The 57003-nt window shown below is 61.0% G+C and carries 52 protein-coding genes and 1 pseudogene (1 of these 53 only partly in view); 38 read left to right on the top strand and 15 right to left on the bottom strand.

What is annotated here, in order from left to right:
• The 4 genes from AC1DVF_RS18265 to AC1DVF_RS18280 all read left to right on the top strand — a co-directional run.
• A partial coding sequence (locus tag AC1DVF_RS18265; RefSeq protein ID WP_477782919.1) for an RtcB family protein occupies positions 1-694 on the top strand: 694 nt, incomplete at its 5' end.
• Between the two features lie 14 nt (positions 695-708).
• On the top strand, positions 709-1497 hold the full coding sequence (locus AC1DVF_RS18270; RefSeq protein ID WP_186624919.1) for a nucleotidyltransferase domain-containing protein: 789 nt from the start codon (positions 709-711) through the stop codon (positions 1495-1497).
• A gap of 8 nt (positions 1498-1505) precedes the next feature.
• Positions 1506-2531, top strand: a complete 1026-nt coding sequence (gene rtcA / locus AC1DVF_RS18275; RefSeq protein WP_477782920.1) for an RNA 3'-terminal phosphate cyclase — start codon at positions 1506-1508, stop codon at positions 2529-2531.
• 151 nt (positions 2532-2682) lie between these two features.
• Positions 2683-3012, top strand: coding sequence for a hypothetical protein (locus AC1DVF_RS18280; RefSeq protein WP_093439361.1), 330 nt, complete (start codon positions 2683-2685; stop codon positions 3010-3012).
• A 57-nt stretch (positions 3013-3069) separates the two neighbouring features.
• Here AC1DVF_RS18280 and AC1DVF_RS18285 read toward each other — a convergent pair whose 3' ends face one another.
• Positions 3070-3483, bottom strand: coding sequence for a VOC family protein (locus AC1DVF_RS18285; protein ID WP_320337350.1), 414 nt, complete (start codon positions 3481-3483; stop codon positions 3070-3072).
• A gap of 221 nt (positions 3484-3704) precedes the next feature.
• Here AC1DVF_RS18285 and AC1DVF_RS18290 point away from each other — a divergent pair, with 221 nt between their 5' ends.
• Entirely contained in the window at positions 3705-5516 is a 1812-nt protein-coding gene (locus AC1DVF_RS18290) for an ABC transporter ATP-binding protein (protein ID WP_477782921.1), read from the top strand.
• Here AC1DVF_RS18290 and AC1DVF_RS18295 read toward each other — a convergent pair.
• From AC1DVF_RS18295 to AC1DVF_RS18305, 3 genes are all read right to left on the bottom strand, one after another.
• Complete coding sequence (locus AC1DVF_RS18295) at positions 5513-6457, bottom strand: alpha/beta hydrolase (RefSeq protein WP_460127857.1); 945 nt, start codon at positions 6455-6457, stop codon at positions 5513-5515. The two genes, AC1DVF_RS18290 and AC1DVF_RS18295, sit on opposite strands and share 4 nt — an antisense overlap.
• Positions 6458-6569: 112 nt before the next feature.
• Positions 6570-7568, bottom strand: a complete 999-nt coding sequence (locus AC1DVF_RS18300; protein ID WP_093439347.1) for an NAD(P)H-quinone oxidoreductase — start codon at positions 7566-7568, stop codon at positions 6570-6572.
• A 61-nt stretch (positions 7569-7629) separates the two neighbouring features.
• Positions 7630-8829 carry a YbfB/YjiJ family MFS transporter gene (locus AC1DVF_RS18305; RefSeq protein WP_116255308.1) on the bottom strand — a complete coding sequence of 400 codons (1200 nt, stop codon included), beginning with the start codon at positions 8827-8829 and terminating at the stop codon, positions 7630-7632.
• A gap of 111 nt (positions 8830-8940) precedes the next feature.
• On the opposite strand from AC1DVF_RS18305, the gene AC1DVF_RS18310 reads away from it, so the two are divergent.
• Positions 8941-9816: a LysR family transcriptional regulator gene (locus tag AC1DVF_RS18310; protein WP_093439341.1), complete on the top strand. Its 876-nt coding sequence runs from the start codon at positions 8941-8943 to the stop codon at positions 9814-9816.
• A 249-nt stretch (positions 9817-10065) separates the two neighbouring features.
• Positions 10066-10461 carry a hypothetical protein gene (locus AC1DVF_RS18315; RefSeq protein ID WP_476334715.1) on the top strand — a complete coding sequence of 132 codons (396 nt, stop codon included), beginning with the start codon at positions 10066-10068 and terminating at the stop codon, positions 10459-10461.
• A gap of 49 nt (positions 10462-10510) precedes the next feature.
• Here the strand turns inward: AC1DVF_RS18315 and AC1DVF_RS18320 are convergent, their stop codons facing one another.
• Positions 10511-11233, bottom strand: a complete 723-nt coding sequence (locus AC1DVF_RS18320; RefSeq protein ID WP_093439338.1) for a pirin family protein — start codon at positions 11231-11233, stop codon at positions 10511-10513.
• Positions 11234-11448: 215 nt separating this feature from the next.
• On the opposite strand from AC1DVF_RS18320, the gene AC1DVF_RS18325 reads away from it, so the two are divergent.
• Both AC1DVF_RS18325 and AC1DVF_RS18330 read left to right on the top strand, forming a co-directional pair.
• Positions 11449-12399, top strand: coding sequence for a GlxA family transcriptional regulator (locus AC1DVF_RS18325; protein ID WP_093439335.1), 951 nt, complete (start codon positions 11449-11451; stop codon positions 12397-12399).
• A gap of 90 nt (positions 12400-12489) precedes the next feature.
• Complete coding sequence (locus AC1DVF_RS18330; RefSeq protein ID WP_099758568.1) at positions 12490-13947, top strand: ATP-binding protein; 1458 nt, start codon at positions 12490-12492, stop codon at positions 13945-13947.
• Here AC1DVF_RS18330 and AC1DVF_RS18335 read toward each other — a convergent pair.
• Together AC1DVF_RS18335 and AC1DVF_RS18340 are read right to left on the bottom strand one after the other, a co-directional pair.
• Positions 13924-16812, bottom strand: coding sequence for an ATP-binding protein (locus AC1DVF_RS18335; protein ID WP_477782922.1), 2889 nt, complete (start codon positions 16810-16812; stop codon positions 13924-13926). The genes AC1DVF_RS18330 and AC1DVF_RS18335 overlap by 24 nt on opposite strands.
• A 125-nt stretch (positions 16813-16937) precedes the next feature.
• Positions 16938-17369: a helix-turn-helix domain-containing protein gene (locus AC1DVF_RS18340; protein WP_093439325.1), complete on the bottom strand. Its 432-nt coding sequence runs from the start codon at positions 17367-17369 to the stop codon at positions 16938-16940.
• Positions 17370-17617: 248 nt separating this feature from the next.
• Between AC1DVF_RS18340 and AC1DVF_RS18345 the strand changes: the two genes are divergently transcribed.
• From AC1DVF_RS18345 to ycaC, 7 genes and pseudogenes are all read left to right on the top strand, one after another.
• Positions 17618-18598 (top strand): MBL fold metallo-hydrolase, encoded by a 981-nt coding sequence (locus tag AC1DVF_RS18345; RefSeq protein ID WP_257358134.1) that lies wholly within the window; start codon positions 17618-17620, stop codon positions 18596-18598.
• Positions 18599-18652: 54 nt separating this feature from the next.
• A complete protein-coding gene (locus AC1DVF_RS18350) occupies positions 18653-19576 on the top strand; it encodes a LysR family transcriptional regulator (protein ID WP_093439319.1) in 924 nt (307 codons plus the stop codon).
• A 445-nt stretch (positions 19577-20021) separates the two neighbouring features.
• Positions 20022-20288, top strand: a pseudogene (locus tag AC1DVF_RS18355) (DUF6124 family protein); the annotation flags it as partial.
• Positions 20289-20502: 214 nt separating this feature from the next.
• The gene (locus AC1DVF_RS18360; protein ID WP_460090371.1) at positions 20503-20916 is read left to right on the top strand and encodes a DoxX family protein; all 414 of its coding nucleotides are present in this window, start codon (positions 20503-20505) and stop codon (positions 20914-20916) included.
• Entirely contained in the window at positions 20909-21535 is a 627-nt protein-coding gene (locus tag AC1DVF_RS18365; RefSeq protein WP_093439313.1) for an antibiotic biosynthesis monooxygenase, read from the top strand. Before AC1DVF_RS18360 ends, AC1DVF_RS18365 begins: the two co-directional genes overlap by 8 nt.
• Positions 21536-21578: 43 nt before the next feature.
• The gene (locus AC1DVF_RS18370; RefSeq protein WP_099758574.1) at positions 21579-23417 is read left to right on the top strand and encodes an amidohydrolase; all 1839 of its coding nucleotides are present in this window, start codon (positions 21579-21581) and stop codon (positions 23415-23417) included.
• Between the two features lie 70 nt (positions 23418-23487).
• Positions 23488-24111 (top strand): isochorismate family cysteine hydrolase YcaC, encoded by a 624-nt coding sequence (gene ycaC / locus AC1DVF_RS18375; protein ID WP_007913541.1) that lies wholly within the window; start codon positions 23488-23490, stop codon positions 24109-24111.
• A gap of 314 nt (positions 24112-24425) precedes the next feature.
• Here the strand turns inward: ycaC and AC1DVF_RS18380 are convergent, their stop codons facing one another.
• Positions 24426-25853: a mechanosensitive ion channel domain-containing protein gene (locus AC1DVF_RS18380; protein WP_477782923.1), complete on the bottom strand. Its 1428-nt coding sequence runs from the start codon at positions 25851-25853 to the stop codon at positions 24426-24428.
• Between the two features lie 108 nt (positions 25854-25961).
• Positions 25962-26984, bottom strand: coding sequence for an alpha/beta hydrolase (locus AC1DVF_RS18385; protein ID WP_093439303.1), 1023 nt, complete (start codon positions 26982-26984; stop codon positions 25962-25964).
• Positions 26985-27146: 162 nt separating this feature from the next.
• Here AC1DVF_RS18385 and AC1DVF_RS18390 point away from each other — a divergent pair, with 162 nt between their 5' ends.
• Entirely contained in the window at positions 27147-28046 is a 900-nt protein-coding gene (locus AC1DVF_RS18390; RefSeq protein WP_460090375.1) for a LysR family transcriptional regulator, read from the top strand.
• A gap of 793 nt (positions 28047-28839) precedes the next feature.
• Here the strand turns inward: AC1DVF_RS18390 and AC1DVF_RS18395 are convergent.
• From AC1DVF_RS18395 to gspG, 3 genes are all read right to left on the bottom strand, one after another.
• Positions 28840-29415, bottom strand: a complete 576-nt coding sequence (locus AC1DVF_RS18395) for a hypothetical protein (RefSeq protein WP_477782924.1) — start codon at positions 29413-29415, stop codon at positions 28840-28842.
• A gap of 75 nt (positions 29416-29490) precedes the next feature.
• Positions 29491-30678 carry a type II secretion system F family protein gene (locus AC1DVF_RS18400; RefSeq protein WP_093439294.1) on the bottom strand — a complete coding sequence of 396 codons (1188 nt, stop codon included), beginning with the start codon at positions 30676-30678 and terminating at the stop codon, positions 29491-29493.
• 14 nt (positions 30679-30692) lie between these two features.
• Positions 30693-31121 carry a type II secretion system major pseudopilin GspG gene (gene gspG, locus AC1DVF_RS18405; RefSeq protein ID WP_064120121.1) on the bottom strand — a complete coding sequence of 143 codons (429 nt, stop codon included), beginning with the start codon at positions 31119-31121 and terminating at the stop codon, positions 30693-30695.
• Between the two features lie 205 nt (positions 31122-31326).
• Between gspG and AC1DVF_RS18410 the strand changes: the two genes are divergently transcribed.
• From AC1DVF_RS18410 to AC1DVF_RS18510, 21 genes are all read left to right on the top strand, one after another.
• Complete coding sequence (locus tag AC1DVF_RS18410) at positions 31327-31935, top strand: lytic transglycosylase domain-containing protein (protein WP_093439292.1); 609 nt, start codon at positions 31327-31329, stop codon at positions 31933-31935.
• A gap of 200 nt (positions 31936-32135) precedes the next feature.
• Positions 32136-37970 carry a manganese-oxidizing multicopper oxidase MnxG gene (gene mnxG, locus AC1DVF_RS18415; RefSeq protein ID WP_320337170.1) on the top strand — a complete coding sequence of 1945 codons (5835 nt, stop codon included), beginning with the start codon at positions 32136-32138 and terminating at the stop codon, positions 37968-37970.
• Positions 37971-38270: 300 nt separating this feature from the next.
• Positions 38271-40193, top strand: a complete 1923-nt coding sequence (locus AC1DVF_RS18420) for a YncE family protein (RefSeq protein WP_477782925.1) — start codon at positions 38271-38273, stop codon at positions 40191-40193.
• 14 nt (positions 40194-40207) lie between these two features.
• Entirely contained in the window at positions 40208-40858 is a 651-nt protein-coding gene (locus tag AC1DVF_RS18425) for an SCO family protein (RefSeq protein WP_477782926.1), read from the top strand.
• A complete protein-coding gene (locus AC1DVF_RS18430; RefSeq protein ID WP_093439276.1) occupies positions 40855-41475 on the top strand; it encodes an SCO family protein in 621 nt (206 codons plus the stop codon). The genes AC1DVF_RS18425 and AC1DVF_RS18430 overlap by 4 nt, the downstream gene beginning before the upstream one ends.
• Before the next feature lie 9 nt (positions 41476-41484).
• Positions 41485-43035, top strand: a complete 1551-nt coding sequence (locus AC1DVF_RS18435; protein ID WP_477782927.1) for an ABC transporter substrate-binding protein — start codon at positions 41485-41487, stop codon at positions 43033-43035.
• Between the two features lie 15 nt (positions 43036-43050).
• A complete protein-coding gene (locus AC1DVF_RS18440; protein ID WP_460127883.1) occupies positions 43051-43812 on the top strand; it encodes a peptidylprolyl isomerase in 762 nt (253 codons plus the stop codon).
• A gap of 219 nt (positions 43813-44031) precedes the next feature.
• Positions 44032-44562, top strand: coding sequence for a response regulator (locus AC1DVF_RS18445; protein WP_034152602.1), 531 nt, complete (start codon positions 44032-44034; stop codon positions 44560-44562).
• An 81-nt stretch (positions 44563-44643) separates the two neighbouring features.
• On the top strand, positions 44644-46365 hold the full coding sequence (locus AC1DVF_RS18450; protein ID WP_477782928.1) for a GspE/PulE family protein: 1722 nt from the start codon (positions 44644-44646) through the stop codon (positions 46363-46365).
• A complete protein-coding gene (locus tag AC1DVF_RS18455; protein ID WP_477782929.1) occupies positions 46346-47149 on the top strand; it encodes a hypothetical protein in 804 nt (267 codons plus the stop codon). The genes AC1DVF_RS18450 and AC1DVF_RS18455 overlap by 20 nt, the downstream gene beginning before the upstream one ends.
• Position 47150: 1 nt before the next feature.
• Positions 47151-47696, top strand: coding sequence for a PilN domain-containing protein (locus AC1DVF_RS18460; protein WP_477782930.1), 546 nt, complete (start codon positions 47151-47153; stop codon positions 47694-47696).
• The gene (locus AC1DVF_RS18465) at positions 47683-48231 is read left to right on the top strand and encodes a GspMb/PilO family protein (RefSeq protein WP_093439253.1); all 549 of its coding nucleotides are present in this window, start codon (positions 47683-47685) and stop codon (positions 48229-48231) included. The genes AC1DVF_RS18460 and AC1DVF_RS18465 overlap by 14 nt, the downstream gene beginning before the upstream one ends.
• Positions 48231-48743 carry a hypothetical protein gene (locus AC1DVF_RS18470; RefSeq protein ID WP_477782931.1) on the top strand — a complete coding sequence of 171 codons (513 nt, stop codon included), beginning with the start codon at positions 48231-48233 and terminating at the stop codon, positions 48741-48743. Before AC1DVF_RS18465 ends, AC1DVF_RS18470 begins: the two co-directional genes overlap by 1 nt.
• Positions 48740-50587 (top strand): secretin N-terminal domain-containing protein, encoded by a 1848-nt coding sequence (locus AC1DVF_RS18475; RefSeq protein ID WP_093439246.1) that lies wholly within the window; start codon positions 48740-48742, stop codon positions 50585-50587. Before AC1DVF_RS18470 ends, AC1DVF_RS18475 begins: the two co-directional genes overlap by 4 nt.
• A gap of 2 nt (positions 50588-50589) precedes the next feature.
• Positions 50590-51063 (top strand): type II secretion system protein, encoded by a 474-nt coding sequence (locus AC1DVF_RS18480; protein WP_016987878.1) that lies wholly within the window; start codon positions 50590-50592, stop codon positions 51061-51063.
• 5 nt (positions 51064-51068) lie between these two features.
• Complete coding sequence (locus AC1DVF_RS18485; RefSeq protein ID WP_007919395.1) at positions 51069-51443, top strand: type II secretion system protein; 375 nt, start codon at positions 51069-51071, stop codon at positions 51441-51443.
• Positions 51418-51969, top strand: coding sequence for a type II secretion system protein (locus tag AC1DVF_RS18490; RefSeq protein WP_093439240.1), 552 nt, complete (start codon positions 51418-51420; stop codon positions 51967-51969). Before AC1DVF_RS18485 ends, AC1DVF_RS18490 begins: the two co-directional genes overlap by 26 nt.
• Positions 51966-52358: a curli production assembly/transport protein CsgE gene (gene csgE / locus AC1DVF_RS18495; RefSeq protein ID WP_477782932.1), complete on the top strand. Its 393-nt coding sequence runs from the start codon at positions 51966-51968 to the stop codon at positions 52356-52358. The genes AC1DVF_RS18490 and csgE overlap by 4 nt, the downstream gene beginning before the upstream one ends.
• Complete coding sequence (locus tag AC1DVF_RS18500) at positions 52355-52786, top strand: curli assembly protein CsgF (protein WP_093439234.1); 432 nt, start codon at positions 52355-52357, stop codon at positions 52784-52786. The genes csgE and AC1DVF_RS18500 overlap by 4 nt, the downstream gene beginning before the upstream one ends.
• A gap of 29 nt (positions 52787-52815) precedes the next feature.
• The gene (locus AC1DVF_RS18505; RefSeq protein ID WP_034152592.1) at positions 52816-53676 is read left to right on the top strand and encodes a CsgG/HfaB family protein; all 861 of its coding nucleotides are present in this window, start codon (positions 52816-52818) and stop codon (positions 53674-53676) included.
• Positions 53677-54905: 1229 nt separating this feature from the next.
• On the top strand, positions 54906-55277 hold the full coding sequence (locus AC1DVF_RS18510) for a DUF6124 family protein (protein WP_427119516.1): 372 nt from the start codon (positions 54906-54908) through the stop codon (positions 55275-55277).
• A 49-nt stretch (positions 55278-55326) separates the two neighbouring features.
• Here AC1DVF_RS18510 and AC1DVF_RS18515 read toward each other — a convergent pair whose 3' ends face one another.
• The 3 genes from AC1DVF_RS18515 to AC1DVF_RS18525 all read right to left on the bottom strand — a co-directional run.
• Positions 55327-55650 (bottom strand): type II toxin-antitoxin system RelE/ParE family toxin, encoded by a 324-nt coding sequence (locus AC1DVF_RS18515; RefSeq protein WP_477782933.1) that lies wholly within the window; start codon positions 55648-55650, stop codon positions 55327-55329.
• Complete coding sequence (relB, locus tag AC1DVF_RS18520) at positions 55640-55846, bottom strand: type II toxin-antitoxin system RelB family antitoxin (RefSeq protein ID WP_477782934.1); 207 nt, start codon at positions 55844-55846, stop codon at positions 55640-55642. The genes AC1DVF_RS18515 and relB overlap by 11 nt, the downstream gene beginning before the upstream one ends.
• Before the next feature lie 310 nt (positions 55847-56156).
• Positions 56157-57003: the 3' portion of a curlin gene (locus AC1DVF_RS18525; RefSeq protein ID WP_477782935.1), read on the bottom strand. The gene runs 605 nt beyond the window's last position; the window shows 847 of its 1452 coding nt (coding positions 606-1452); its start codon lies off the right edge, out of view — the gene reads right to left on this strand; it ends in the stop codon at positions 56157-56159.

The raw sequence follows: 57003 nt of genomic DNA on the forward strand, positions 1-57003 counted from the left end.
GGATGAAGCCAACCGGGTCTGGTTCATGTTGCACAGCGGCTCGCGTGGCGTCGGCAATGCCATCGGCAACCTGTTCATCCAGATGGCTCAGGCGGATATGCGACAGCACATCGCCAACCTGCCGGATCGTGATCTGGCCTACTTCGAAGAGGGCAGTCAGCACTTTGATGATTACGTGGAAGCGGTGGGTTGGGCGCAGGACTTCGCCAAACAGAACCGCGAGCTGATGATGCGCGCGGTGATTCAAGCGACACGGCAGATTATCCGCAAGCCGTTCGAAGTGGCGCTGGAAGCGGTCAACTGCCACCACAACTACGTGCAGAAAGAGCGGCATTTCGGCGAAGAGGTACTGGTCACGCGCAAAGGTGCGGTGTCGGCGAAGAAGGGCGAGTTGGGGATTATTCCAGGCTCGATGGGCGCCAAGAGTTTCATTGTCCGCGGCCTGGGTAACGAAGAATCCTTCAGTTCCTGCAGCCACGGCGCCGGCCGCACCATGAGTCGGACCAAGGCCAAGAATACGTTCACTGTCGAGGATCAGATTCGCGCCACGGCCCATGTGGAGTGCCGCAAGGACGAGGCGGTGATCGACGAGATTCCGATGGCCTACAAGGACATCGACAAAGTCATGCACGCCCAGCGTGAGCTGGTGGAAGTGCTGCACACCTTGCGTCAGGTGGTGTGCGTCAAAGGATAAAAGGAAAGCAAGTCATGGAACTGGAAGAACGTCACCCGCTGTGCACCACCATGCGCGCGCGGGTTCTGGAAGAGCTGGCGCGGATAGAACGCGAGCGCAATGTCACGGTGCTGTACGCCTGTGAATCCGGCAGTCGGGCCTGGGGTTTTGCCTCGACCGACAGCGATTACGACGTGCGGTTTGTCTACGTGGAGAAGCCCGAGTGGTTCGTTCAGGTCGATGCGCCGCGTGATGTGATCGAGCGTCCGCTGGACGATGAGCTCGACGTCAGTGGTTGGGAGCTGCGCAAGACCCTCGGGTTATTGCGCAAATCCAATCCGACCTTGCTGGAGTGGCTCGACTCGCCGCTGGTTTATCGCAGTGAAACCGCGCAGGTGGCACAGCTGCGCGAACTCGCCGAAGCGTTCTACAGCCCGCCAGCAGCGCGCAATCACTATCTGTCGATGGCAAAGAAGAACTTTCGCGGTTACCTGCAAGGTGAAACCGTGCGTTTCAAGAAGTACTTCTACGTGCTGCGGCCACTGCTGGCGGTGCGCTGGATCGACCAAGGCCGAGGGCGGCCGCCGATGACGTTCGCCGACCTGCTGACCACCGTCGACGACCGCGCGTTGCTCGATGAAGTCGACGAATTGCTCGCCCTCAAACGCAATGCCGACGAGAGCGCCTACGGGCCGCGTCGTCCGGCGTTGCACGGGTTCATCGCCGCTGAACTTGAGCGCGAAGTGCCCACATTACTCAGAACTCAGGAAGACTCGCGACGGCTGGATCAGTACCTCCGGGATACCGTCGGGCTGTACGCGTAAGGAATGCCATGAAACAGGAAGTGATAGAACTGGACGGTGCCATCGGTGGCGGCCAGGTGTTGCGCAGCGCCTTGAGCCTATCGATGGTGACGGGCAGGGCGTTTCGCATTAAACAGATTCGTGCCAGGCGCAGCCGTCCGGGACTGCTGCGCCAACACTTAACGGCGGTGATGGCGGCGGCCGAGGTGTGTGGTGCAACGGTTGGCGGTGCACATTTGGGTTCGCAAGCCTTGAGCTTCGAACCCGGCGCGATTCGCGCTGGCGACTTTCAATTCGCCATCGGCACGGCCGGCAGTTGCACACTGGTGTTACAGACTTTGTTGCCAGCACTGTTACGGGCACCGCAGGCGAGTCGGCTGCGGATTTCCGGTGGCACGCATAACCCGCTCGCGCCGCCGGCCGATTTTCTCACGCGCAGTTGGCTGCCGCTGCTGCGCCGCATGGGTGCCAACGTTGAGCTGGACTTGTTGCGCCATGGTTTTGCCCCGGCCGGCGGTGGCGAGATTGAGGTGAATGTGCAACCGGCGAACATGACGCGACTCGATCTGTGTGACCGTGGCGAAGCGATTTCACCAAGCGCGTGGGCTCTGACCGCCGGGCTTGGACCTACGGTCGCCCAACGTGAGCTGAGCCGAGTGGCCAAGCGATTGAATCTTCCGGCTACGGCGCTGCATCCTGTGACACTCGATCCGGCTCGCGGGCCAGGCAACGTGTTGCTGCTGGAGTACGCTTTCGAACACGTCACCGAGGTGTTCAGCGCGTTTGGCCAAGTGTCATTGCGCGCAGAGAAGGTTGCCGATGCTGCGATCAGTCAGGCTGCCGACTGGTTGCGCAGTGGCGCTGCGGTGGCTGAACACCTCGCCGATCAGTTGCTGTTGCCAATGGCGCTGGCCGGTGGTGGCTCGTTCACCACGCCGCGCATGACCGAGCATTTGCACAGCAATATCGCGGTGATCGAGCTGTTCTTGCCGGTTCGTATTGATTGTCGCGAGGAGGGTGCCGATCGACTGCGTGTTGAGGTCATTGGCAGTTGATTGGTCATGAACAGGGCGACAGGATTTCATCGGGAATCCTGTCGCCCTTTTTTTGGCCCGCAAAAAACTCTGAAAAGGCGGCAAATTGCTGGCCCCCGGGCGTTCGCTTCCCCGGCAAAATCGCCTTTTTTCAAAAGGTTAGGTGGGCTCTATGCGGACGATTGTTATCACCGTTGCAACGCTTTCCCTGGCTGTCTTCGCCACAGGCGTGCAGGCGAAAGAGTTAAGCAAAAGCCATCGCTTTGCCTGCACCTGGGGTTCGGATATCGCTGCCGGTGCTCAGCAATCGAAGCTGTCAGGCGTCTCGCTGTATGGCGCGCGCAAACAATTGCAGGTGCGACGATTCCAGCAACCGTGGATGCGTATGACCGCGATGGGAATCACCGAGCAAACCTACAACAGCACGTCGAAACTCAAGCCTGCAGCTGTCAAGCAGACCTATTACGAACAATGTGTACGCCACGAATTGGCCCAGCGCTGAAGCAAAAAGCCCAACCTGAACCGGTTGGGCTTTTTCATGCCCGACGAAATGTCAGGGTTACTTTTCGCTCTCGCAGTTGACCATCCACGACACGCCAAAACGATCGACCAGCATGCCGAAACGCGCYGCCCAGAACGTCGCTTCCAGCGGCATGTCGATGCGGCCGTCGCTGGCCAGTGCGTTGAACACGCGCTCGGCTTCGGCGATGCTGTCGACGTTCAGCGAAATCGAACAGCCACTCATGCCCTGAGTCGGGCGATCGGGTGTGGTGTCCGAGGCCATGATCATCTGCTCACCCACCTTCAGACAGGTGTGAATGATCAGGTCGTGGTGTTCTTTGGGCACTTGTTCGGCGGCGGGTGTTTCGCCGAACGTCATCATCGCCTCAAGCTTTCCTTGCAAGGCTTGCTCGTAAAAGGTGAAGGCCGCGCGGCAATCTCCGTTGAAGATCAGGTAGGGATTGATTCTCATGTCTCTGCTCCCGGCAGTCAGGCGCGGAGCGGGCGGGTGTCGCCGGGTTCCGCGTAGGGCGGTTAAACCATAGCAGAGCGTTGGACGCCGGAAAGGGCTGAGTCTTCCAGATTTTTTTGTTCTGAAAAGCACGTCGACGATAACGTGGTCGTCGTTTGAAATTCAGTCGTAGCGCTGGAGTACCATGACGCACAATCATCACCTGCAGAGTCCAATGCCCAATGCCTGATCTATCGCGTTTCACGTCCTTGTTCGATCAGGCGCAGCGAGCCTTGCGCCTGGTCTGGGGGACATCGCGTGGCTTGTTTCTGGGGCTGGTGCTGGCAACGTTGGTTGCCGGTTTGCTGCCGGCGCTGGCGGCATGGTTGGGCCAGCGGATTGTCGATGCGGTGGTGGCAGCGATGCAGTTGCACGCGCAGCACGGCAGTGCGCCGCTGTGGCCCGTGTTGCGTTACGTGTTGTTGGAGGCCGGTGTATTGGCGCTGTTGTCCGGCACGCAACGGGCACTGTCGGTGCAGCAATCGCTGTTGCGGGTGCAACTGGGGCAGAAGGTCAATACGCTGATTTTGCAGAAAGCGCAGACCCTGTCACTGGTGCAGTTCGAAAACTCCGAGTTCTACGACAAATTGGTGCGTGTCCGTCGCGAGGCTTCGACCCGGCCACTGGCGCTGGTCATGAAGTCGTTGGGTTTGATTCAAAACCTGATCATGCTGATCAGCTTCGGGGTGCTGCTGGTGCATTTTTCCCCTTGGGCGCTGGCGTTGCTGGTGGTCGGTGCGTTACCGGTGTTTTTTGCCGAAGCGCATTTTTCCGGTGACGCCTTTCGTTTGTTTACTCGCCGTGCGCCGGAGAGTCGGCAGCAGAATTACATCGAAACCCTGCTGTCCCACGAAACCTATATTAAAGAGGTCAAGCTGTTCGGCTTCGCGCCGCTGTTACTGCAACGCTACCGCGACACGTTCGCCAGGCTGTATGCCGAAGACCGCCGTTTGACGTTGCGGCGCGATGGCTGGGGTTTCGGCCTCGGCCTGCTTGGTACCGCGGCCTTCTATGCGGCCTATGCCTGGGTGGTCATCGATGCCGTACATGGCCAGATCAGCCTTGGTCAGATGACCATGTATCTGGTGCTGTTCAAGCAAGGCCAAAGCGCTGTGAGCAGCAGTCTGAGTGCGATCAGTGGCCTGTACGAAGACGGTCTCTACCTGACCAGTCTGTATGAATACCTGGCCGAACCGGTTCAGGTCGATAGCGGTCACCTGACGGTCGGCGTCTGCCCGGGCGATGGTTTGCGTTTCGAGAACGTCGGTTTCCGTTATCCGGGTGCCAGTCGGCCAGCGCTGGAAAACATTGACCTGCAACTGGTGCCAGGCCAGAGCATGGCGCTGGTCGGCGAGAACGGTTCAGGCAAGACCACGCTGATCAAGTTGCTGACCCGGCTCTACCGCCCCGATCAAGGGCGCATTCTGCTCGACGGCAGCGATTTGCAGGATTGGCAGGAGACCGCGTTACGTCGGCGCATTGGGGTGATTTTTCAGGACTACATCCGCTACCAGTTCAGCGTCGGAGAAAACATTGGCGTCGGCGATACCCTGGCGTTCAACGACGCGCAACGCTGGCAGGAGGCCGCGGCCCAAGGCATGGCGGCCCCCTTCATCGAAGGGCTCGACAAGGGTTATGCCACGCAGTTGGGACGCTGGTTTGCCGGTGGCCAGGAATTGTCTGGCGGGCAGTGGCAGAAGATTGCCTTGTCCCGCGCGTATATGCGCCGTGATGCCGATATTCTGATCCTCGATGAGCCAACGTCCGCCCTTGACCCGGCGGCCGAGGCGGCGGTGTTCGAGCATTTCAGCCAGCACAGCGAAGGTCGCATGACGTTGCTGATTTCCCATCGGTTTTCCAGCGTGCGCAATGCCGACCACATCATCGTGCTGCAACAAGGCCGGATTCTGGAGCAGGGCGGCCACGATCAATTGATCGCCGCCGCTGGGCATTACGCGGAACTGTTCGATTTGCAGGCTCGCGGCTACCGTTAAGTGTCCCGCCCGTTGCGCACGGTGGCAGGTCCGGCCACCCGGGGGGCCGGTTTGCTCTGCATCAGGCGGTCGAGCGCCTTACGGTAATTCTGCCCGCCGAGCGCCATGCTGTTGTTATGCGTCGCGCCCGGCACCAACAGCAGGCGCTTGGGTTGTTGCGCGGCGTTGAACAGTTGCTCGCTGAAGCGCGGCGGCACGAAAGCGTCAGCTAAACCGTGGACCACCAGCAGCGGCATGTGGATATCCGCGATCTTGTCGATCGAGTCGAATTTCTGCGACAGCAGCCAGCGCACCGGCAGCGAAGTGTTGGCCACCGACGCGGCAACATCCGCCAGCGTGGTGAAGGTGGACTCGATCACCAGTCCGCGAACCGGCAATGCAGAATGATCGCGAGCGGCGGCCTGGCCGAGTTCCGCGGCCAGATCGATGGCCACGGCGCCACCGAGGGAGTGGCCATAGATCAGGCGTTTGGCCGGGTCCGGTTGCAGTAGTTTGAAGCGTTCCCACGCCACCCGCGCATCTTCGTAAACGCTGCTTTCCGACGGCAGATCACCATGGCTCTTGCCGAATCCTCGGTAGTCGATGGCCAGCACGGAATAGCCCGCAGCGCGCAGTTGCTCGATGCGGAACAACTGCCCGGTGAGGTTCCAGCGCACGCCATGCAGATAGAGAATGGCCGGCGCATTGGCTTTTTCCGCCGGCCACCACCAGGCATGAATGTTTTCCCCGGCCTTGAAGCTTTTCGGTTGCAGGTCGAGTTCCTGCACGCTGCCGGGCAAGCCGCGATACCAACCGGCGGTGCCCGGTTCGATGCGAAACAGCAGTTTGCGTTCGGTGTGTTCGAGCACGGCACAACTGGTCGGCACGCCGATAATCAGCGCGGCCATGCAGGCAAACGCCAAACGGCGGCGTCGCAGACGCGTCATGAAGGACAGGAACATTAAACGTTTCACCCAGGCGCAGACAAAGAAGGCTTTTTACCAGATGCCTCGGTCTGCGCGTGAGTTTTTCGACCACTGCCCCGGCGCAACAATTACCAAATGCTGCAAAGACTCACACGACCTGCAGAACGATCTTGCCGATATGGTCGCCAGCCTCCATGTGCGCGTGAGCCTGAGCGGCGTCGGCGAGCGGGTAGACCTTGTCGATCATCGGCAGGCAGCGCCCGGCAGCCAGCGCCGGCCATACGTGCTCGCGCAGTTGATCGGCAATCGCAGCTTTTTCAGCAGCGGTACGGGCGCGCAACAGGGAACCGGTGATCACCGCACGTTTGGCCATCATTGCCAGCAAGTCAAAGTCATTGGCCCGTGCGCCGCCGAGGAAACCGAGCATGACCAGTCGGCCATCCATCGCCAGGGCGCTGACGTTATCGTTGAGGTACGAGCCGCCCATGATGTCGAGGATCACATTGACGCCTTGGCCTGCGGTTTTCTCGGCGATGACTGCCGCGAAATCCTCATCGCGATAATTGATCGCTGCGCCACCGAGATCGCGAATCGCTGCGCATTTGTCCGGGCTGCCGGCGGTGGCAAACGCTTCAATACCGAATTCGCGGCACAGCATCAGTGCGGTTGTGCCGATGCCGCTGGTGCCACCGTGAATCAGTGCGCGCTGACCACGACTGGCGCCACCGAGGCCGAACAGGTTGGCCCACACGGTAAAGAAGGTTTCCGGGATTGCGGCGGCGTGCACCCAGTCCAGACCGTGTGGAATCGGCAGGGTCTGGCCGGCGGGGACGGCGCAGTATTCGGCATAACCGCCGCCGTTGGTCAGCGCGCAGACGTTGTCGCCCACGGCGAACTGACTGACACCGGCTCCGAGTGCCACGATTTCGCCGGCGACCTCAAGCCCGGGAATTGGGTTCATGCCGGGTTTCATCGGGTATTTGCCGGCACGCTGCAAGGCGTCCGGCCGGTTGATCCCGGCGGCGTGTACGCGGATCAGCACCTCGCCTTCTGCGACGGCTGGAAGCGCCACGCGTTTGGGTTGCAAGACGTCGGGGCCACCGGGTTCGCTGATTTCGATTCGGGTCATTTCGTTGGGCAGGGACATATCGATTCCTGTTGGCATAAGTTCTGTAGATGGGAGCGTGCTATGCAAGCAATGATTCCCTTCAATTTGCACAGCAGCGCGACTCAGTAGGGGCGGGCAGCCATTTCATGGCTTGCTCCAGCAGCAGCGCCACGACGATTGCGCCAGCGGCAATGATGAACAACAGCGCGTGATGACCGCCGCTGGCATTGAACAGCGCTGAATAGGCAAATCCGGCCAGCGCCTGAAAGGTGGCGAATGACACCGTGGCACGGCTCCAGGCGATCTGCTGGCGATGGTGTTCCGGCACCAGCTCATGCACTCGCGCCAGAGCCAGCGGCACAATGCCGGGCGGAAATGAACCGAGAATAACCGCCAGCAACGCCAGCGCCAGAAACGAGTGAGTCATTGCCAGCAACCCAAGGGCAATCGCCTGCACCACCAGCACCAGGCGAATGCCGGAACGTGCGCCAAGCTTATCGGCAAGAAAGCCATAACTCACCGGGCCGACAATTGCGCCCAAACCGTACATCACCCAGATCAGCGCGCCGATATGTGCCCCGGCGCCGAGTCCACGTGCCACGTAATCCACCAGAAACACCATGGCCGGCACCAGGCCAGCGGCCATGAAGGCGTATTGGGCGAACAGCAAATACACACCGCGCGGTGTCGGTTCTGCGGACACCGTTTCTTGCGCAACGACCGGGTGCAGGAAATCAGCCGGCCAGCCAAACCAGCTCAGCGCCGTCAGCACCAAGGCCAAAGCCCCCAGGCCCAGCCATGTCGCTTGCAAACCGAGGCTCAACAGCGGCGGCACCAGCGTCCCGGAACCGGCAATGCCAAGACCGATGCCGAGAAAGATCGCGCCACTGGCCAGCCCTTTACGCGCCGGCGGAACATGCGGCAGAACTGTCGCGGCTACCAGCACCATGATCGCACCGCCGGCAATCCCCGACAGCAGTCGCCAGCCGAAGAACCAGCTCACCGACAACGGAAACGCGCAGGCAAAAAATGCCGCCGTGACCACCAGCATCATCAATCGCAAGGCATTTTTATTGCCGAGCTGGCGCGCTGTCGGCCGGCCGAGCAGAGCGCCGATCAGGTAGCCCACCAGATTGGCCGCACCGAGGTAAACCACATCGTTGGCGCTGAACCACTGCGCCTCAATCAGCGAAGGGATCAATGGGGTGTAAGCGAAACGCGCCAGCCCGATGCTGACCAGGCTGGCGCAGAGGCCGGCGAAAATCGGCAGCCAGATACCGGTGGAGGTTGAAGTGCGCATGATAGCGATCTCGCGGAAGGTTTATGGCGTTCAGCATATCGGCTATTGTTGCTGCGTTAATGCAGCGATTTAGCGTTGCTGCGATGCGAATTTGCATCACTTGGAGGCAGCATGAATTGGGATGACGCACGGGTATTTCTGGCCGTTTGCCGCGAGTCGACGCTACGTGGCGCTGCACGGGTTTTGGGGGTGGATCAGGCCACTGTCGGGCGACGGATCACGGCGCTGGAAAAGTCCCTGAGCGCTACGTTGTTCCTGCGCACCTCCGACGGCTACGCGTTGACCGCTGTCGGTGAGGCGGCGCTCAGGAGTGTGGAGAAAATGGAGCATTCGGCACTGGAGCTGGAGCGGCAGATTCAGGGCCTGGATGATCGCCTGACCGGCACGGTGCGCGTCAGTACCACGGATTCGCTGGCGATCGACTTTCTGATCCCGGCCATCGCCCGTTTGCACGAGCAGCACCCGGACGTACGAGTGCAACTGGACGCGTCCACGCAGATCCTCAGCCTGGCCAAGCGCGAGGCGGATATCGCGGTGCGCAACACCCGGCCGGACAATCCTGATCTGATCGCTCGGCGAATCGCCCGATGGCCGGTGGGCCTGTTCGCCTCTCAGGCCTATATAGACGCCAATGGCGTGCCGCAACCGGACACAGCGTTTGAGGGGCATGATCTGGTGGTCTATCAACCGTATCTGCAAAGCAAAAAGGACCTGACCCTGGTGTCGGAGCCGCTAAGTCGCGGTCGCATCGTCGCCAGCCTCAGTTCCAGTTTGCTCGTCCGCCGGTCAATTGCCGCAGGGTTGGGTGTAGGAGAAATCCCGGTGTACATGGGCGAGCGCGATGGCCTGATCAGGCTCTGGCCGGAGCGCACTCGACCATTGCCGTACGAAGTGTGGTTGGTGACCCACGCGGACTTGCGGCATACCGCGCGGGTGCGGGCGGTGATTGAGCAGATTGTCGACGTGTTCGCGTCGGAGAATGACTAGGCAGACGTTCTTTTGGCAGGGCTACAAGCTCTGACGAAACGGCCTACATCAGAGGCAGAATCTCCCGGCTTGTGAGGCGGTTGGATGGGGCCTATTGTTTCGTCATGTCGGTGAGGGGCGCAGGGCTCGCACTGATGTTGATACCAGGGACGGTATCGGTAAACCCAGGAAGGTGTCGAATTGAGAACCACGGAATTCAGTCAAAACCCAATCAGTGACCTTGCGAGCAAAGGTCGGAATACTCAAGCCATGAACGCTATCAGTCGTGAAGAATTCAATGCCAGGATAGAAACCATTGAGACCAGAATGGACGCTCGGTTCGAGGGTGTGTCGGAAAAAATCGAAGCTTATCTTTTGACTCAGGCGGAGAGAGACAAACGATACGATCTGATGTGGGACGGCGTACAACAAATCGCCGAAGACTCAAAAGAAGCCATCAAACATGCCTCGACAGTGAAGGCGCATTACTGGGCGACGACCGCCGTTCATTTTCTCGGAATGATCACCGTCGTCGTAGGGGCGCACTTTGCCAATCAAGCAGCGGTATTAACCACCTTGCAGACGACACTCGCCGCAATCCAGATCGGCAAGGATATAAGTGCACCAAGACCTGCTTCGCAACAAGCACCCGAATCACCACAATAGAAAACGGCCTTCAAAGAAGGCCGTTTTTCGTGAGCATTGAAACACCGCATCATGGCATTTCTGGCAACTCCTGCGGCCGCAAGTCGAACACCAGCACCTCGGCATCGACACCATTGCTCAAGGTCAGCAACTGTTCTTCGCGAACCCGTACGCCGTCACCTTCCTGCAAGGGCTGGCCATTGAGTTCAACACTGCCACGCGCCACATGCACGTAGGCATAACGGTTGGCTGGCAGCTCCAGCGTGGCAGTTTCTTTACCGTCGAACAGCCCGGCAAAGACTCGTGCGTCCTGACGCACTTTCAGCGAACCGCCGTTGCCGTCCGGCGAGATGATCAATTGCAGGCGACCGCGTTTTTTCTGTGCGCTGAAATGTTCCTGTTGATAACGCGGTTTGGCACCGCTGACTTCCGGCACGATCCAGATCTGCAGGAAATGCACCGGTTTGGTCGCCGAATGGTTGAACTCGCTGTGCGCTACGCCGCTGCCAGCACTCATCAGTTGCACATCGCCTGGGCGGATCACCGAACCGGTACCCAAGGTGTCTTTGTGTTCCAGTGCGCCTTCCAGCACGTAGGAAAAGATCTCCATGTCGCGATGCGGGTGTTGGCCGAAGCCTTTGCCGGCAGCGACGCGGTCATCGTTAATCACCAGCAGATCGGAAAAACCCTGCTCACGCGGGTCACGGTAGCTGGCAAAGGAAAAGGTGTGAAAGGACTTCAACCAGCCATGATTGGCGAGGCCACGATCGGAGGCTTTGCGAAGGGTCAGCATGATGAAATCTCCTTGCGGGACGTGAATTCGTCCGAGTGAGGAGAAGGTTACTGTTTACTGTACTGCGCAATAAGTAGATGAAAATTGAAAGACTGTCCCTGTCAGGTTGACAGTTTTGCGATAGCCTTCACACAAAACTTTTGCGCTCAAACGGCTACAGTTGGCCATAATGTCTGGTCCGTATCATGTCTCTCTGATTGAAGTGATGTCTTCCCATGAAAACCGTGGCAATGGTGCTGTTTCCCGACTTTCTTCTGCTCGACATGGCCGGGCCATTGGAGGTTTTTTCGGTTGCCAATCGCTACCTGAAACCCGATGCGCATTATCAATTGATCACCCTTGGCACCGAAGAGGGCCCGCTGCGGGCCTCCAATGGTGTGATGGTGCAGGCCGACCGGATCATTGGCGACGACACCGAGCGTTATGATTTGCTGCTGGTGCCGGGAGGCCCCGGTGCCTACAACCAGCAGTTCCCGTCGTTGTTTGCCTGGCTCAAAGACGCAGTCCGGCGCGTCGAGTACTTCGGATCTATCTGCACTGGTGCTTTTGTCCTGGGGCACGCCGGTTTGCTTGACGGTTACCGTGTAACCACGCACTGGAACTACACCGAGCGCCTGATCAAGGGGTTCCCGAAAGCCCATGTCACGACTGATCAGATCTATGTCGAGGATCGCAACCTGATCACCTCGGGAGGCGTTACGGCGGGGATCGATATGGCGCTGGCTGTGATCGCCCGCGATCACGGCAAGAAGCTCGCGCAGGATGTGGCCAAAGTCCTGCTGGTGGTGATGAAACGCCAGGGCGGGCAGGCGCAGTTCAGCCCGTTGATGGCTGCCGTGGCACCGCAGGAAACGCCGATTACCCGCGCGCAGAGTTACGTGCTGGAACACCTCGACGAAGCCTTCACGGTCGAGCGCATGGCGGCGATTGCCAATATGAGCGCGCGGCACTTCGCGCGGGTGTTCACCCGCGACATCAACATGACGCCGATGGAGTTTCTGCAAAGTGCGCGCATCGACTGCGCACGAAACTTGCTGGAAACCAGCGATCTGCCTCTTAAAACCGTGGCTTACAAAAGTGGTTTCGGCAGTGTGCGGCACATGCGTTCGCTGTTCGCTGAAAAGCTCGGCCTGACGCCCGCGCAATACCGCGAACAGTTCAGCTAGAGCGCTGTTGTCCGTCTGGCGCACCCGTATGTCCGAATTGAGTCTCGTGTAGCGGTTGTCGCGTCATCTGAGGCTGCCAAGATAGTTGGCATGGATAGCCTCATCGATTTGAACACGGCGTCGGTGCTGCATTTCGGCCCCTTCGCCTTCCACCTGCGCCAACGGCTGATACTCGACGGAGATCGGCCTTTACGCATGGGCGGTCGTGCGCTGGACATTTTGCAGGTGCTGGTCGAGCGTGCCGGGCGAGTGGTCAGGAAGGAGCAATTGATTGCCCTGGTTTGGCCAACGTCGGTGGTCGAGGAGATCAACCTGCGCGTGCACATCGCCGCGCTCAGGCGCGCCTTGGGTGACGGCGAAAACGGTCAGCGCTACATCGTTAACGTGCCGCAATGCGGTTACAGTTTTATCGCCCCGGTGCGTTGCGACAGCGTCGCGCAAGTGGTCTTTGAGGGGCTGCGAACGCCCGAGCATAATCTGCCGGCGCGACTGACCCCGGTCGCCGGGCGCGACTCGCTGGTCGGCGGGCTGGTGCGGCAAATGCCGCTGTGTCGGCTGATGACCGTCACGGGGGCGGCTGGTGTGGGTAAATCCACTGTCGCGTTGCGGGTCGCGGAACTGCTGTTGCAGTACTACAGAGACGGCGTGTGGCAGATCGATCTGAGCTTGATCGACGACGACACACCGCTGCTCGATCAGGTGCTACGCACTCTTGAAAGCGATTTGCCCGGACTGTCCACTCGCCATGCGTTGCTGCTGCTGGATAACTGTGACCACCGTCTCGGCGCTTGCCGGGCAGCAGTTGAAACGTTGCTCGAGGCCGCTCCCCGCCTGTCGGTTCTCGCCACCAGCCGCGAGGCCTTGCAGGTCGGTCTGGAAACCCTTCAGGGCGTGCCACCGCTGACCCTGCCGAAACGTTCCGCAGGCGATTGCATCACTGAAGCCATGGGCCATTCTGCGGTGCAGTTATTTGTCAGCCGCGCTCGCGCACGACAGCATGATTTCTGCTTGCGTGAACAGGATGTCAAAGCCGTCCTGGAGATCTGTCGCCAACTCGACGGTTTGCCGCTGGCGATCGAACTGGCGGCGGCGCAGATCGATGCCTTGGCATTGGTCGGCTTACAGGCGCAAATGAGCAATGGTCTGCAAGTGCTCAGCCATGGCCGGCGCACCGCGGTACCGCGGCATCAATCGATGCAGGCGGCACTCGACTGGAGCTATCAACGCTTGAGCGAGCAGGAACAACGCGCGCTACAGCGGTTATCGGTGTTCAAAATGGCGTTTACCCTGGAGGCGGCGCTGGCGGTGATCAGTTGCCCGCAACTCGCGTCGTCGCGGCTTGCCGCGATCATTGAAGGCCTGGCGTGCAAGTCATTGCTGGTGGCGGAGCGGGGCGGCAGCACAGGCCGATACCGAATGCTCCACACCACTCGCTGCTATGCGCGCAAGCAACTGGAGCGTTGCGGTGAAGGGATTGATCTTGAGCGCCGGCATACGCTCTATATCAACCGGATACGCCGGGCCTCAGGCGTGCCTGTGCTCGCGTAAATCGTCGATCAGCAGGCGCACCTTGCGCAAATCCGGGGTCGCGTAGCCCTCGGTGAAGCGCTGATAAATCGGCGTGAGCAAATCCAGCGCCTCTTGGCTGCGCGATTGGCGCTGCCAGAGTTGCGCCAGTGAGGTGGCACTGCGCAGTTCCCAGGCGAGCGCACCTTGGCTGCGGGCGATGGTCAGCGATTGTTGCAGGAGTGCTTCGGCTTCCTTGAGGGTCTCTTCGCGAGCAAGCTCGCTCTCACATGGGTTCCGAGTACACCCAAAATCCCTGTGGGAGCGAGCTTGCTCGCGAAGGGCCCCGTCCAGGCAATCCGGATCGTCTTTCAATAACGCAGCAGCCCGAGCCCGCAAAATCTCCGCCGTGCTCCATCCCGCATCACCACTCAGCGCTCGCTCAAACAGTGCGTCATCCACAAAGCGGTCATCCAGCGTCACCATGATTTCCCGAATCAGCCCACTGCTGTTCTTCGGCACGGGCGTGCTGGTTTGCGTGTCGATCACCTGCGCGTAATGTCGCGCCCACGTGTTGAACAGCAGCACCGAATGCTTCTGCGATTGTTCCAGCAGCAGTTGCAACAGCGCCCGGGCGTTCTGCTGATCGCCGTTGTAATGAGCGATCAGGCAACTGGCCAGTGCCAGGGTGTAACAAATCGAGGTGCCATGGTCGATCTGCACGGCAATATCCAGGGCCAGTCGCGCCGAATGCCACGCTTGCTCCGGCAATCCCTGCATCCATAGCACCCGCGCCAGCACCGTCAGCGACGCGACGCTCTGGTCGTATTGCACGCCAAAACCGTGGGTGAAGCGGTTGACGTGGCCGCTGTGTGCCATGCGCTGCAGCACCTGCTCGGCATGAATGCGCGCCTGCGGCTGGTCGCCGGCATAGTGCAGGGCCAGCACGCGTAAACGGTGGGTGCTCAATGACAGCAGTGGGTCGCCGTGCACGCCGAGGCGATCGAAGTGCTCACTCTGCGCCAGCGCCATGCGGTAGTGCCCGCAACTGAGGTTGACCGCCATGTGTCCGGACACCGCGCGCAATTGCCCGGCGACGTCGTCGTGCTCAAGGGCCAACTGGCGAGCCTCGACGAACGCCTGGATGGTTTCCGGGGTGCCTCCCCACGTGTGATAACAGGCACTGCCGAGGGCCAGTTTCAGGGAGATTTTCAGACGCGGGCAGGGGGCACCGAGTTCATCGAGCAGGCTCAGCGCCCGCCGCACATAGCCGCCATACTCCTTGAGCAGCGACAACTCTTGCCACAGGGGCGCCGACGCTGCTGTCAGGCGAATCCCCAGACTATCCGGGCTGACACCGTTCAGGCTCCAGTCCAGTGCCGCGCGCAGGTCTTCCAGCCCTCGGGCGTAACGCTCGATCCACAAAGCCGTCGGTGTCATTTCCCAATCGCTTTGCGCCTGTTGCATCAATGCCAGGCAGCGTTCGGCATGGCGTTCGCGGGTTTCTTCGCATTCGGCGGCGTGCTCGAGTTTTTCCAGTGCATAGCGGCGGGTCGTGTCGAGCAGACGATAGAACACCTCTTCGTCACCGACTTCGACGCTGAGCAGGGATTTCGCCACCAGTTGGGTGATCGATACACACACCACACCGGGATCGATCTGTTGGCCGACGATGACGGCCGCCGCCGACTCCAGGGTAAACCCTCCGCAAAACACGCTCAGACGACGCAGGCAGGTTTGTTCGCACCGGTCGAGCAGGTTGAAGCTCCAGTCCAGCGTGGCGCGCAGGGTGAGATGGCGCTCAAGACTGCTTTGATTACCCGCTGCCAGCGGTGGCAAACGGCCCTGTAGCTGGCTCAGCAAACCTTCCAGGCCCAGTTCGGCGACCTGCGCTGCCGCCAGCTCCAGCGCCAGAGGAATACCGTCGAGTCGGTGGCAGATTTCGATTGCTTGCGGCAACTGCGCATCGCTCAGTTCAAAGCTTTCCTGCGCGGCCGTGGCCCGTTCGATGAACAGTTGCAGCGCCGAATAATCCAGCGCTTGCTGACGATTCAATGTCGCGTTCATCAATGGGTATTCGAGCGAATCGAGACGCTGCACGAATTCGCCTTCCGCCCGCAGGCTCTCGCGGCTGGTGGCGAGGATATGCACCTTCGGCGCGCCGCGCAGAATGCTTTCGCTGAGCATCGCGACGGCATCGATCAGGTGTTCGCAGTTGTCGAGCAATAACAGCATCTGTCGCTGTTGCAGGCCATTGACCAGCGCCGCCAGCGGATCGCCTTCGGGGAGTGCCAGATCGAGCAGGGCGGCCAGGTGTGAGCAAATCAGCCGCGGATCGTTGAGCGGTGCCAGGTCCACCAGCCGAATACCGTCGCGGTAATGCCCGATCAACTGCTCGGCCACGCGCAAGGCCACCGTGGTCTTGCCGATCCCGCCGGGGCCGACCAGGGTGATGCAGCGTTGGCGCGGCAACTGCGTCATCAAGCTGTCGACCAGCGCTTGGCGGCCGAGCATCCGCGTGCGCCGCAAGGGCAAATTGTGCCGACCGCCAGCATCGCCCACTGGACGCTCCTCCATGGATTGCGGTAGAACCGGGGCGACGAAACTGTAACCGCGTTGCGCCACGGTGATGATGTAACGCTGGCCGGCCTGACCGTCACCGAGGGCTTTGCGCAGTGCCGCCATGTGCACCCGCAGGTTGATGTCCTCGACCACGCTGTCCGGCCAGACCCCGGCCATCAGTTGCTGCTTGCTCACCACTTCGCCGGCATGGGCCAGCAGAATCAGGAGGATGTCCATCGCCCGTCGGCCCAGGCGCAACGGCTGCTCGCCTTCGAGCACCAAGCGTTGGCCGGGATGAATCCGATAGGGGCCAAAACCGAGGGCCTGATTCGGGGAAAGACTCAACAGCTCACTCCTGCGGTGCTGCGGCGGACAGAGCGGAGTAGGGCCGGGCGCGTGCGCAGGCCTTCTATTCCGGGGTGTCCCGGCATAATCCTCAGGTTTGAGCGTCAGTGCAACGGGTGCCGCGATCAAAACATGGCGGGTTGTGAACGCTGGGCTTTGGGTTCACGCATGATCTGGCAGCGCCAGGCAAACGGATTAATGCCCTCGCTGCGGGTAAACATATGGCAGAAATGCGCCTGATCGCAGAACCCGCATTCCAGGCTGATTTGCGTCAGGCTCAGGTCGGTGTGCTGGATCAGCAGCTTGGCTCGCGCGAGACGCTGGGTGCGAATCCAGTCCTGCGGCGACACCCCGGTGCTGCATTTGAATGCGCGGGAAAAATGGCTGCGTGACAGTGAACAGGCGCGGGCCAGTTCGGTGACTTCCAGGCTTTCGCCGAGGCGTTCGAGGATCAGTTGTTTGACCTGTCGTTCGCGTTGCGGACTGAGTCCGCCGACCCCGGTCTTGCGTGGTTCGTTGGCAGGGGCAAGGGCGACGCTGTGCTGTAAGTGAGCCATGGCCAAAGTCCGTGTTGATGGGGAATGCACGGTCGGCGCATCCCCTCAGGTCAAAAAAACAACGCTGCGCAGAGGATTTCATTGTTGGCCGAGGGCGGGAGGCTGACGAGTTAATCGTTGTTAATTCCAGCGCATTGGCCTGAACTCAGCACATCCCTGCAAGTCTGCGCCCCGCGGTTTGCGGCACGATGACTGCAAGCGTGGCGAACCGAGGGGGCGCCGCAATCGGCAGGTCCAAGGGGAATCAAATGAAAGGCATTTTCAAAGCGGCGGCGCTGACGTTTGCGCTGGCCACTTCCAGCGCGATGGCGCAGGCACCACAGCAGGGCACTCAGGCGCCGGGCTATTTCCGCCTGGCCGTGGGGGATTACGAGGTCACCGCGTTGTTCGATGGCTACAACGACCTGTCGCCCAAGCTGTTGCAGGGCATGAGTCAGAGTCAGATCCGCGCACTGCTGGCACGCCGTTCGATTGAAACCCCGGGTGTCCAGACGGCGTTCAATGCCTTTCTGGTCAACACCGGCAAGCAACTGATTCTGGTCGACAGTGGTGCCGGGCAATGCATCGGCGCCACCGCCGGGCAGCTCGTGGCGAATATGCAGGCCGCCGGCTACCAGCCAGAGCAGGTCGATACGATTTTGCTGACGCACCTGCACCTTGATCATGTCTGTGGTCTGGTCGATGCCCAGAAACAACCGTTGTTCAGCCATGCCACGGTGTATGCCGCCAAGGCTGAAGCGGATTACTGGCTCGATCCGGCCGCGCTGGCCAAAGCTCCGGCCGGCGCCCGAGAGTTTTTCAAGATTGCCCAGGACTCAACCGCGCCCTACGTCGCCGCCGGGCGTTTCAAGACCTTCGCCGCGGGCCAGTCGCCGTTGCCGGGGTTAGTCGAAGCGACACTGGAAGCCGGACATACGCCGGGCAGCACCACCTACCGTTTCACCTCGCAGACTCAGAGCATCGTCTTCATGGGGGATCTGGTGCATAACCTGGCAGTGCAGTTTGAGCATCCGGAAGTGTCGATCGGCTTTGACGTCAACAGTGCGCAAGCGATCAATGCGCGTCAGGCAGTCTTCAGTGCGGCGGTCGCCAGCAAGACGTGGGTGACGGCGGCGCACCTGCCGTTCCCGGGCATCGGTCACATCACCGCGCAGGGCAAACATTTTCAGTGGGTGCCCGTGGAATACGGTCCGTATAAGCGCGCGGCCAAGGTGCCGTTAATCGAGTAAAGTGCGCAGCGCCCACCCGCAAAAGCAGCTGACACCGAAAAGGAAAACATGCCCATGAACCGTAACGATCTGCGTCGCGTCGACATGAACCTGCTGGTGATTTTCGAAGCGCTGATGTTCGAAAAGAACCTGACCCGCGTTGCCGAAAAGCTGTTCATGGGGCAACCGGCCGTCAGCGCGGCGTTGGGGCGTTTGCGTGATCTGTTCGACGATCCGTTACTGCTGCGCAACGGTCGCGGCATGGAGCCGACCGCGCGGGCGCTAGCGATTCTCAAAGAGCTGCAACCGGCGATGGACGTCATCTCTGGCGCGGTCAGCCGGGCCAAGGAGTTCGAGCCGGCGAGCAGTTGCGACGTGTTTCGCATCGGCCTGTCGGACGACGCCGAATTTGGCCTGTTTCCACCGTTGTTGCGTCAGCTTCAGCAAGAGGCGCCGGGGATTGTCGTGGTCGTGCGCCGCGCCAATTACTTGTTGATGCCGGCACTGTTGGCCTCTGGGGAAATCTCAGTGGGCGTCAGCTACACCACCGATCTGCCGGCCAACGCCAAGCGCAAGACATTGCGCGACATTCCCTGCAAAGTCCTGCGCGGCGACGACCGTCCCGGGCCGCTGACCCTCGACGAATACTGCGAGCGCCCGCACGCGATGGTGTCGTTCTCCGGCGACCTGAGCGGCAATATCGACATGGACCTGGCCAAGGTCGGTCGTACCCGCCGCGTGGTGTTGGGCGTGCCGCAATTCAGCGGCCTGCGCGCCTTGCTCGCCGGCACCGAGATGATCGCCACCGTGCCGGATTACGCCGCCTGCGCGTTGGTTGAAGGGTGTGCGCTGCGCGCCGAAGATCCACCGTTCCCGATTGATGCGGCGCAATTGTCGATGGCCTGGAGCGGGGTGCATGACAACGATCCGGCGGAGAAATGGCTGCGCTCGCGGATCAGTCAGTTCATGGCGGCGCCGCTGAATATCCCGGCTAGCTGAATCCCTACGCCAATCTCAAATACAGCACTGATCCCTGTGGGAGCGAGCTTGCTCGCGAAGGCGTCGTATCAGTCGATAAATATTTCGAATGACACACCGCTTTCGCGAGCAAGCTCGCTCCCACATTGGGACGGCGTGATCCCTGAGTTGTTGGTGGTTTAAACATCGCCGTTTAAGCAACACCATCAGACACTCTTTCAGGCTACGCAACCTTGCGCCTTTGCCTACAGCTACGCCAGAATCCGCCGGCTTGTGCGCTTGCGGTCGGGTCTCTATCGTTTGGTGGTCGCTGAAAACTCAGCGATCGGGTTTAGCGACTCGGACCAAAAAAAGTGCATCAGCGCTCCATACTTCGTAGCAGGCTATCGTCTGCACTTCGCTATGGCGGCTGTATGCGGGAGACCTTCGGGTCTACCGGGTTGCCTTTTTACCGGTTCGCTAACCTGCATACGGTCGCCACCTCGACCACTACCTCCTTCCACCCGGCTCCACGCCACCGCCACGCAGAACTCGCGGAACCGCCGACACCAAAGCCGAAGAACTGCTGACCGACGCCAGCGAAACACTTGCATCGGCCAAAACCATCGCCCAGGACGTCGCCCACCTGTTGCCCGCGCCGCAGCGTCGGGCGTTGTTGGGGATTGCGCAGTTGATCATGCTCGGTGAACTGGCGGTGAATCGGGTGCTGGATAACCTCGAACCACCGGCCTGAACCCATTCCCTGTGGGAGCGAGCTTGCTCGCGAAGGCGTCGGGTCAGTTATAAATACTTTGAATGGCACGCCGCTTTCGCGAGCAAGCTCGCTCCCACAGGGATTTGCGGTGCTCCAAGAATTTTGGAATGTCGCAGAACTGAGCACATCTATCCAATTTCCTCCCGACCATCATTGGCATGATTCCAGTCAATGACATTTCAAGGGTCGGGTCATGAATGCCTCAACAGATGAACAGGCACGCGACATCGGTTTGCTGTTCCTGCGCGTCAGCGGCGGGTTGTTTCTGCTCTGGGTCCACGGCTTGCCCAAGCTGCTCGACTTCACTGCGCAACTGCAACTGATCGAAGACCCGTTCCACCTCGGATCTCACCTCACGTTGATTCTGGCGATCTTCGCCGAAGTCCTCTGTCCACTACTGATCGTCGCCGGGGTGCTGGCGCGATTGGCGTGCTTGCCTATTCTCTTTGTGCTGCTGGTGGCACTGCTGGTCGTGCATCCGCAATGGAGTGTGGCCGAAGGGCAGTTCGGCTGGTTGCTGTTGATCCTGTTTACCACTGTGTTGATCGCCGGGCCGGGACGGCTGGTGATTCCTGTTCGTTTGCCCGGAGTGCTGCGTTATGCCTGAAGTCCTCGATCCACAAACGCCGGGGGCCGATGAGACGGTCACGCTGATCATCAAGCACCGGGTCAAGGCCGGTTTCGAGTCAGCGTATGAGGCCTGGCTGCGCAATATCGTCCGCGTCGCGAGCCAGCGTGAAGGCCATTTGGGCGTGGACGTGGTGCGCGGCAAGCGCGGGCGTCTCGATTTCTACACTTGCGTGCTGCGTTTCAGCTCCACTGAAGCGATGCAGGGGTGGCTGGAGTCGCCGCAGCGTCAGGCACTGGTCGCCGAAGCGGCGCCGATGCTGGCTGACGGCGATCAGACTGAAGTCGCGCCGATCAAGGAGTTCTGGTTTACACCACTGGCCGATGCCGCTTCGCCGCCGCCGCGCTGGAAGCAAGCGGTCGTCACGCTGCTGGTGATTCTGCCGCACACCTTGCTCGTGCCGCTGATCTGGGGACCGCTGCTGGCGCTGCATCCGATTCTTTCCAACTACGTGGTGGCCACGTTCCTGATCACCCTGACCATCGTTCTGTCGGTGGTGTACGTGGTGATGCCGCCGGTAACCCGTTTGTTTACGCCGTGGCTCGAAGCCAGCCAAGCCCATGAACACCTCGATTCCCAAGAGACCTCGCCACGCTGAGCGCGCGGGGTTTGCTCCTTTTCACTTTGCTTGAGGAACTGCGATGAGCGCCGATCTGATTTTATTCAATGGCCAGTTTCATACCGTAGACCGCACCAAACCGCTGGCCAGTGCCGTGGCCATCACCGACGGCCGCTTCGTGGTCGTTGGCAACGACAACCAGGCCATGGCCTTGCGCGGGCCGAACACGCAAGTGGTCGATATGCATGGCCGCTGCGTTATTCCGGGTCTCAACGACTCGCACTTGCACTTGATCCGTGGCGGTTTGAACTACAACCTCGAACTGCGCTGGGAAGGCGTGCCGTCGCTGGCCGACGCGCTGCGCATGCTCAAGGATCAGGCCGATCGCACACCGACGCCACAATGGGTGCGCGTGGTCGGTGGCTGGAATGAATTCCAGTTTGCTGAAAAACGCATGCCGACCCTCGAAGAAATCAACCAGGCCGCGCCGGACACACCAGTGTTCATCCTGCACCTGTATGACCGTGCGCTACTCAATCGCGCCGCCCTGCGCGTGGCCGGCTACACCCGCGATACGCCGAACCCGCCGGGTGGCGAGATCGTTCGCGATGCCAACGGCAACCCGACCGGCATGCTGGTCGCGCGGCCTAACGCGATGATCCTCTACTCGACGCTGGCCAAGGGGCCGAAGCTGCCGCTGGAATATCAGGTCAACTCGACCCGCCAGTTCATGCGCGAACTCAATCGCCTCGGCCTGACCAGTGCGATCGATGCCGGCGGTGGTTTCCAGAACTACCCGGACGATTATCAGGTGATCGAGCAACTGGCCAAAGACGACCAGTTGACCGTGCGCATCGCCTACAACCTGTTCACCCAGAAACCGAAAGAAGAGCTGAGCGATTTCCAGAACTGGACCGGCAGCGTCAAGTTGCATCAGGGCGATGACTTCCTGCGCCACAACGGCGCCGGGGAAATGCTGGTGTTCTCGGCAGCCGATTTCGAAGACTTCCTCGAACCGCGCCCGGACCTGCCGCAGACAATGGAGGAGGAGTTGGAGCCGGTGGTGCGCCACTTGGTCGAACAGCGCTGGCCGTTCCGTTTGCACGCGACCTACAACGAGTCGATCAGCCGCATGCTCGACGTGTTCGAGAAGGTCAATCGCGACATTCCGTTCAACGGTCTGCCGTGGTTCTTCGACCACGCTGAAACCATCACCCCGCAAAACATCGAACGGGTGAAAGCACTGGGCGGCGGCATTGCGATTCAGGATCGCATGGCGTTCCAGGGCGAATACTTTGTCGACCGCTACGGCAAGCAAGCCGCCGAAGCGACGCCACCGATCAAGCGCATGCTCGCCGAAGGCGTACCGGTCGGCGCCGGCACCGACGCCACGCGGGTGTCCAGCTACAACCCGTGGACTTCGCTGTACTGGATGGTCAGCGGTCGCACCGTCGGCGGTCTGGCCTTGTACGAAGAAGGTTTGCCGCGCGCCACCGCGCTGGAACTGTTCACCCACGGCAGCGCCTGGTTCTCCTCGGAGCAGGGCAAGAAGGGCCAGATCAAGGTCGGCCAACTGGCGGATCTGGCGGCGCTGAGCGCGGACTTCTTCCATGTCGAGGAAGAAGCAATCAAGTGGATCGAATCGGTCATGACCGTGGTCGGCGGCAAGATTGTCTACGCGGCCGGCGACTTCGAAGACCTCGGCCCGCGCTCGATTCCAGTGCTGCCGGACTGGTCGCCGGTGGTCAAAGTCCCGGGCCACTGGCGGCCAAATTCGCCATTACAGGCGCAGGTTCACCAGTGCAGCGGGCCGTGTGCAGTGCACACCCACAGCCATGAAAAGGCGCGGATGTCGAACGCACCGGTCAGCGACTTCGCCGGTTTCTGGGGCGCGTTCGGCTGTTCCTGCTTCGCTTTCTGATTTCCCCTGAAGCGCCGGCCATCCGGTCGGCGCTTCATGCTTCATCCATCCGTCCATCAGGAGTTTTCCCATGAGCGTTCCTTACACACGTCTGAACAAAGATGATGCGGTTGTATTGCTGGTCGATCACCAGACCGGTCTGATCTCGCTGGTCCAGGATTTCACTCCGAACGAATTCAAAAACAACGTGCTGGCGCTGGGCGACATCGCCAAGTTCTTCAAGCTGCCGACCATCCTCACCACCAGTTTCGATGCCGGCCCGAACGGCCCGATCGTGCCTGAGCTGCGCGAGCAGTTCCCGGATGCGCCGTTCATTCAGCGCCCAGGGCAGATCAATGCGTGGGACAACGAAGATTTCGTCAAAGCGATCAAGGCCACCGGTCGCAAGCAACTGATCATCGCCGGTGTGGTGACTGACGTTTGCGTAGCGTTCCCGACCTTGTCAGCGATTGCTGAAGGCTATGAAGTGTTTGTCGTGACTGACTCTTCCGGCACCTTCAACACCACCGTGCAACAAGCGGCGTGGGCGCGTATGTCGGCAGCGGGTGCCCACCTGCTGAACTGGTTCTCGGTGGCGTGCGAGCTGCAGGGTGACTGGCGCAACGACATGGAAGGTTTGGCGCATTTGCTCTCGGAGCGTCTGCCTAACTATCGCAATTTGATCAACAGCTATACCAAGTTCACGGCCAAGTAATCGGCTGATCTTGAAGAACCCCTCATCGGAACGCCGCCCGCCTAACCCTCTCCCGGAGGGAGAGGGGACTGACCGAGGGGTTCTTTCGAGGTACGCCGACGTGCGACACCGAGCCGAACTCAGGTCTTGGAATGCCCGGAGATCGACTCCTTTCGTGGTACGTCGACCTGCAATACCGAGTCGAACTTCAATCTTGAAATACATGGAGATCGGCTCCCTTTCCCCCTCGCCCCCTTGGGGGCGGTCCGACGTTTCGGGAGGGTTGGGGTGAGGGGGAGGCTTTTGATCTTGATCTTGATCTTGATCTTGCCGCTTCAACGCTTCTGCAACCAACCGAGAAAACCACCTTTCCTCACCGCCACCGGTTTAGCCATCAACGCGAGGCGACTGTTCTGCTGACGCACCGCCTGCAATTTATTCAACGCCTGACCCACCTCCGTGCGGTGCTCCATGCACTGACGGGTGAGGCTCTTGTCGAGTCGATAAATGATGCTCGACGTCAACGCCGTGAACGTCGCCTGCGACGGCGTATCGTCGAGAATGCTCTGTTCACCCATGACCTCACTCGGCCCCATCCGCCCAGCCTCGACCTGGCTGTCGCCGTCCGGCACCGTCGCACTGACCACCCCGGTGGCAATCACGAACAGACTGTCCGGAACCTCGTCCAGATCCAGCACCACCTGGCCCGCCGTGTACTGCTGGGCAATCATCGATTCCGCCAGACGATCGCGCTCATCACTGCTCAGCGAGCGGAAGATTTTCACTTCATCGAGCAACGCACGGGCGCGGGTCGAGGGTTCGATCACGCCATCCGGATGCCGCGAAATCCCTGCCGCTTCCAGATGCCGGTGGGCGAGGTCGAACAGTTGATTGCGTACTTCGCTTTTCTTGCCGAGCTCGGCGATGAACCCGCTGGCGACGTACTCCGACATGGTTTCGCCGGCCTCTTTCAGCACGGCTTTCGGCGCTGGCGTCAGCAACAGCGAACTGCTGCCCTGCAAAGTGCGATCAAGCGCATCGAGTACCCGCCGCGGGCGGATGTGATTCGGCACCTGAATGCTGATCGACACGCCATGCATGTTGTTCGGGCGGCTGAGATTGACGATCTTCGCCTTGGCCGCGACCGAGTTCGGCACCACCGCCATGGTCCCGGCGCTGGTCAGCAAGTGCGTGGCGCGCCAGTCGATGTCGAAGACCTTGCCTTCGACGCCGTCGATCACCACGAAATCATCCACCTGATACGGCTTGGTGGTGTTGAGCACGATCCCGGAAAACACATCGGCCAAGGTGCTTTGCAGCGCCAGACCGACAACGATGGCCACCACGCCCGAGGTTGCCAGCAGTCCTTTTACCGGCAATTCCAACACGTAACCGGCTGCGGCGACGGTGGCGACCAGAAACACCAGGGCGCCGATCACGTCCTGCAGCAAACGACCGCTGTGGCCGATGCGGCGCATCAGCGCCAGGCCGATGACTTCGGTCAGCACCCGCGCGGCGTACAGCCACCAGAGAATTCCCAGTGCCGTCGCACCCAGTTGCGCCACGCGGTCATCGGTGAATTGTGGTGCTTGCAACGGACTGACGCCGGCGTTGATCACCAGCGCCGTGAACGCCAGAAACAACACCAGGCGCACTCCGACTCTCGGGGCGCGATGGCTGAAGGGCGAGAAGTGCCAGAGCACCGCGTCGAGCAGCAGCAGGGCAGCGCTCCAGGACAGCAGGTGAGTGTAGAAAAAGGTCATGGCCGGTGCTCCGCAGTGTCTGCCAATAAAAAGATCGCAGCCTGCGGCAGCGCCTACAGAAGAACGTATTCCAATGTAGGCGCTGCCGCAGGCTGCAATCTTTTGCTGTTAAGGATTCAGATGAGTCTTCAGCTCAGCCGCCGCCTGACGCACCGCCGCTTTCACTTCCGGAATCTGACTCAGCGGATTGAGCAAACCAAAGTCATGAATCATCCCGTTGTAGCGCACCGAGGTCACCGCTACACCCGCCGCATCCAGGTGCCGCGCATAGCCTTCGCCTTCGTCACGCAGCACATCGAACTCGGCAGTCTGCACCAGTGCCGCAGGCAAGCCCTTGAGCTGTTCGGCGCTGGCATTCAGCGGCGAGGCATGGATCTGCGCACGCTCGGCCGGGTTGGTGGTGTAGTTGTCCCAGAACCACTGCATCATGCCTTTGGTGAGGAAGTGGCCCTCAGCAAATTGCTGGTACGAACCGTCGTCGAACTGCGCGTTGGTCACCGGCCACATCAGCAGTTGGAAGCGCAGCGCCGGGGCTTTCTGCTCCTTGGCCATCAACGCCACGACCGCCGCCATGTTGCCGCCGACGCTGTTGCCGGCCACGGCCAGGCGCTTACCGTCGACACCGATCTCCTTGCCGTGCTCAGCCACCCATTTCGTCGCGGCGTAGGCCTGGTTGATCGCGGTCGGGTACTGGGCTTCCGGCGACGGCGTGTAGTCGACGTACACCGCAACCGCGCCAGAACCCACCACCAAGTCACGAATCAAGCGTTGGTGGGTCGGGAAATCGCCGAGCACCCAGCCGCCACCGTGGAAGAACATGAACACCGGCAACTCGCCTTTGACTTTGGCCGGCCGCACCACTTTCAGGTTGAGGGTCTGGCCATCGACCTTGATCGCTTTGTCACTGACTTCAACACCGGACAAGTCCACCTTCACCGAAGCCTGCGCGCCGGTCAGCACCGCACGGGCGTCTTTCGGGCTCAGTTGCTCCAGCGGTTTGCCACCACCGGCGGCGAGGGCGTTGAGGAAGGCTTGGGTGTTGTGTTCGACACCGCTGGTTTCGGCGGCGAAAGCGTTGCCGATGGACAGGGCGAGGAGGGAAGCGGTGAGGGTTTTCTTGACGATGTTCATGGTGGAAATCCTTTTGAATGTTTTTGATTTTTTATGCCTGGGTTGCGGGCTGCTGTGGCGCTGGGCTTCAGGGCCTCAGCAACACCGTGAGCACAGATTAATGGGCTGCTCAAAAGTGAAAAAGCGGCTATAAAGCGTTTAACTGTCTACCAGAGAGTGACAATGAACCCGTTCGAAGACATGCGTATTTTTTGCCAGGTCATGGACTCCGGCAGCTTCACCTCTGCGGCCGATCAACTGGGCCTGTCCAAGCAGTTCGTCAGCCGACGCTTGATGCAGTTGGAAGAGCGTCTCGGCGTGCGGTTGTTGAACCGCTCGACTCGGCGTCTGGACGTGACGCCGCTGGGGCAGAGTTATTACGAGTCGGCGTTGCGCCTGTTGGGTGAAGTCGAGCAAGTGGAGCAGGGCATCGCCGGGCAAACCGCCGAACCACGCGGGACGATTCGCTTGAGCGCGCCGCTGTCGTTTGCCGTGGCACATCTGGGCTGTCTGCTGCCGCTGTTCTTGCAGCGCTATCGTGAGGTTACGGTAGAGGTCGATCTGAGTGATCGGCCGGTGGATTTGCTCGGTGAGGGCTACGATCTGGCGCTGCGCATTGGCGTGCTCGAAGACTCGACGCTGATTGCCCGGCGCATCGCGTCGATCGAACGCGTGTACTGCGCCAGCCCGGCATACCTCGCCGAGCGCGGCACACCGCTCAAGCCTGAAGACCTGCACAGCCATGACTGCCTGCCTTATGGCCATGGGCGTTCGGTGCAATGGCGCTTTAACGCGGGGCAGGGTAAGCCGTTGTTGGTGAATGTCACCGGGCGCATGCGCGTTAACAACGGCGAGTTGCTCAGGGATGCCGCAGTGCAGGGGATGGGCATTACCTATTTGCCGACGTTCATTGTCGGCGCGGCGCTGAAGGATGGCCGGTTGGTGCCGGTGCTGGATGACTTGCGCCCCGAGCCGCTGACGTTATCGGCGGTGTATCCGCAGCATCGTCAGGCCTCAAGGCCGGTGCAGGCGCTGGTCGAGTTTTTGCGTGAACGCCTGAACGAGAGCCACGTCGACCTCTGATTTATACGCAGATCAAACTGTAGGAGTGAGCCTGCTCGCGATGGCGGTGTGTCAGTTAAAACATCATTGGCTGACCCTCAGCATTCGCGAGCAAGCTCGCTCCCACATTTGATAAAGGTCGTCTGTGAAATCTGCGCACGCCACAAAACCCTGTAGAAGTGAGCCTGCTCGCGATAGCGTTCTGTCTGTCACAGTTTCAGTGTCTGAACAACCGCTATCCGAGCAGGCTCATTCCTACAATTGATGGTGTTTGTCTGTGAAATCTGCGCACGCCACAAAACCCTGTGGGAGCGAGCCTGCTCGCGAAAGCGTTTCGTCTGTCACAGCTTCAGTGTCTGAATGACCGCTATCGCGAGCAGGCTCACTCCTACAATTGATGGTGGTTGTCTGTGAAATCTGCGCACGCCACAAAACCCTGTGGGAGCGAGCTTGCTCGCGAAAGCGGTGTGTCAGTTAAAACATCATTGGCTGACCCTCAGCATTCGCGAGCAAGCTCGCTCCCACAGTTGATAAAGGTCGTCTGCGTAATCTGTAAACGCCGCAAAACCCTGTAGGAGTGAGCCTGCTCGCGATAGCGTTCTGTCTGTCACAGCTTCAGTGTTTGAATGACTGCTATCGCGAGCAGGCTCACTCCTACAATTGATGGTGGTTGTCTGCGTAATCTGCGTATGCCACAAAACCCTGTGGGAGCGAGCTTGCTCGCGAAAACGGTGTGTCAGGCAAAACATCATTGGCTGACCCACAGCATTCGCGAGCAGGCTCGCTCCCACAGGTTTTGCGGTGTGTCTAATGATCAGTTGGCGCGCTTGTCATCGCCCGGCTCGCCGCCGACATGTACGCCGCGATCATCGCCGGCTTCAGCCGCAGCGTGGACGCCACGATCATCACCGACTTCACCAGCGCGGTGGACCCCGTGGTCATCGCCGACTTCACCGGCGCGGTGGACGCCATGATCATCTCCCGCTTCAGCATGGGCGCCGTTGCGGCCGGATGAGGCGCTGTCGCCCGAGTGTCCCGAGCCGTGGTCGCTGCCGCTGTGGCCACTGTTGCCACCACTGCCACTGTTGCCGCCACCGCCGTGACTGCCTCCGCCGCCACTTCCGCCCCCACCATTTCCACCGCTGCCACCTCCACCGCTGCCACCACCGTTGCCACCGCCACCGCCCCCGCCCCCACCATTTCCGCCGCCGCCGCCGCCGCCGCCGCCGCCGCCGCCCCCTCCGCTACCGCCACCACTGCCTCCACCACCACTCCCACCATCCTTGGCATGAGCACTGGATACTCCGGACAAATTGTCCGGAATCAGCACCGTAGACGCTGACAGAACTGCGCCGATGGCCATTGCGAGCACGAGCTTTTGAATGTGCATATCGTTCTCCGTCTTTGTGGTTTTGTTGGGAACGTAAAAGTGCATTGTTGCAGGGACCGGACCCGTTCCCGGGGGTCAGTGAATACTCGAAGCCAGTTCGAAAATCGGGATGTACATCAGGATCACGATGACCCCGATCAGCAGGCCGATGAAGGTCATCAGCAGCGGCTCGAACAATTTAACGAACCACTCCAGCCAGCGGCTGATTTCCTCGTCGTAGAAGTCGGCGCTGCGTTCCATCATCTGCCCGAGGTTGCCGGACTGTTCGCCGGCGCGCAGTAGGCGCAGGGACACCGGTGTCACCAGGTGATTGAGCTCCAGCGCGGTGGACAATGACTGCCCCTCGCGCACCCGCTCGCAGGCCTGATCCAGGCGCACCCGCGAGGCCACGGTGAGCAAGCCACGCACCATGCTCATGGCGGTCACCAGCGGAATTCCGCCTTGCAGCAGAATCCCCAGCGAACGATAAAACCGCGCCAGCTCATACATGAAAATCCGTTGATGCACGGCTGGCAGTTTCTCCACCAGCCGATCCAGCCCACGGCGAAACGCCGGTTGCTTCTGCAGGACGGCGAGGGCAATGACCAGCGCCGCCAGCCCGCCAAAAAACTCAGCCTGATGCGCATGCAAAAACATGCCGCTGCTCATCAGCACCTGCGACAGCCACGGCAGGTTATTGCCCAAGCCTTCAAACACCAGACTGAAGCGTGGCACCACGTAACCCATCAAGAACAACACCACGCCACCACCGACGATCAGCAACAGCATTGGGTAGATCGAGGCACTGATGATCTTCTGCCGCACCTCGTCCATGCGCTGCCGGTAACTGACGTAACGGCCCAATGCATCGCCGACCGCGCCGGTCTTCTCGCTGGACTGTACCAGCGCCACGTACAACGGCGGGAACACCGCCGACAACTGGCCCAACGCCTGCGAGAAGGATTTGCCCTCATAAAGCAGGCGCACCAGCTCACTCAAGGTTTTCCGGGCAGCGGGGGCGGTTTCTTTTTCGGCGAGGCTTTCCAGCGCATCGATCAACGGTAGGCCGGCGTTGAGCAGGGTGGTCAATTCCTGGCTGAATAACACCAGGTTGAAGGTCTCGCGCTGGCGCAGTTTCAGTGAGCGCCAATGCTTGTCGGCGTGCGAGCTGAGCACACGCAAGCCCTGATCCTCGGCGATCCGCCGTGCGTCGCTGTCACCCGCCGCTTCGACGCTCAAGGACACCACGCCCGCCTTGCCGACCGCTTTCAAATGAAATCGCATGGGCCGCGCTCCGTTTACTGCCAGTTGGTCACTTCAGCGTTTTCACCTTCACCGCCGGGCTGGCCGTCCTTGCCCATCGAGAGCAAGTCGTACTCGCTGTTTTCGCCGGGATAGCGGTAGGTGTAATTACGTCCCCACGGATCCTGCGGGAGCTTTTTCTGCAGGTACGGGCCGGTCCATTTCGCTTCGTCACTCGGTGCAGTGACCAAGGCCTGCAAGCCCTGTTCGGTGGACGGGTAGTGGCCGACTTCCAGTCGATAGATATCCAGCGCTTTGCTCAGCCCTTCGATCTGCGCCTTGGCCACTTTCACTTCGGAGCGACCGAGTTGGGCGAAGTATTTCGGCGCGACGATCCCGGCCAACAGGCCGAGCACCACCAGCACCACGAGCAATTCGAGCAGGGTAAAACCGCGTTGGCCACGCGGACGAAATTGCAGCTTCATGATGACCTCCCGTAAGTGGCAGCCGTGTCGCCTGAAGGGCCTATGCAATTGCCATGCTCAGCCTCACTGAAAACCGGCTGATTGGCTGAAGCCCTTGTAAATCGGGCATTTCAAGAGTCGGCACAGTGCTTGCGTATGGCTCAAACGTGATCGGCCATTGGGGCATTTCCCCCAATTTATCGGGGTCGATCCGGGGAGGCCCGACATGAAATTTCTCGCCAGCGGATTGCTCGGATGTGTGCTGCTCAGCGGCGCCGCGCAAGCCGACGTATTCATCTCCGTGGACGCCAAGGGCAGCTATGTCCTGTCCAACGTTCACCGGCCCGGACGCACCTACGAACGGGTGATCCACGAGGCTGAAATGCCTGTGGCCAGCCTCGATCAACAGCCACAAATGATCGCCAACCAGCCCTACGCGGAACTGGTCTCGGCAGCCGCCAAAGTCAATCAATTACCCGAAGCGCTGCTGCACGCGGTGATCAACGCCGAATCCCACTACAACCCCGGTGCGACCTCAGCCAAAGGCGCAGGCGGACTCATGCAGTTGATGCCCGACACCGCGCGCGAACTCGGTGTGACCGACGTCTACGACCCCAAGGCCAACATCCAGGGCGGGGCGAAATATCTCAAACGCCTGATGACCTTGTTCGACAACGACATTGCTCTCGCCGTGGCGGCCTACAACGCCGGGCCCGACGCGGTGCTCAGCCGTGGCCGGGTGATTCCGCCGTTCGCCGAAACCCAGCGTTATGTACCGAACGTATTGCGTCAGTACCGGCGTCTGCAGGGCCTGGCCATGGATGCGCCGTTGTGACCCAACCCGGTTTTCCCCACATTCGGGGGCAAACCGCAGAGGCCCGAAAAGTGGGGAAAACCGGTGGGGAATATCCCCCGGACCCTCAAATGGTTGCGGTAACTGGTTGAACGGTAATGAGATTTTTTGTGGCACGCGGATTGCTCCGAGGCATTTGTCGAGAAGTGTTCCCAAGAGCACCCACTACGAGGTTACTGATCATGGTTGGCATTCATCACGCTCCGTCTCTGTTGAATTGGCTGGTGATTCTGGCCTCGATGCTCAGCGTCGAGCTGGCCGGCGCGGCCGTGCGTTGCGAGCGCAACCTGGTGGCCAACGTCGTCGCCTTCGATCAACCACTGATGTTCAACCGCCTCGGTGCGCAGAACATCAACGGCATGATGTTCGCCCTGCGCCGCGACGTGGTCGATGAACATGAGCAGTCGCTGGCTTACGGCGGCGCCGCAGTGCCGGGCAAAGTCTCGCTGCGTCCGGACAAGCGCCCTCGGCCATTGGTATTGCGTGTGGCCGCCGGCGATTGCCTGACGATCAATCTGCAGAACCTGCTCGACTATCAGGCCAACCCGAACAAGCACTTTGAAAACCTGGGCGAAGAAGAGGGCGCGGAAAACGCCAACGGCGCCGAAGCCTTCAAAGTCGATGAGCAGGTGGCGGATCGTCACGTCGGTTTCCAGGTCAACGGCCTGCAAGCAGTGAACAGCATCGATGACATCTCTTCATTCACCGGACGTAACGCCAACAGTCTGGTGCCACCGGGGGCGAGCCGCTCCTACACGCTGTACGCCGAACGCGAGGGCGCGTTTGCCGTCAGCAGCCGAGGCGCGACGTTTGGTGGCGAGGGCGCGGCCGGCAACGTTGCCAATGGTCTGTTCGGCCAGGTCGTCGTGCTGCCCAAGGGCGGTCGCACCTATCGCAATACCCTCACCGAAGAAGAAATGCGCCTGGCCACCACCGGCCGCGCACCCACCGGCCAACCGATCGTCGATTACCAGGCGCGCTACCCGCAGCGCGAACCGTGGTTGCGCGAAGGCAAGGCCGGTACGCCGATCATCGGCATGGTCGACGGCAATGAAATCATCTCCAGCGAAAGCGATGCGATTGTCATGGGCAGCAACGCCGACGGCAGTTTCCCATCCAGCACCTACCCGCTGGAGTCGATGGGCAAACGCAACCCGGCGATTCCCAATCGCCTCGAAGCGTTCCGCGATTTCGCCTCGCAATTCCAGGACGAAACCGCCGCTACTCAAGCATTCCCGGCCTATTGGGCTGACCCGGTAATGGCCCATGTGCTGGAGCCGACCCGCGACTCGTTCATGATCAACTACGGCTCCGGCGGCATGGGCGCCGAAGTGGTCGCCAACCGCTTGGGCGTGGGGCCGATGCACGACTGCCTGTCGTGCGCTTACGAAGAGTTCTTCCTCAGCTCGCACACCGTCGGCGATGTAGCGATGCTGGTGGATGTGCCGGCCAACACCGGGCTGGAGAACATCGCCCCAGGGCAGACACCGCGCGCCGATCAGATCGGGGTGAAAGCCACCATGGCGCTGTATCCGTCGGAGCCGTCGAACGTCAACCACAGCTACATCGGTGACTTCGTCAAATTCCGCAATACCCACAATGGCCACGAGCAACACATCTTCCACCTGCACGGCCATCAGTGGCTGTTCAACCCCAACGACGACAACTCCGATTACGTCGACGCCCAAGGCATTGGCCCGGGCGCCGGTTACACCTATGAAATCGCCAATGGCGGTTCGGGCAACCGCAACCGCGTGGCCGGCGATGCGATCTATCACTGCCATTTCTATCCGCACTTTGCCCAAGGCATGTGGGCCATGTGGCGGGTGCACGATGTGTTCGAAGAAGGCACGCGACTCGATGTTTCGCAGCAGGGCGCCGACGGCTATCACAGCGAACCGTTTGCCTTGCGCAGTGGCAAACCGGCGGCGGGTGCACGGGCCTTGCCCGATGGCGAAATCGTCGCCGGTACGCCGATTCCGGCCATCGTGCCGCTTCCAGGCAAAGCCATGGCGCCAATGCCGGGCAAAGTCGTGGTCGTGCCGAAGATCGGCGAAACCCTGGTCGCCGAAAATGATCACGACGATGACGAAGAAGAGGGCGATGACGACGGTGAGCACCATGGCGGCAATGCCGCTGGTCAAGCCATCGGTTCGCTGGCGCTGGTCGATCGCAGCGAAGCCAATCGCAATGCCGACGGCAGCCTGAAAAACCCTGGCTATCCGTTCTGGATCGGCGGCATGGAAAGCTCGGTCGGCCAACGTCCGCCAACGCCGCCGCTGGACATGCTCGACGCGGCCACCGCGCAGTCTTTGAAGGCCAGCGGCAAGGCACTGTGGGCCAATCTCGACCCGGCGCAGTCCGGCGGTTGGAATGGCGGCTTGCAGCGTCACGCACTGGATGGCGTCGCGGCCGGTGGCGAAGCGCACACCGTGACCACTTCGCTGGACTTCTCCAAGGAAGTCAGCCGTGCCAAGCCGATTTACCTGCCGGAAGAAGGCACCGAAGTCGAACAGGCCGCGATGGCTTTCCACGCGAAAAAAGATCATCCAAGCTACGCCTTGCTGCCCGGCAATCAAGTGGTGGCCAAGGCGTTCCGCACCAACGGTGCCTTGCCGATGGCCGGCGCGCCGTACTACGAGCCGTGCATGGACGATCGGCAAAAACGCCTGACCAGCAACGCCGGCAGCGGCGAGTTCGCCAGCGGTGAGCGCATCGACGGTATGTCCTTTGTCGGCGCCTCGAGCTTCACCGCCGACCGCCCTCGGATCTACAAAGCCGCCAACATTCAGTTCGACGCGGTGTACAACAAAGTCGGTTATCACTTTCCGCAGGCGCGCATTCTCGCGCTGTGGGAAGACGCCTGGCCGGTGATCACCAAGCAACGTCCACCAGAGCCGCTGGTGATGCGCATGAACACTTTCGATTGCGTGCAATACCAGCAAACCAACCTGGTCCCGGCCACCTATGAGATGGACGACTATCAGGTGCGCACGCCGACCGATGTGATCGGCCAGCACATTCACTTGCCGAAGTGGGATCTGACCTCGGCGGACGGCTCCTCCAACGGCTGGAACTACGAGGACGGCGTGCTCTCACCCGGCGCCGTGCAGGAACGCATTCATGCGATCCGCGAGTTCAACCAGTGCGCCGGCACCGATCCACGTGACGGCACCCAGGCCTGCCCGATAGCCAGGAACCACCCATTTTTCGGCCAGTATGGTCGCGCCGACTGGCTGGGTGCGCGCACGGCGATGCAGCGCTGGTTCGTCGATCCGGTGGTCAACGCCAAAGGCGTCGATCGCGGCCTCGGCACCATCTTCACCCACGACCACTTAGGCCCATCGACGCATCAGCAGATTGGACTGTACGCGACTGTGCTTGCCGAGCCGGCCGGTTCCACCTGGTTCCACGCCGAAACCGGCGAGCCGTTGTACAGCGGCGCGCGCCAGGATGGTGGGCCGACCTCATGGCAGGCGGTGATCAACACCGGCGACCTCGATGGCGACGGCAAGAACGACAGCTTCCGCGAGTTCTTCCTCGAATACAGCGACTTCCAGCACGCCTATGAAGCTGGCGTTTACGTCGGTGCCGGCCCTAACGGTGTGCCGAATGCGCAGGCGTTCCCGGCCACCGCCGACAGCTTCCGTTACGCGATCAACCCGCCAGTGCGCAACAACGCCAGCAACTTGCTAGAAGGCGTGCTGGAAGTGCAGGGCGGTCAGGTGCCGGGCTGCCCGAGCCGGCCATGTCCGCAGGCGATCTCGGTGGATGATCCGGGCATGTTCGTCGTCAACTATCGCAACGAACCGCTGGCCCTGCGCGTGTACGACCCGAACAAGGTCGGCCCGGATGGCAAACGCGGCATGCAGGCTGACGGCCTCGGCGGTGATCTGTCGTTCGCCATGCAAAGCCGTACCGACCGCGCCATTCCGGCGATGAATCTGGCGCCGAATCTGCTCACTTCGGCGACCGGACCCACCGGCGGTACCACGCTGTTTCCACCGCACATCAACAAGGGCGGCGCCGAGCCGGGCGATCCGTTCACGCCGATGCTGCGCACCTATACCGGCGACAACGTGCGGTTGCGGGTGCATGCCGGCGGCCATGAGGAAGAGCACAACGTCACCCTGCACGGTGTGAAATGGCTGCAGAGCGGTTCCGGTTTCGGCAACAGCTCCAACTCTGGCTGGCGCGCGTCGCAGATGATCGGTATTTCCGAGCAGATGGGCTTCATTGCGCCGGTGTCGATGCTGTCCAGTTCGGCGGCGACCACGGGTGATTATCTGTACTCGATGGACGCTTCGATCGAAGGCTACTGGAGCGGTATCTGGGGCGTGATGCGCAACTACACCGCCAAACGCGCCGACCTGTTCGCCATCCCCAACAACCCGAATCCGGCGGGCATGCGCAACACCGTGGCGTTCGAGGGCAGTTGCCCGCGCTATGGCGCCAACCCTAACGGCATTGGCACCCGACCTACGGTGCAGCGCAACTACGAAGTGGTCGCGGCGCTGGCCAACGACATTCTCGGCAATGCGCTGGGCCTGACCATCGGCGATCCCGAAGGGCTTGGTCAACATGTCGGCGGGCCGCTGAATCCGGCGGGTGGCACCCTGGTGCTGAACTCGCGCACGGTGAGCATTCCGCAGGTCACGGTGACCGATCCGGAGGATGGCGAAACCATCACCATCGGCGGGCAGAGCGGGCCGCTGCATGACCCGACCGCGATTCTCTATGTGCGTAAATCCGATCTCGATCCGGTGAGTGGCAAGCTGAAACCCGGCATTCCGGTCGAGCCGTTGGTGCTGCGTGCAGCCGCGGGGGATTGCATCAACATCACGCTGGAAAACCGTCTGCCGAGCGTGATGCCGGACCTGACCCAAACTGCGGTGATGCAAGGCATGGTCAAGCGTGATCGCAACAGTGGTCTGGGCTCGACCACCTTCAGCAATAACCTGATGCGGCCGTCCAGCCATGTCGGCCTGCACGCGCAGTTGCTGGCGTACGACATCACCAAATCCGACGGCGCCAATGTCGGCGCCAACCCGATTCAGACCGTGCCACCGCGTGTCGGCAACAGCGGCGCGTACCCGACCCGTACCTATCAGTACTACGCCGGGCACCTGGAGCGTGAAGGCAAACCGGTAACGCAACTGGGCCGCAGCGTCGACAACATCAACGCCACGGCGGTGGAGTTCGGCGGCTTGAACATCACCCCGGCGGACGTGATCAAGCAGCCGCAAAAAGGTCTTGGCGGAGCGATGAGCATCCTGCCGATCGGCGCGACCTGGGTCGACGATGCGCGCAAGGTCAACGCCACGGTCACCGCGCCAGGGCAAACCAGCTACCGCGACTTTGCGATGGTCTGGCACAAGGCGTTGAACACCCGTTGGGCCAATGGCCGGCCAGTGGAAGGGATTGCGGCTGAAGGCTTCGGCGTGCCGACCGATCCGCAGGACAACTCGAGCATGGCGATCAACTACAAGACCGAGCCGCTGTGGTATCGCTTCGGCCTCGCCCCGGATGCACCGTTCGGGCATGCCGATGGCGCGGGTTATGGCGATATGAGCAATGCGCACATGGCCTACAGCAACGCGTTGGTGGGCGGTGATCCGCAGACGCCGGTGCTGTATGCCAAACCCGGGCAACCGTTCCGCACGCATATTTTGATGCCGAGCGGTGGCAGTCGTGGCACCACGTTCCAGCTCGATGGGCACGTCTGGTCGGTCAATCCGTTCCAGGCCGAGAAGAGCGATACCGGGGGTTATCCGATGGGGTCGCCGGGCGTCGGCTCAGTGCGCTTCGGCTACAACCCGATGTCGATGTACATCGGCGCCCACGAAAGCGTCCTGCCGGCCGCGCACTTCAGCTTCATGATCCCGAGCGCTGGTGGCAGCAATGCGATCCCGGGGGATTATCTGTTCCGCGATTACGCCGCCTACGGCAACACCTCCGGGTTATGGGGACTGCTGCGGGTAACCAACGAACCCGAACCGGCGCCGCAGGGGCAGTAGCAGAGCGGCAATGCCCCGGTGGATGCAAATCCCTGTGGGAGCGAGCCTGCTCGCGAAGAGGGCGGCACATGCAACAGGTGTGTTGGCTGACAGACCGCTTTCGCGAGCAAGCTCGCTCCCACAGGGGACAGTGGTTGGCAGTGAGGAAGTGGATGTACGCAAATCCCTTGTGGGAGCGAGCTTGCTCGCGAATGGGGGCAACTCGGTTTGTGAGGGTGAGGCGGAAGACGCTTTCGCGAGCAGGCTCGCTCCCACATGGGGGGCGGTGTTTTGCCAGGTGAAGAGGTAGGGGAGAGTTAGATGAACAGGATCATCAACATCATCGGTATTTGCACGCTGGCCATGGCCGGTGCGTTGCTGACGCTGAGTGAGATTGCGCTGGCACAAACCGGTGCGGGTCAGACGCTGAACCGCGACGGCGTGGCGGTGGATTTCAACCTCAAGCCATTGGCCGCTGACGGCAAACTGCGTGAAGGTGAATTCGCCGATGTGCAGTTCCGCGTCACCGACAGCGCCTCCGGCCAGCCGTTGTCCGGGGTAGCGCCGGGGGCCTGGGTCGATCCGCAAACCCTCGCCGCCGATCAGGCCCAGGGCCGCGACCAGAGCTGCAAGGCCCGGGTCGGGGTGTTTCTCAAATCCAACATCGGTGCGCGACCGTTGCTCGACCTCAACAGCTATTTCCTGCTGGTGATGAACCGCGACGCGAGCATCGCCGTGGTCGATCCATCGGTATCAGTCGGCGGTATCACCAGCACCCTCGCGCGGATCGAACTCAAGCAACCGCCGATGGATTGGGTCACGCCCAAAGACAACAAACGCGTGTTCGTTTCCATGCCGACAGCGGGCGAAGTGGCCGTCATCGACAGCGAACAATTCAAGGTTCTCGATTCGATTAAAGCCGGCAGCCAACCGGTGCGCCTGGCGCTGCAACCGGATGAACGTCTGCTCTGGGTCGGCAACAACGCCAGCAAAGCCGAAGACTCCGGCGTCACAGTGATCGACAGCCAAAGCCTCAAACCCCTCAAATACTTGCAGACCGGGCGCGGCCACCACGAAATCAGCTTCAGCAAGGACAGCCGCTTCGCCTTCGTCAGCAACCGTGACGACGGCACCGTCAGCGTGGTCGACATCGCCAGCCTGAACATCGTCGAGCAAATCAAAACCGGCTCGCATCCGTTATCAGTTGCCTATTCGCCATTGTCCGGCGCGGTGTATGTGGCCGATGGCAAGGACGGCACCGTGACCGTGATCGACGCCAACACGCACGCCGTCCGCCGGGTGATCAAACTGCAACAAGGCCTCGGCCCCATGGGTTTCAGCGCCGACGGCCGCTTCGGCGTGGTGCTCAACACCGTGGAAAACCGCGCCAGCATCATCGACGCCGCGACCAACGGCGCCATTCACGACCTCGACGTCAGCGCCGAACCCTACCAAGTGGTGTTCACCCAGGCCTACGCCTACATCCGCGGACTCGCTTCACCGAAAGTCACCATGATCAACCTGTCTTCTTTAGGCGAAGGCCGCCAGCCGATCAGCCAGAGTTTCGAAGCCGGCCCGCAAGCGCCGCGTCTGGCTGGGGATTTGCCGCTGGCCTCAAGCCTGGCGGTGTCGCGCGACGACAACGCGGTGTTCGTGGTCAACCCGGTCGACAACACCACCTACTTCTACGCCGAAGGCATGAACGCGCCGATGTCCGGCTACCCCAACCGTGGCCAGATCGCCCGCGCCGCCATGGTCATCGATCGCAGCTTGCGCGAAATCTCGCCGGGACTGTACAGCGCGCGGGTGAAGCTGCCGGCGGCGGGGCGCTTTGACGTGGCGTTCCTGCTCAATCAACCGAACATCATTCACTGCTTTACCGCGCAGATCGAAACCAATGGCGCCCTGGTAAAACACTTCGGCGCACCGAAAGTCGAGTTCCTCCTCGACAAGACTGCCGTGGCGCTCAACGACCCCTACGTCGTGCGTTTCCGCATCGTGCAGGGCAAAGACAAAACCCAGCGCAGCGGCGTGAAAGACGTGCAATTGCGCTACTACCTCGCGCCCACCTCGCATCCCCGCGAAGTGGCGGCGCTGGAAGTCGCCGACGGCGTGTATGAAGCGCCGATCACCCTCGACCGCAGCGGCGCTTGGTATCTGCATGTGCGTGCGGCCTCTTTGGGCGCCGGTTTCGATGACAAGACCTTTGCCAGTGTTCGGGTAGCCCCCGGCCAGGCCCGTTGAAGAGGAGTTTCGACATGAACCGATTTGCATCCACTGGCCTGCTGACCCTGTGCCTGTTGAGCCTCGGCATCCAACAAGCCCAGGCCCATTCGGCGGACGAACACGCCGGGCACAACGCCCCGGCCAGCAATACCCAGGAACACGCCCAGGTGAAGTTCGCTAACGTGCCACTGCTTGATCAGAACGGCAAAACCGTACGCCTGGAACAAGACCTGGTGGAGGGCAAAATCGTCGTCATGAGCTTCATCTACACCAGTTGCACCACGGTGTGTCCGGTGGTCTCGTCGATCATGGGCAAGGTGCAGAAAAAGCTCGGTGCGCGGGTCGGCAACGAAGTGCAACTGGTGTCGATCAGCATCGACCCGCAGCGCGACGACCCGAAACGCCTGCAGGATTATGCCCGCACCTTCCAGCGCGGGCCGGGCTGGAGCTGGCTGACCGGCTCGCCGCAGTCGATCAATGAAACCCTCAAGGGCCTCGGCAGTTTCAGTGGCGACTTCAAGAATCACCAACCGTTGATCCTCGTCGGCGACGGCAACAATCGTCACTGGATGCGCTATTACGGCTTCACCGATCCAGCACTGTTGGCCAAGGAAGTGGAAAAACTCAGCGGCCTGCGCACCCACGCCAAACACACAGCCATCGCCATGGAGCAACAGCCATGAGACTGCTCGACTGGATCGCCCTGACCGTGTGCTTCTGGATTCTTGGTAACGTCGCGTTTGCTCACGAAGACCACGTCTCTGAGCCGCCAGCCGCTGTGGCCGCCGCGCCGGCCAAAGGTACCCACGACGCGAAAACCTGGTTCACCGACACGCCTTTACAGGATCAGAACGGCGCGACCCTGCGCTTCTACAGCGATGCGCTGCAAAACCGCATCGTCCTGCTTAACGTGATCTTCACCAGTTGCAATGACGCCTGCCCGCTGATCACCCAAAAGCTCAAGGAAGTTCGCGAGCTGCTGGGTGACAAGGCGCAAGACATCACCTTTATTTCCCTTACCAGTGACCCGCTGCGCGATACGCCGGCGGTGCTCAAGGCTTACACCTTGAAGCAGGGTTCCGATGACCCTCATTGGCTTTTTCTTACCGGCGACAAGGCGCAGATGGACCTGGTATTGAGTCGCATCGGCCAAATCGTACCGACGCCAGAGCAACACTCCACGCAGTTGATCGTCGGCGATGTCGCCAATAAACGCTGGAGCAAAATCCGTCCCGACGCCCCGGCTGCCGCCATTGCCCAGCGCTTGCAGTTGCTGACAATGCCCGTGGCCGGCCGCTGAGTCCGCGCCATGAAACGCTACCGCGTCCTCGCCATGGTCCTGCTCGCCGGCGTCAGCCTTGGCACGAGCGCTGCGCCGCTGACACCCGAAGAGGCGGCGGGAAAACGCTTGTACCGCCAAGGCTTGTCGGCCAGTGGCGAAGCGATCATGGCGCGGGTCGGCACGGCGGATGTGTTGCTGCCGGCGACCAGCCTGCCGTGCGCCAACTGCCATGGCGCCGATGGCCTCGGCCGACCTGAAGGTGGCGTGCGTCCCCCCGAATTGAACTGGGCGCGACTGACCAGCACGTATGGCCAGCAACAGGTCAACGGCCGCAGCTATCCGGCCTACAGCGAAAGCACGCTGGCCACGGCCATTGAGCAGGGCCGCGACCCCGGCCACAACCGTCTCGACCCGAGCATGCCGCGCTTTCTGCTGTCGATGAAGGATCAGCGCAACCTCACCGCATACCTCAAGCGCCTCGCCGATGAGCGTGATCCCGGCCTCGATGCCGAGACCTTGCACCTTGGCACCTTGCTGCCCAGCCAAGGGCCGCTGGCCGAGGAGGGTATGACCGTTGCGGCGGTGCTCAACGGCAGTGTCGCGCGGATCAATCAGGCCGGTGGCATTCACGGCCGGCAGTTGCGCTTGACGGTGATCGATCCCGGCCCGGACCGCGCCAGTGCCGAGCAAGCCTTGCAGCAGTTGATCGAGCAGGAGCAGGTGTTCGCCCTGATCGCACCGCTGGCCCCGGCTCTTGACAGCGAACTGGGGGCACGCCTGGAACAGGCCGGGGTGCCACTGATCGGGCCGATGTCGATCCTCGGCACCCTGCAGGCCAGTCCGCAGATATTCGAGCCATTACCGGGATTGCGTGAGCAGTTGATCGCTCTGGCCGATTACGCCACGGCCAGTTTGCGCGTGCTGCAAGGGCCGACGCTGATTGCTTATCCCAATGACCCGATCCAGACGCAAGCCGCGCAAAACCTCGGCCAGTACTTGCAGGATCACGGCTGGCAGAAAGTCCATCTGCAAGCCTACGACCCGGCGGCGGATGCGCTGCCGCTGGGTTCGCGTTCGGTGTTTTATCTGGGCACTGGCGGCGGCTTCAGTCGTCTGGCGACGCGGCTGCAAAGCGCCGGGCAAGTGCCTTACCTGTTTGCCGCCTCTAGTCAGGTGGCGGGTGATCTGCTGCAAGTCCCCGACGGATTCACCCGGCGGGTGTTTCTCGCCTATCCGTTCGTGCCCAGCGACTGGACCCAGGCTGGGCGCATGGCCCTGACGTTACTGCGTGAAGGCCAAGGCCTCGGCGCCCAGCACGCGGTGCTGCAAGTCGGCGCCTACGCCTCGATGCTGCTGCTCAGCGAGGGCATGAAACAGGCTGGCCGCGACGCCAGCCGCGAGAAACTGGTGACGGCGCTGGAAGGCCTGCACGACTTCGACACCGGCCTGACCCCGCGCCTGAGTTTCGGTCCCGGTCGACGGCTGGGCTTGAGCGGCGCGCATGTGGTTACCGTGGATTTGCCCGATCAACGTTTCTATCTGGTCGCACCCTATAAACCGATGGTTGCCAGCCCCTGAACGGAGGGCCCGATCATGAAACTCACAACGCTGATCTTGCTGCTGACTTGCTGGCTGCCGCTGGCGTGGGCGAATAACGAGCCGGCCGTGGCACGGGTCAACGGCGCGGAGATTTCCGGGTTTCGCTTCGAGCGCTTCTTCGCCGAATACCTGGAAGATCAGGGCCGCGCGGTGACGAGTATTCGCAGCCCCAAGGCCTACAAGGAACTGCGCCAGGCCGCGTTGCAAATGCTGATCGACAAAGAATTGCTGTGGCAGGAATCGCAGAAACGTGGCCGGCAGATCGACGAGCAAGCGCTGCGTCAGCAGATCGAGCAAACCCGCATGGCCATCGGCGGCGCGGATAAATTCGTCCGGCGCTTGCAGGACGCCGGTTTCGATGAGGTCTCCTTCACCGAGTACACCCGCCGCGAACTGGCGGCGCAGCAGATGTTCGCCGAACTGATCCGCGCCAATACCTTGCAACCCCGTCACCTGTTGATCCGCGTGCCCGTGCAAGCAGATGCAGCCACAGTGGCTCAAGCGCGTCTACGCTTGATGCAAATGCGCGCCTCGATTGTCAGCGGGGCGAGTTTTGCCAGCCAACCACTGCGTTCACCGTTTGGCTGGCATGTGATTTATTTGCCGAACCACTTGGAGGCCGCCGATGTCCCAGATTTACAGGGGCTGGATACAGTCAGGGCAGAGCTCGCCCGACAGCAACAGACCCAGGCTCGTCGCCAAGTGCTCGCGCAATTACGGGTGCAGAACAGGATCGAACGAATTGACGACGACTGAAGGTTCCCCCCCAATAGTGGGGAATGGCTTCGATGCCCATTCAGGTGCTTCCCCGTTTCTGGGGAACGGGGTACCAGGACGAGCGGGCATTGTCATTAAATTCAAGGACATGAAGACATAAAATTACCGGCGCTCAGCCTGGCATGAAGTGTGCGTTACCCCTGGTAAGGCGCACTCTCAGGGCGGGGTCATCGGACCTGCTGTTTCAAGGAGTCGACCTTGGTTAACAAAGTACTGGTTGTCGAAGACGAGCAGCTGCTTGCACAGAACCTTCAGGATTATCTGTCGGCGCAGGGGCTGGACGTCGCGATTGCACATGACGGAGCGACGGCTATCGGTTTGGCCGAAACCTTTGCCCCCGACGTGCTGGTGTTCGATTACCGCTTGCCCGATATGGAAGGCTTTGAGGTGCTCGACGCGGTCCGCCAGAACAGGACGTGCCATTTTGTGCTGATAACGGGTCACCCGACCGCTGAAGTCTGTGAGCGGGCGCGGCAACTGGGGGTCAGCCACATCCTGTTCAAACCGTTTCCCTTGGCGGAACTGGCGCGGGCGGTCTGCGACCTTCTGGGCATCAAGCGCGAAGCGAAACCCGGTGCGAGCCCTTCCGAGGGTTTTGTCGAACGACGCCAGAGCAGGACCGAGAGCTTCCCGTTGCAGTTGTACGATGGCAGTTGGGTGTTGGCGGATCGGCGACGACAGTTGCACGCCATGGCACCGGACGACGATCAAATGCTCACCGGGGAGTAATGGCGCGAACAGACGTTCCGGCACTTGCCGCCAAGGTTTGCCGCGCCGACAGGGCTCTAAGCCCCGGTTGGAGAGCAAGCCATGGAACGTCTGTCCGTTGTCGTCGAACCGCTGTTGGCCACAAGTGCCCGCGCGCGCTTTCCCAGTGAATACTTTTCCAGCGAGCAGTTGTCCCAGGCCCGGGCGCGGGCCGCCACCTCCGGCGAACGCGTCCTAGAAGCCCTCGGCGTGCTCTGCGAACTGGCGCCGATGCCGTTCATTCACACCCTTGGCGCCACCCTGCATTACCCGGTGCTCGACACCGACAGCCTGTTTGCCGCGACGCCGGTGTTCGACCGGGTCACCCTCGCGCAATGCCTGAAACGTGAATTCATCCTGCTGCGCCACAACGACGAAGTCATCGGCGTATTTGCCGACCCCTTCGACCCGGCGCGCCTGGCCTGGATCGACGAATGCCTGCACGGCGCGCCGCTGCATCTGGTGCACGCCGATGACCTCAAGGCCTATCTGGCCCGCCACGAAGAAAGCTTCCACGCCGTCGAATCGCTGAACGCTCAGGGCGACACTCACCACGAAATCGACACCCTGCAAAGCCTGTCGCTGACCAGCATCAGCGAAGACGCCAGCAGCGTGGTGAAACTGGTCAACTCGACCCTTTATGACGCGCTGAAAATGCACGCCAGCGACATCCATCTCGGCACCACCGGCCATGGCCTGGTGATCAAGTACCGCATCGACGGCGTGCTCAACAACATCAGCAAAGTCCAGGGCAACGAATTCGCCGAGCAGGTGATTTCGCGGGTCAAGGTCATGGCCGAACTGGACATCGGCGAAAAACGCGTGCCGCAAGACGGTCGCTTCAAGATCGGCATCAGTGGCCGCCAGATCGACTTTCGCGTGTCGATCATGCCGAGCATCTTCGGCGAAGACGCGGTGCTGCGCGTCCTCGACAAACAGGATCTCGCCGACAAGGTCTGCGGCGTGCAACTGCAGGCGCTGGGCTTTGAAGACGAAACCCTGCGCCAGTTGCGCCGCCTCGCCGCCGAGCCCTACGGCATGGTGCTGGTGACTGGCCCGACCGGCAGCGGCAAAACCACCACGCTGTACGCGATGATCACCGAGATCAACCACGGCGTGGACAAGATCATTACCATCGAAGACCCGGTTGAATATCAATTGCCGGGGGTCCTGCAAATTCCGGTCAACGAGAAAAAAGGCCTGACCTTTGCCCGGGGCCTGCGCTCGATCCTGCGCCACGACCCGGACAAAATCATGGTCGGTGAGATCCGCGACCCCGACACCGCGCAGATCGCCGTTCAGTCGGCGCTCACCGGCCACCTGGTGTTCACCACCATCCACGCCAACAACGTCTTCGACGTGATTGGCCGCTTCACGCAAATGGAAATCGACCCCTACAGCCTGGTCTCGGCGCTCAACGCGATTCTCGCCCAGCGCCTGATCCGGCTGGTGTGCGCCAGTTGCAGCGCACCGGTCAATCCAAGCGATGAAGAACTGCGCGCCTCGGGCCTCGATCCGCAGAAAGTCGACCACTACCACTTCGTCCACGGCAAGGGCTGCGGACACTGCCGGGGCAGCGGTTATCGCGGGCGCACGGCGATTGCCGAGCTGCTGCACCTCGACGACGAACTGCGCCAGATGATCGTCGAGCGCCAACCGATCACCCAAATCAAAGCCCTGGCCTGTGCCCGTGGTTTGCGCCTGCTGCGCGAATCGGCGCTGGAGCTGGTGGAACAAGGTCGCACCACGCTGGAGGAGATCAATCGTGTCACATTTATCTCGTGAGCGTTTTGTCGCCGTGCTCGGCGCCAGCGGTGTTGGCCTCGGTCAGCGGCGCGGTAGCGACACCCTGTGGCTGGGCAGCGTCGGCTACATCGACGAAGGCTTCCAGAGTTACGCGGTGGCGCTGGACACCCTCGATCGCCTGCTCGGTGAACACGCCCGCGCCGGTGCCGAATTGAGCGTGGTCATCTCCGGGCATTTCAGCCGCTTCTGCCTGGTGCCATGGAGCGCGCAGATCAGCAGCCCGGAAGAACTGCGCGGCTTTGCCCAACTGTGTTTCGAAGACCTGTTCGGTCCACCAACCCAACCGTGGAGTCTGGTGTTGTCCGCTGAACCGGCCGGTTACGACCGCATCGCCAGCGCCTTGCCGCAAGACTTGCTCGAACGCCTGCGCACGCTGGTCAGTGCTCGCGGTTTGCGCCTGCGCTCGGTGCAGCCGTACCTGATGGCGGCGTTCAACCGCTTCGACAAAAGTCTCGATGCCGGCGACTTCCTCTTCGTCGTCGCCGAGCCGCAGCGCAGCGTGTTGTTGCTGGCGAGGGAAGGGCGCTGGGCTGGCGTGCGTTCGGTGGGAGGCAGCGACAGCGATGCCGCGTTGAATGCACTGATCGGTCGCGAACGGCAGTTGCAAGCCTCGACCAGCGAACGCGGGTTCAACGTGTATCTGCATGCCCCGGCGCGCCTCGATGCGCATCCGGACGTGGCGGGGGTGCAACTGCGCACCCTTGAAGACGACGCGATGACCGTGCGTGACGGCTTGTACGTCATGTCCCGGGCGGTGGCCTGACATGCGCGCGCTTAATCTCGATTTTCAGCCACGGCCACGTTCCGGCCCGTTGGGCTGGAGCCTGCTCGGCGGCGGCGTGCTGCTGGCGCTGCTGTGCTTCGKCGTGCAACAGCACCTCGACGCGCACACCGAACAGCAACAAGGTCATCTGCAAACCACGCAGCGTCAGCTCACCGGTGACAGCGTCGCCAAGTCCACCCTGAGCCCGGCGCAAATCCGCGAGCAAGCGGCGAACCTCGCCGAGATGCGCAAGGTCTCGCAACAACTGCGCCGGCCGTGGGAACGCCTGTTCGCCATGCTCGAAGCGATGCCGCGCGATGACGTCGCGCTGCTGAGCCTGACCCCGGATGCCCGTAAAGGCCAGGTCCGCATCAGCGCTGAAGCGCGGGATCTGCAAGCGATGCTCGATTTCCACAAACGACTGGAAGCCAGCGACGAGCTGTCCGACGTGTCGCTGCTGAGCCACGAAATTGTCGTCAAATCGCCGGAACAACCGGTGCAATTCAACCTGTCGGCGACCTGGGAGATGGGCGATGCGAATCCCTAGACTGATCGTCCACGAATACCTGCAAGGCCTCGGCATTCCGGGCCTGGCCGGGTTGGCGCTGCTGCTGGTCGCCGTGGCTTGGGCACTCGGTGGCTTGCTGCCGGGCTGGCAATCGTTGCAGCACTTGAGCCAGCAGACTCAGGAAGCCAGCGCGTACCTGGCCAAGGTTGAAGACGGCAGCATCGCGCCGCCGGTGGTGCCGCAGCGTCAGCTCGACGACTTCCGCAACAAACTGCCGGCGCAGCCGCAAGCCACGGTCGCCATCGACCGCATCTACGCCCTCGCAGCCCAGGAGCACATCACCCTGGCGCGCGGTGAGTACGCCCTCGGTGTCGACCCGAAAACCCATCTGGCGCGCTATCAGATCCTCTTGCCAGTGCGCGGCAGCTACCCGCAACTGCGCCGCTTCGTGCACGCCTTGCTCGGTCAGTTGCCGGCGGTGGTGGTGGAAGACCTCGAGTTGCAACGCAAGAAGATTGGCGACACCGACCTCAATGGCCGGATCCGTATGACCCTTTACCTGTCGAGGTCGTGATGAATACCAAGCGCGTGACAGGTTGGTTAGCGTTCTTCGGCGTAGCGGCGGCGCTGGCGTGGTTGCCGGCGTATTTCTCGCCAACCGAGGACGCCGATTCGAATGAAGTGGCCGTCGCCACGCCGGTGAAAACCCGGGGCGCGCTGCCGGCCAGCACCGCCAAGGCCAAAGACGCGCCGATCAGGGACCTGAGCCCGGCCGGCGATCTGTTCGCGGCGAAATCCTGGAAGGCCGCGCCGACCCTGGCCACGGTCACCGAACAAGCGATCAACCCGGCCACAGTGGTGCAAGCCCCGAGCCTGCCACCGGTGCCGTTTCAGTTCGTCGGTCGGCTGCATGACCGCAGCGACCTGCAAGTGTTTTTGCAGAACGGCGAAAAGATCTACGTCGTGCGCAACGGGGATGTGATCGACGACACCTGGAAGATCACCGGCATTTCCGATCTGGAATTGAGCCTGGTTTACCTGCCTTTGCATTTGTCGCAGACCTTGTCTGTGGGGAGTACGCAATGAACCGTTCCCGTTTGCTGATGAGCCTGGGCCTGTGTGCCGGGCTGGCCGCGTGCAGCACTGCGCAGGTGGCCAACAAGGAAGCCGCCGACCTGATTGAACAGGGTCAGTACGAGGCGGGGCTGGCGCGGATCGAAGAAGGCCTGCGTGAAAACCCTCGCGACACCGAATTGCACCTGCTGCTCAACACCGGCCGGGCCAAGGCGATCACGGCGTTGCTGACGGCCGGCGACACCGACCGCGCGCGTCGCGATTTCACCTCGGCGCGCACCGCTTACATGCGCGTGCTGACCATCGAGCCGAACAACCGCCGCGCCCAGGATGCCCTGAAGCAGATGGAGTACCTGCGCAGCATGGACGAAAAACTCGAGCTGGCCCGTGGCGATCTGCGTCGCGGCGACATCTACGGCGCTGATCGTCAGGTCAAACAGATCCTCGAACTCGACCCGGCCAATGAAGGTGCGTTGGAGCTGCAAGGCAACATTCGCCTGGTGCAGAGCCGCAACGTGATTGCTTATCCGCAACTGCGCACCAAGCTCGATCGTCCGGTGACTCTGGAATTTCGTGACGCCAACCTGAAGACCATTTTCGAAGTGCTGTCGCAGGTCGCCGGACTGAATTTCATCTTCGACAAAGACCTGCGCCCGGACATGAAAGCGACGATCTTCGTGCGTGACGTGCGCATCGAAGACGCCGTGACCTTGCTGCTGCAACAGAACCAGTTGCACCAGAAAGTGGTGAACGAAAACACCTTGCTGATCTACCCCGATTCGCCGCAGAAAGTGAAGGATTACCAGGAACTGGTGATGCGCACCTTCTACCTGACCAGCATCGACGCCAACACCGCGCTGAACATGGTGAAAACCATGCTCAAGACCCGCGACGTGTTTGTCGACGAACGCCTCAATACCCTGACCATGCGCGACACCGAAGATGCCGTGCGCATGGCCGAGAAACTCCTGCAATCGCAAGACCAGTCCAACCCGGAAGTGGTGCTCGAAGTGGAGGTGATGGAAGTCGCCACCCAGCGCATTCTCGACCTTGGCCTGCAATGGCCGAGCACCTTCGGCGTGGTCAACTCCGATGGTTCGCCGGTCACGCTGCTCGGGCAACTCAAAGGCATCAACTCCGACCGCATCTCCATCGGCCCGTCGCCGCAAGCCAAGATCAACGCGCAGGACAACGACATCAACACCCTCGCCAGCCCGGTGATTCGCGTCAGCAACCGTGAGCAGGCGCGCATCCACATCGGGCAGCGTGTGCCGATTATCAGCGCCACCTCGGTGCCGTCGACACAGGGGCCGGTGATCACCGAAAGCGTGACCTATCTGGATGTCGGTCTGAAGCTCGAAGTGACCCCCACCGTGCACCTGAACAACGAAGTGGCGATCAAGATCGCCCTGGAAGTGAGTAACGCCACCCCGCTGGAACCGACTCGCCAGGGCACGATCCCGGTGCAGGTCGACACCCGCAATGCGCAAACTTCGCTGCGTCTGCACGACGGCGAAACCCAGATCCTCGCCGGGCTGGTGCGCAACGACCACGGCGCCACCGGCAACAAGATTCCCGGCCTCGGTGACATTCCCGGACTCGGCCGCTTGTTCGGCAGCAACAAAGACACCATCGGCAAATCCGAACTGGTGCTGTCGATCACCCCACGGATCGTGCGCAACCTGCCGTACCAGAGCCCGTCGGACATGGAGTTCTCCACCGGTACCGAAACCAGCATGCACATTCAGGCACCGGATCGTTCGCAGAGTTACGTGATGCCGTCGCCTGCCGCGCAGCCACGTGCCGTCGGTGAATCGGCCGTGGCCACCACCCGCGTCACTGTCGAGAAGCCTTGATCATGAACGCCTCCCAACGCGGTTTCACCCTGATCGAAGTCGTGGTGACGCTGGCCCTGATCGGCCTGTTGGCGAGCATGGCTGCGCCGCTGACCGAGACCCTGGTGCGGCGTGGCAAGGAGCAGGAATTGCGCAACGCGCTGTACCAGATTCGCGATGCCATCGACGCCTACAAACGCGCCTTCGATGCCGGGTACATCGAGAAGTCGCTGAACAGCAGCGGCTACCCGCCGAACCTGAAAGTACTGGTCGAAGGCGTGCGCGATGTGCGCAGCGCGAAGGGTGCCAAGTTCTACTTTTTACGCCGCATCCCGCGCGATCCGCTGGTGCCGGCGAAACGGGATGACGAAGGGGGTTGGGGCGTGCGCGCCTACGACAGTTCGGCTCAGAACCCGCGCGATGGCGAGGACGTGTTCGACGTCTACTCCCACGCCCGGGGCAAGGGCCTCAACGGCATCGCCTATCGCGAGTGGTGAACCTCATGCGCCGGGAAAAAGGTTTTACCTTGCTGGAGCTGATGGTAGTGATGGCGATCATCGCCACGCTGATGACCATCGCGCTACCGCGCTACTTCAACAGCCTTGAAGCGTCGAAGGAAACCACGCTGCGCCAGAGCCTGTCGGCGATGCGCGAGGCGCTGGATCACTTCTACGGTGACACCGGGCGCTACCCGGATTCCATCGAGCAACTGATCGAACAACGTTACCTGCGCAATGCGCCACTCGATCCGATCACCGAACGCAAAGACCAGTGGGTGCTGATCGCGCCACCGGACGGCGTCGCCGGTGGTGTGGCCGACATCAAAAGCGGTGCTACCGGGAGGGCGCGTGATGGCAGCCAGTATTCCGAGTGGTAACCGCGCGCAGCAGGGCGGCTTCACTTACCTGGGCGTGCTGTTCCTGATTGTGGTGATGGGCATGGGCCTGGCCAGTGCTGGCGAGTTGTGGTCGACCGCCTCGCGCCGTGACCGTGAACGCCAGTTGCTCTGGGTCGGTACTCAGTACGCCCAGGCGCTGCGCAGCTACTACCGCAGTTCGCCGGGGCTGGCGCAGTACCCGAAAGAATTGGTCGATCTGCTCGACGATCAACGTTTTCCAGAAGCGAAACATCATTTGCGTCAGCTTTATCCAGACCCGATCGGTCAGGGTGAATGGGCAGTACAACGCGGTTTCGATGGACGCATCACCGGCCTCAACAGCCCGTCGACCGAGCTGCCGTTGAAGCAGGCGGGCTTCCCGTCGCAGTGGTCGGATTTCGAAGGCATGCAGCGTTATTCGGACTGGCAGTTCGTGGCTGAAAAAGCCTTTCTTGAGGGCACTGGCACTAGTAGCGGGGGCCCGGCCAAAGGCCAGTCAAATTTGCCGCAGGCGTTGCAGCCATGACTAGCCAATGGTGGTGCGCGCTGATCCTCACCGCTGTGGCGTGCTGCGCCCACGCCGGTGAAGAAGACGAAATGATGGGCTTCATCGTCGACGACACGATCTCGCACATCGGCCACGACTTTTACTACTCGTTCAGTGAACGCCTGCGCGACACCAGCCCGATGGATTTCAACCTGGTGGTGCGCGAGCGCCCCGACGCGCGCTGGGGCAGCCTGGTGACCGTGGAATATCAGCAACGCCTGGTTTATCGGCGCTTCCTGCCGCCGAACACCGTGGAACTGAAGGACGAGGCCTACGCGGCCGCCGACTGGGTTCGACGCCAGGTTGTCCAGCGCAAGCTGGAGGCTCTGTTGCAGGACACCACCGACCTTGAGAAGGACGAATTATGAACAGCACAACGTTCTCACGGCGCAGCGGATTCTGGATCTCGGGGTTGTTGATCGGGCTCGCCAGCGTTGCGGCTGTCCAGGCCACTGAACTGGTCTACACGCCGGTCAACCCGTCGTTCGGCGGCAACCCGCTCAACGGCACCTGGCTGCTCAACAACGCGCAGGCGCAAAACGATTACGACGACCCTGATCTCAAGAGCCGTTCGACCGTGGCCGGCACCTCGGCGCTGGAGCGCTTCACCAGTCAATTGCAATCGCGGCTGCTAGGGCAGTTGCTGGACAACATCTCCACCGGCAACACGGGGAGCCTGTCCACCGACTCTTTTATCGTCAACGTCATCGACGACTCCGGGGCACTGAGCATTGAAGTGACCGATCGAGCGACCGGTGAGGTTTCGGAAATTCAGGTGAACGGCCTCAACCCATGACGGGCTGACGGTTCCGGGGAGTGATGGACATGAAAAAGATCATCGCGTTAGGGCTGCTGTTGGCGACATTACAAGGGTGCAGTCTGCGTGAGCCGATGTCGGCCGAGCAGGACACCGAAACCCCGACCTTGACTCCAAGGGCTTCGACTTATTACGACTTGCTGAAGATGCCGCGCCCCAAGGGGCGGTTGATGGCGGTGGTGTACGGCTTCCGTGACCAGACCGGGCAGTACAAACCGACGCCGGCGAGTTCGTTTTCCACCAGCGTGACTCAGGGTGCGGCGTCGATGTTGATGGACGCGATGCAGGCCAGTGGCTGGTTTGTGGTGCTGGAGCGGGAAGGGCTGCAGAACCTGTTGACCGAGCGCAAGATTATTCGCGCGTCGCAGAAGAAGCCGAATACGCCGGTGAATATTCAGGGTGAGCTGCCACCGTTGCAGGCGGCGAACATGATGCTCGAGGGTGGGATCATCGCTTATGACACTAACGTGCGTAGCGGTGGGGAAGGGGCGCGGTATCTGGGGATTGATCTGCAGCGTGAGTATCGGGTGGATCAGGTGACTGTGAATTTGCGTGCGGTGGATGTGCGCAGCGGGCAGGTGTTGGCGAATGTGATGACCAGCAAGACGATTTATTCGGTGGCGCGTAGCGCGGGGATTTTCAAGTTTATCGAGTTCAAGAAGTTGCTTGAGGCTGAGGTCGGGTATACGACGAATGAGCCGGCGCAGTTGTGTGTGTTGTCGGCGATTGAGGCGGCGGTGGGGCATATGGTGGCGCAGGGGATTGAGCGGCATTTGTGGCAGGTGGCGGGGGACGCTTCTACGCCTGGGCAGGATGATGTGTTGAATCGGTATTTGAGCCAGAACAAGGTTGATCCGGAGGCGGAGTGAACGTGGCGGCCTTCGGGCCGACCAGGTTCTTGCAGAGGTTGGCGGGGCTGATGATATTGAGAATGTCCCCAAAACCTGTGGGAGCTGGCTTGCCAGCGATGGCGGCCTTATAGCCGACCAATCTCTGGCAGATGTACCCAGTTCCAATTGTGGGAGTGAGCTTGCTCGCGAAGGCTTTTTGTCAGGCGTTGGGGTTCTTTCTGGCTGAGTACATATCCATTCCTGCGGCAACGGCCACCTAGGGTTTCGCCCTGACGGCGACTTACTTTTTTTACAAACGCCTAAAAAAAGTAAGCAAAAAAACGCTTGCTCCTGCGTGCGGCCCGCTCGCTGGGGCTCGGGGTTCCTTCGCTGCGGGATCGATCCGGGCGCAGCGCCTACGGTTTGCTGCGCTGCACCTCCTCTCGCTGTGTTTGGCTGCGCCAAACGGTCGCTGCGCTCCCACGCCCGGATCAATCCCTCCACTCAGCCTTCCGACGTCGCCCGTGGATCAAGATCAAAAGCTGCAGCCGAGCTAACGCTCATCCTGTTGAGTGGGGCGGCTTTGCCGCTTGGGTTGTACGCACATTAAAACTGTGGGAGCGAGCTTGCTCGCAAAGGCGGCCTGACAGCTGCCCAATCTCTTGCTGACAGCACGCGATTCAATTGTAGGAGTGAGCCTGCTCGCGATAGCTATCTCTCAGACACAGTAGCTATTGCGGATGTACCCAAATCCTTGTGGGAGCTGGCTTGCCAGCGATGGCGATCTATGAGCCGACCAATTCCCGCCGGTTGCACACATTCACTGTAGGAGCTGCCGAAGGCTGCGATCTTTTGACTCTGATTTTTAAAGATGAATATCAAAATCAAGATCAAAAGATCGCAGCCTTCGGCAGCTCCTACACATGCGTATTTCAATTCGGGATGTTTAAAGGATGTTTCGATTTTGCGGAACCTTCCCACAAGGTTTTCAGGTTGTCCGTCGGACGTCCGGTCTCTAGCCTGTGTTCGTCGCTGCCAATTCAGTGACCGGGCGTGGAAACCCGAGTAACTACAGAGCGCACAAGCGCCATTCATAACGTATCCTTACGCACCTTCACTGTGTGCAATTTGTTATGGCGGCTGTGCGTGGGAGACCTTGTGTCTGCCGGGTTGCCTCTGTCCCGGGTTTCCAACCTGCGTACAGCTGCCACCTATTCGCTTGGAAACCGAATGGGGCCAGCTATAACCGTCATACAGGGTAAATAATCATGAAAAAACCAACACCCAACCCCCCAGAACCAGACACCAACACCACATCCCCCTACGCCTCAGTCGACAGCAAAAAACTCCATGAAGCTGCCGACCGCGCCCTCGATTTCTACCTCAACCCCTCCGCCCACATTATGTCCAGCGCCAACGAGCCGGAACCCATGTACCTCGCCAACCCCAGGTACAACACTGAATCCCTGCTCGCCAACGCCAGCGAAACCCTCGGCTCGGCCAGCGAAATGCTCATCAACTTCGCCGCCTCCCTGGAAACTTCACAACGCAAGACTGCTCTGGGCATCGCACAAGTCGTCATGCTGGGCGAACTGGCGGTGAATCAAGCGCTGGATCACGTCGAGTTGAAGGATGGCTGATTGATCGTTCCCACGCGCAGCAAAGGAATGCAGCCCTTGACGCTCTGCGTCAAATTCGCGAGTTGGAACGCGGAGCGTCCCGAGAGGCATTCCCACGCAGAGCGTGGGAACGATCAAAACGCGCATGCAAAACGCTCAAAATATTTATCCGACCCACCACTTGATAAATGATCAGGTAATTGGGGTGCACGACCATCTCGCGAGTACCGGGCGCTCGACCCATTCGATAGAGGTGTGGATGTTGAGCAAGGGTAACCGTAGCGCCTTCGATAGCTTGGGAAAGTCTGTCAGCCGCTACTAAGTTCCTGTCACTGATGTAATCAAGTATTTTCAGGAGTTCAGCCCGAGCTTCGGGCTGCCACTCAACCTGCATCGTATTTTTTACGCTTTGCTTCCATCAGGGAACGCATCTCGGCCATAACCTGATCATTTGGAATGCTCGGTCTTGTATCACTCATCGAAGCCTGCACTTTGGCGATTAACCAACGGTCATAGCTCGCGGCCTGCTCTTCGGGGTCAAGATCTGAAACAACTGGGCACAGTGGGTCGATTAAAGACGGGTCGATCATGGCACCTCCGGGTTTAATGCCTCGAAGTCTATTCGGTAAAGCATTTGCTGTCGTCGCTGGCTGGATGAATAGCACGTTGGTCAAGCTCCATGAGGATCAATTTGTCCCAAAGAATCCTAGACGCCCTGCTTCCGACGGCCAACCGCTAGACGTGGTAGGAAAACGTGCAGCTTTTCCATAAACCATTCATTTTTCTGTAGGACGTGGCGCGTCTGGGCTTTAAACAACGCGTGTCGTTGATCGGTCCTACGGACACAAAAAAACCGCGACCCCCCTCACCAGAGAATCGCGGCCCATCAACACCCAACCCCTACTGCTGCAACACCGTCGCCTGGTTAGCCGACCCAAACTGCTGAATATTCGCCGTCTGCGTAACCCCACTCTGATCGACATTGGCAATGTTCCCCGTGCCGCCCTGGGTCACGTACGCCACGTTCATCGTGTCCGCCTGTTTCACCGTGATCATGTTGTCACTGCCATACAACTGCGCGGTATACGCCTGGTTGCCAGACCCGGACTGATCAAACTCAGCACTGTTGCCGGTGCCATTCGAAGAACCCTGCACCAGGTTGCCCGTGCCGCGCTGATCCGAGATCAAAATGTTGTCGCTGCCGTTCTGATCAAAATACAGCTCGTTATACGACTCAGCCTGACTGACCGTGGTCTTGTTGCCAGCCCCGGTCTGGTGCGTGGTCATCACATGGCCGACGCCATCCTGAGTGAAGCTGGCGATGTTGCCATTGCCCGCCTGGGTGACGGTAGCACGCTGGTTACTGCCGAACTGTCCACCCGATTGCGGGCCTTTCCAGTTGCTGGCGTAGACCTTGTTGTCATTGCCCACCGAGGTGGCGCTGAGCGTGTGGCCGTCGCCGCTCTGATAGGTGTAGTGGACGTTGCCATTGCCGACTTGATACAGCGCCAGTGTCGAGTTGACCGATTCGAATTGGTCGGCGTAGATCGCGTTGCTGTTACCGACCTGGGTGACGACGGCGCTGTTGTTTTCGCCGAAGCTTTGGTCGACCACGGTTTCGTTGCTGTCGCCGTATTGGTTGACGGTGGCCTGACTGGCGAGTTGCGCGTCCTGCCAGATTTCGCTGCCGTTGAGGTTGCCGAACTGGTTGATGGTGATGTTGCCGCCGGTGCCGTTGCGCTGGTCG

This window comes from Pseudomonas sp. P4_D7 (assembly GCF_056401755.1).

Excerpts from the sequence above, each read along its gene's own strand:
- relB (WP_477782934.1), bottom strand. The coding sequence starts at position 55,846 with ATGATCGACCCGTCTTTAATCGACCCACTGTGCCCAGTTGTTTCAGAT.
- AC1DVF_RS18430 (WP_093439276.1), top strand. The coding sequence starts at position 40,855 with ATGAGACTGCTCGACTGGATCGCCCTGACCGTGTGCTTCTGGATTCTT.
- AC1DVF_RS18345 (WP_257358134.1), top strand. The coding sequence starts at position 17,618 with ATGAAAGGCATTTTCAAAGCGGCGGCGCTGACGTTTGCGCTGGCCACT.
- AC1DVF_RS18310 (WP_093439341.1), top strand. The coding sequence starts at position 8,941 with ATGAATTGGGATGACGCACGGGTATTTCTGGCCGTTTGCCGCGAGTCG.
- AC1DVF_RS18290 (WP_477782921.1), top strand. The coding sequence starts at position 3,705 with ATGCCTGATCTATCGCGTTTCACGTCCTTGTTCGATCAGGCGCAGCGA.
- AC1DVF_RS18410 (WP_093439292.1), top strand. The coding sequence starts at position 31,327 with ATGAAATTTCTCGCCAGCGGATTGCTCGGATGTGTGCTGCTCAGCGGC.
- AC1DVF_RS18435 (WP_477782927.1), top strand. The coding sequence starts at position 41,485 with ATGAAACGCTACCGCGTCCTCGCCATGGTCCTGCTCGCCGGCGTCAGC.
- AC1DVF_RS18280 (WP_093439361.1), top strand. The coding sequence starts at position 2,683 with ATGCGGACGATTGTTATCACCGTTGCAACGCTTTCCCTGGCTGTCTTC.
- AC1DVF_RS18500 (WP_093439234.1), top strand. The coding sequence starts at position 52,355 with ATGAACAGCACAACGTTCTCACGGCGCAGCGGATTCTGGATCTCGGGG.
- AC1DVF_RS18385 (WP_093439303.1), bottom strand. The coding sequence starts at position 26,984 with ATGAACATCGTCAAGAAAACCCTCACCGCTTCCCTCCTCGCCCTGTCC.
- AC1DVF_RS18305 (WP_116255308.1), bottom strand. The coding sequence starts at position 8,829 with ATGCGCACTTCAACCTCCACCGGTATCTGGCTGCCGATTTTCGCCGGC.
- AC1DVF_RS18515 (WP_477782933.1), bottom strand. The coding sequence starts at position 55,650 with ATGCAGGTTGAGTGGCAGCCCGAAGCTCGGGCTGAACTCCTGAAAATA.
- AC1DVF_RS18480 (WP_016987878.1), top strand. The coding sequence starts at position 50,590 with ATGAACGCCTCCCAACGCGGTTTCACCCTGATCGAAGTCGTGGTGACG.
- AC1DVF_RS18360 (WP_460090371.1), top strand. The coding sequence starts at position 20,503 with ATGAATGCCTCAACAGATGAACAGGCACGCGACATCGGTTTGCTGTTC.
- AC1DVF_RS18470 (WP_477782931.1), top strand. The coding sequence starts at position 48,231 with ATGAATACCAAGCGCGTGACAGGTTGGTTAGCGTTCTTCGGCGTAGCG.
- AC1DVF_RS18485 (WP_007919395.1), top strand. The coding sequence starts at position 51,069 with ATGCGCCGGGAAAAAGGTTTTACCTTGCTGGAGCTGATGGTAGTGATG.
- AC1DVF_RS18450 (WP_477782928.1), top strand. The coding sequence starts at position 44,644 with ATGGAACGTCTGTCCGTTGTCGTCGAACCGCTGTTGGCCACAAGTGCC.
- AC1DVF_RS18475 (WP_093439246.1), top strand. The coding sequence starts at position 48,740 with ATGAACCGTTCCCGTTTGCTGATGAGCCTGGGCCTGTGTGCCGGGCTG.
- gspG (WP_064120121.1), bottom strand. The coding sequence starts at position 31,121 with ATGAAGCTGCAATTTCGTCCGCGTGGCCAACGCGGTTTTACCCTGCTC.
- AC1DVF_RS18330 (WP_099758568.1), top strand. The coding sequence starts at position 12,490 with ATGGATAGCCTCATCGATTTGAACACGGCGTCGGTGCTGCATTTCGGC.
- AC1DVF_RS18440 (WP_460127883.1), top strand. The coding sequence starts at position 43,051 with ATGAAACTCACAACGCTGATCTTGCTGCTGACTTGCTGGCTGCCGCTG.
- AC1DVF_RS18295 (WP_460127857.1), bottom strand. The coding sequence starts at position 6,457 with ATGTTCCTGTCCTTCATGACGCGTCTGCGACGCCGCCGTTTGGCGTTT.
- AC1DVF_RS18390 (WP_460090375.1), top strand. The coding sequence starts at position 27,147 with ATGAACCCGTTCGAAGACATGCGTATTTTTTGCCAGGTCATGGACTCC.
- AC1DVF_RS18365 (WP_093439313.1), top strand. The coding sequence starts at position 20,909 with ATGCCTGAAGTCCTCGATCCACAAACGCCGGGGGCCGATGAGACGGTC.
- AC1DVF_RS18490 (WP_093439240.1), top strand. The coding sequence starts at position 51,418 with ATGGCAGCCAGTATTCCGAGTGGTAACCGCGCGCAGCAGGGCGGCTTC.
- AC1DVF_RS18425 (WP_477782926.1), top strand. The coding sequence starts at position 40,208 with ATGAACCGATTTGCATCCACTGGCCTGCTGACCCTGTGCCTGTTGAGC.
- mnxG (WP_320337170.1), top strand. The coding sequence starts at position 32,136 with ATGGTTGGCATTCATCACGCTCCGTCTCTGTTGAATTGGCTGGTGATT.
- AC1DVF_RS18465 (WP_093439253.1), top strand. The coding sequence starts at position 47,683 with ATGCGAATCCCTAGACTGATCGTCCACGAATACCTGCAAGGCCTCGGC.
- AC1DVF_RS18350 (WP_093439319.1), top strand. The coding sequence starts at position 18,653 with ATGAACCGTAACGATCTGCGTCGCGTCGACATGAACCTGCTGGTGATT.
- AC1DVF_RS18340 (WP_093439325.1), bottom strand. The coding sequence starts at position 17,369 with ATGGCTCACTTACAGCACAGCGTCGCCCTTGCCCCTGCCAACGAACCA.
- csgE (WP_477782932.1), top strand. The coding sequence starts at position 51,966 with ATGACTAGCCAATGGTGGTGCGCGCTGATCCTCACCGCTGTGGCGTGC.
- AC1DVF_RS18420 (WP_477782925.1), top strand. The coding sequence starts at position 38,271 with ATGAACAGGATCATCAACATCATCGGTATTTGCACGCTGGCCATGGCC.
- AC1DVF_RS18300 (WP_093439347.1), bottom strand. The coding sequence starts at position 7,568 with ATGTCCCTGCCCAACGAAATGACCCGAATCGAAATCAGCGAACCCGGT.
- AC1DVF_RS18395 (WP_477782924.1), bottom strand. The coding sequence starts at position 29,415 with ATGCACATTCAAAAGCTCGTGCTCGCAATGGCCATCGGCGCAGTTCTG.
- AC1DVF_RS18315 (WP_476334715.1), top strand. The coding sequence starts at position 10,066 with ATGAACGCTATCAGTCGTGAAGAATTCAATGCCAGGATAGAAACCATT.
- AC1DVF_RS18400 (WP_093439294.1), bottom strand. The coding sequence starts at position 30,678 with ATGCGATTTCATTTGAAAGCGGTCGGCAAGGCGGGCGTGGTGTCCTTG.
- AC1DVF_RS18370 (WP_099758574.1), top strand. The coding sequence starts at position 21,579 with ATGAGCGCCGATCTGATTTTATTCAATGGCCAGTTTCATACCGTAGAC.
- AC1DVF_RS18505 (WP_034152592.1), top strand. The coding sequence starts at position 52,816 with ATGAAAAAGATCATCGCGTTAGGGCTGCTGTTGGCGACATTACAAGGG.
- rtcA (WP_477782920.1), top strand. The coding sequence starts at position 1,506 with ATGAAACAGGAAGTGATAGAACTGGACGGTGCCATCGGTGGCGGCCAG.
- AC1DVF_RS18320 (WP_093439338.1), bottom strand. The coding sequence starts at position 11,233 with ATGCTGACCCTTCGCAAAGCCTCCGATCGTGGCCTCGCCAATCATGGC.
- AC1DVF_RS18270 (WP_186624919.1), top strand. The coding sequence starts at position 709 with ATGGAACTGGAAGAACGTCACCCGCTGTGCACCACCATGCGCGCGCGG.
- AC1DVF_RS18325 (WP_093439335.1), top strand. The coding sequence starts at position 11,449 with ATGAAAACCGTGGCAATGGTGCTGTTTCCCGACTTTCTTCTGCTCGAC.
- AC1DVF_RS18510 (WP_427119516.1), top strand. The coding sequence starts at position 54,906 with ATGAAAAAACCAACACCCAACCCCCCAGAACCAGACACCAACACCACA.
- ycaC (WP_007913541.1), top strand. The coding sequence starts at position 23,488 with ATGAGCGTTCCTTACACACGTCTGAACAAAGATGATGCGGTTGTATTG.
- AC1DVF_RS18380 (WP_477782923.1), bottom strand. The coding sequence starts at position 25,853 with ATGACCTTTTTCTACACTCACCTGCTGTCCTGGAGCGCTGCCCTGCTG.